Raw genomic sequence first — 57,671 nt, forward strand, 5'->3', positions numbered from 1 at the left:
TCCATCTTCTTGCTATCCAACCTTGATACCAAATACCTTTTTTGAGGGTTTTATCTAAATAGTCGTATGATTTTGGGGGCGTCGATGGGTTCTTTAATGCTCTTTTTAGAAACATTTCTACATAGGGATCTTCCTGCGTTATGAGTTTTTTAAACATATCATAATGTAGTTTTGATTTATCAAAATATAAATTCATACCAAAGTGTTCTGATTGCCATAAAGAATGACACGCTGAACATTTTACTCTCTGATGATATTTATGGGCATATAGATTTTTATCAAAAAGTTTTGGTTTTAATTTTTTTCCTTTTGTAGTTATAAATAGACCTTCTTTTGTTAAGAGTTTTGGGTTTGATTTGTAGCCACCATGGCAGCTTTCGCAACTTACTTTTACGGCTTCGTTTTCAAATGTATGTTGCTTAAAATCCCCCATCACTCCTTCTTTTTTATGGCAATCTACGCATGTCATACCTGATCTAAAATGGATATCAGACTGTAGTGCGTGTTGCCCTATGCCATAAATTCTTGGTTTAAAATAACCGTTTGGCATAATCGGGGATCTAAAATCTTTATGATAATCTTGCGGAAACAGCCCAATATAATCTGTTCCAACAAATTCGTTGTTGTGGCAACTTAGACAGCTGCTCATTTTTGGATGTTTAAAGAGACGGTGTGTTTTAGAATATACCTTTTTTCCGTATAACACTCTATCACTTCCTAAGTAGTGACCATTTTTTGAATACTCAGCATGACAAGCAGCACATCCTGATAATCTATAGGTTCCCGTAGTTTGAAACTCTGATGAATTAATATGGCATCTTGCACATTTTCTCCTTAGTAGTATATCTACCAAATCTGAAGGTTGTTTTATTGTTGCTGGATCTGGTATTTGTTTCAGGCTGGAGGTTTCTATTGCAGCAAAAGTGGGTAAAAGGTTTTTTTGTTTATCCCAAGCAAACCTTGTTATATTTATTACAGATGAGAGTGTATAATGCATAGAGTTTGTCAATCTCTCTATATCTTTTTTATGGCATTTAATACATAATTTTTTTGCATATTTTAGTTCAGAAGGGTTTTTAATTATCTGTTTATGTGAATAGATGTTATTCCTATTTTCTTCTAAAACATGACATTCTATACATGTTAGTTTGTGAATATTATCTATTTTTTCTACTGTATGGCATTTATTGCATGAACTTATGTCTTTTGCGTTGAGGTTTGTTGTTGGATATATAAATAGAAGTGTGAATAAAATTAAAACAGTTTTTACTATTTTGAGCATGGAGTCTCTCTTTTGTTAAATTTAATTAGAGAATTTTTAAAGTTTATGTAAATTTTATCGTAATATGAGTTATGACATTCGATACAGCTTCCAGCCTTTAAAATTCTCATTAATTCCTCCTTGTTAAAAGGTCTTTGCCCTTTGATAGAAACATCCTGTAGCCTATTGCCATTTATATCAACAAAACTATCAATGGAAAACGGAATGTTTAATCCAGATTTTTTTGAGTTATATATAGGTACAAATTTTATGCCTTTTTGCGTAAAGTGAAGATAGCCACCACCAAGACCGAGAGTTTGAGGATTAAGATGGCAGTTTTCACATGAGTGAGCTTTTAGTTGTGTTGTGTGTGGATCCCAGCTTGCAAAGACCAGTTTTTTAATTCTTTTAGATGGTTTAACACCTTGATTGTATTGTGTTAAGAAGGTTTGGCATCCTGGAGCAAAGGGCGCTACCTGTTTTTTTTCATCAATACCCAAAGCAAATGGCATAAACCTATTGAATGATGAGAATTCTCTGAATGCACCTTTTGTGGGTTTATGCAACAGCCAGTCAAATTGTTTTACATTTGTAAAGTTTGCCACATGACACCCAAAGCAGGAGGGTAACCACTCAGAATGGCACGCTTGACATGAAAGTCTTTTGTGGATTGTAAGAGAATGATAGGGGGCTGTTCTATTAAATGTTATTTTGTATGGCTTACCGTCACGCTTTCTGAAAAAGATAATATCGTTATTTTTAGGATTTTTTTGAAGGTTGTATATGGGATAAAAATTTTTGTGTGTATAAGCTATTAGCCAGCCTTTTTTTATTTTAACCCTGCCATTTTCAGATGCCAGAAGCTGTGCATCCTTATTTGGGATTCCAAAAATAGGGTTATGGCAATCTATGCACTGTATTATAACCTGATTTTCGTATCTTTTGTATGCATGTCCATCTCCCATTAAACCCCATTCTGTATGGCAATCTATGCAATCCAGTTTGTATTTTGTGTAGTGTATATCGGCATGCAGCTGTAAATAGAATCTGTTCTCATTGAGTATCTTATGTGAGAATTCGCCGTGTATGTATGGTGTACCATACCCAGCTGATTGAAATTTCCCATAATACGATAAACCTATTCTGTTGGATCGGTTGTGGCATTTTATACATTTTGAAGATGGTATTGTTGTGGTAAATTGAGTGTGGTTTTTGCCTTTAACTCCATGGCAATCTATGCAGCCTCCACCTCTAATTTTGGTTTTATTTTTAAAGATATTCTGCTTTTGGTTTATATGGCATGCTGCACACATTTTTCTAAAGTAGTTCACGGATAAGTCTTTGGTTATGGTTGTGTTATCGTTATTTTTTATTTCTTCTATTGAAAGATAAAGTTGTTTATTTTCGAGTTTTTCTGATAATACACCAATAATACCCTTATTTGTTGCCATAATAGAGTTGTTTATACGTTTTATAATATCGTTATGGCATTTTGAGCATTTTTCTTTGGCATACTCCAGTCTTGCTGGATTTTTTATAATACCAATATGAGCTTTGTTTTTGTCGAGCGTGTAAGGATTTCCATCATGACAACTATAACAACCAAAGACGCTAAATGGATGGGATTTTCCTACACCACCACTTTCATTATGACAAATAACGCAACCCTCATTTGGTGTGGATTGGGGTATATGCTTTGCTTTTTTAAAATAATAGACCGTATATATGATGGTGAAAATCGAAGATACGATAACAATTATCTTAAACCAAACTGATCGCACCATAAAAGAGTACCCATGCAAGTAGAGTGTAATTCAATATTTTTTTGTTATTCTGCAAAAAAGGATATAAAGATAGGATAATAAAGGGGAATAATATTATAACAACCACTAAATCAACAGGAAAGTTAAACATAAGCATATTTTCTGCTCCATAAAAAAACCATGGACCTTTAAGTAGCTCTTTTGTCTGCTCTATTTTTATAATATCTTCTGGTTGTTTTAAAATAACTGTTAGAATTAGTGAAGCAGCAAGAGCTATTGAGCAGAATTCTTTTTTTAGGCTAACAGCTTTTGCGTGTTTTAATACTAAAAATGTAAACAAAACCGGCAAAATAGATATATGCATTATATAGAATCGAAAAACTGTATTTTGTGGATCTTTGAAAAGTGGTAAAAGAAAATTTATTAAGTAGCTTTTTTTTATAATGTTTTCTGCAACAAGCATTGCAGATTGACCCGATAGGTCTGCCTTTATAACAAAACCTGTAAACATAAGGAGTATCAATATAAAAAGGGCAAACGATGCTACAATATATTGATTTTTATTTATGCTTTTCTTTGGATTTTTTTTGATACTCTCAATAACGATGTGAGTAATTACAAGAATTAAAGATGCTTCTGATGAAAAGTAATGCAGTTTTCTAAAAAAAGAACCTCCTAAAGAAAACAGCGTTAAATTTTCTACACTTTTAAGAGGTGTTATCGGGTTGTAAAAAAAGAGTAAGGCAAAACCACTAAAGAAAGAGATGGATATTAATCCAATAGTTAGGTAAGAGATAAAGTAGTCAATTTTCATCCCACAATGATGTTATCATTTTTTATGTAATATTTTAATTTTTTTAAGGGTTTTGTTGCAGGACCATGGATAACCTTGCCTGCAACTGTAAACCTACTGCCGTGACAGGGACACTCAAATATTTTATCATTTTCATTGAATTGCAATATACATCCCATGTGAGTACAGTGTGCATCGTAAATTTCAATATGATTTTTATTTTTAATAATAAAAAGCGGTGGTTTCTTTAAAAAATTAACCCCTTCTTTTAATGTCGATAGTTTAACTTGGATATTAAAAGAGTGTGAAGTGCTTTTAAGCAGTTTTGAAAAAGGAAGAGACAGACTGGCTATTCCTGCGATTGATAGCCAGCCTGCAGCAGATTCCAGAAACTTACGTCTATCTATCTTAGCATCCCTCAATTTCTTCTTCGCCACCGCCTGCAGAAGGTGCTTCTTGATTGAGCTGGATATTTTCTTCCTTGGGTTCTGGTATTAGATCGATTTGGCCTTTAGTTATCTGAATAATAATGCGGTTGTAGTTATCCCATGCCTTCTTGCACCACGGATTAGATTGTACAGCTTTTTTTGCAAAAGTGTAAGCTTCATAAAGTTTATCATTATTAAACTTTTCCTCAGATAGGTTTACATATTTATTACATAAAGCCTCATTCATTTTGTAGTATTCAGACTGAGAAGCCTTTGTTCTATTGCTAATCAATGCCAAACCAATGACCAATATCAATACCACTGCAAATAGATATTTTACTTTCATTTCAACCTCCTCATCTTAATAGTTTATACTAACATAATATACGTTTGGCTGTGTACCTTTTTCCTCTTGAAATCTCCATACTTTTTTTGCATCTTTCAATAGTTTGTAGACTTTTGAGTTTTCGTCGTTTAGGTCTCCAAAGTTTCTTGCCTCTCCCACACAAGTTGCAACGCAAGCTGGTTCTAATCCGTTACTTATTCTTGGTAGGCAGAATGTGCATTTATCAACAGAACCTATATCTTCATTGTAATATCTTGCATTGTAGGGACATGCCTCCATGCAGGCTTTACATCCTATGCATTTTGATGGATCCACAAGAACAATTCCATCTTCCTCTCTTTTAAAACTTGCACCTGTTGGACAAACATCTACACAGGGAGCATTATCGCAATGGTTGCATAAGATTGGCAGAAATACAACCTTTGGGGTTTCGTTTTCATCATATTCAACCTCTAAAACCTCTGTTCTAAACATCTCTTTGTTTATGGGTACATTCCATTCTTCCTTGCAAGCTGCATAACATGCCATGCACCCCAAACATCTATCCTGCACAATAACCATTGCATATCTGTGTTGTCTTTTTTGATTTTTTTCACTCATAGGCTCAACTCCTGACTTTGGTAATTTTTACAAATGAATTATTAAAAGCAGCGGCACCACTGATGGGGTCCACACCATCACTACACAGCTGTGCATCAGATATTCCTTTTTTGTAAGCGACATCTAAGAATTTTGATATATGACCAAAACCGTGAGCAATAAATAGACAACCCTCTTTTATTCTGTTGGTTATTTTTACTCCGACTACAGGACTTTTAACGCCGGTTTTTGGATTTGATAAAACTACTTTACTTTTTTCAGTCAAACCTAATCTTTCCGCATCCTTTTTGTTTATCCATACTTCATTTTTACCATACAATTCAGCAAGCAGTTTATTGTTTTGAGTTCTTGCATGGGTATGGACTGGAACTCTACCAAACAACAACCTGAAAAGAGATTTATCTTCGATGCTAACGGGGGGTATGTATTTTGGTAATGGATAATATGCATCACCCTTTTCTTTGTATAGTTTCTCAAGTTTTGTTGAGTAAAGCTCAATTTTACCGCTTGGCGTTTTGAAAGTTAGTTTTTTGCCGCTTGCCTGCGGATATGGATCGGTTCCCTCAAAAACTATAACGCCTTTTTCTTCTAACTCTTTTTTTAGTTTGGATGGAAGCTTGGATAGAATTTTTTCAGTTCTTTCTTTAACTGTTTCTTTAAAATATTTCCCCAACCCCAATCTATCAGCAATTCCTTTGGCTATATCCCATGAAACCTTTGTGTCAAATAATGGTTTAACAGCTGGTTCTCTTATTGCTATAAATGGATATGCGTCTTTCTGAATGTGGGGTAGGTCGTATCTCTCAAGATAGGTAGATTCTGGAAGAATTATATCAGCATACATGCTTGTGTCGTTAGGAATTATGTCTATATCGACTATTAGTTCAAGCTTATTTAATACTTCTTCTGTTAATCTGTTAACGCCTATTGCGGAAGATGAAATCGGGTTTGTTCCATATATAATCCATGCTTTAATTGGATATGGTTTGGCTGTTCTTGTTGCTTCAATAATGCCGTTTTCTCTGCCCAGAGATTTTGGTGCCAGCGGATATTCACTGCCTGCTCCATCGGCTCTTTCTTCGTTTACCAAAGGTGGCTCATCTTCTTTCGGTGGCCTAAAGGGTACCTTGATTATTTCGCAATCGTTGGAATTATACTGCTCTTCAATGTATGCAAATTTATCTCTCACCCATATACCACCTGGTACACCCCAGTTACCAGCTAAGGCATTCAAGATTGCAATAGCTCTTGATGTTTGTGTATCGTTGCCGTATCTTGAAAATCTTCTTGGAGGTACAGCCAAAACATTTGGAGCATTTTCAGCGTATTCCCAGGCTATTTTTTCTATCAGTTTTGCGCTTATGCCAGTTTCTGCTTCAGCCCACTCAGGTGTATACTGTTTTACAAAATTAGATAGCTGTCCAAAGCCTATACAGTATTTGTCAACAAAATCCATATTTACAAGTTGATCTCTAATTAAAACATGAATTAAAGATAGTATTAAAGCAAGGTCTGTACCAGGATTTATTTGTAACCACTTGTAAGCTTTGGCGGCTGTTTCTGAAAATCTTGGGTCAACATATACAAGTTTGCCACCTCGTGAGATGCCCTCTATTAAATCTTCTGCCTCTCTTACCTGTAGTGCCCCTAAAATATTTCTTCCAAACGATATTATATATTTTGAGTTTTTAAAATCGAATGTGGAATGCCCGGATACACCTGTGCCGTATGTTAATACCCATCCTACTTCTCTTGAACCCATGCACTGTGAGTATGCGGGTATTATTATATTAGGTGTGCCTAAAGCTTTAGAAAGAATGATAAAAGGTTCTTCGCCTGTACCATGTAAAAAACTTGCTATGCTTTTTGATGAGTATTTTCGTTGAATAAATTTTAGTTTATCGGCTATATAATCAAATGCTTCTTTCCAGCTGACTTTTTTGAACTTTCCTTCGCCTCTTTTACCCACTCTCATCATAGGGTATTTTAGTCTATTTGGGTCATAGAGGGTATAGATGCCTGCGTTGCCTTTAGCGCATAGATAACCACGGTTGTTGGGGTTATGTGGGTTGCCTTCTAATTTATGCACTATACCGTTTCTGGTATATGCTATAACACCACAATTCCAAAAACACATTTCGCAAAAATTAAAGCTTTTCTTTCCTCTATCGTAGGTTACGATTTTTTCTTCATAGCTCTTGGTTTTGGATGATGCGATGCTGTTGCTGTTTAAAGCACTAAGACCAATTATAGCCGAGCCCCCGACTACAGCTGTCTTAATAAAAGCCCTTCTTGAAATATTTTTAGCCATGATTTTCCTCCTCCAAATGAAGAATGCGGCTACCTATAGTGTAAACCAAACCCATTACACCTACTGCAGAAATAAATAAAGTGATCTCTGCAATAGAGGGCATGTATGAGAGAACTTCTTTGTGCGGAAAGTATATAGAATTTACCGGTATTAGTTGACCAGCTACTACTGTATCATATCTAAAGAAGAAAATACCAATAATAACGCATATTGAAGATATCAATGATAAATATGTAGATTTAAATCTTCCCCACAGAAGCAAAGCAAAAGGTGTAATTATACCTAAAAGAATTTCAAAGAAGTAAAAATTAAAACTTAATTTTCCTGCAAATAGCTGTTTTGCTGCCTCATAAGTCATTGGCTCTTTGCCGTAGATCAAAGTTACACTTCTCCAGATTTTTGCAAAGATTATCATGAGTAAAACTATTAATAAGGTTTTGGAAAATGTTTTGAGTGTAATTGCGAATGTTTCGTCACTTAATTCTTTTCTATTTACAAGCAACAATATAATCGCAAATGCAGCACCAAGTGCAACTGCGGATAGGATAAAAAACATCGGTATAAAAGGACCGTACCAGAACGGCCTTGCTATATTCGCAGAAAATACGAAACCCATATTACTATATGCAGAAATTCCCACTATGAATCCTAATATACTTGCTATAAATGTTAATTTTTCTTTGTTTGCAAGTAAAAGAAATACTTCTACTATCAATATTGGTAACTCCATTGCATACAAAACCGACATCCACCATATAGGTGATTTCCAATGAAATGGAACTATGTTGGTTACAAACCTAAGTATCTGAAGTCTGAATGGTCCCCCAAGGTCCCAAAAGATTATAAAAAAGCCAGCCAAAAGGGCGCTTAGTGCAGTCCACATCATTTTTCTACTTAAAACATGGAAATTTTCAAAACCAAAAAGATGACCAAAAGCTGCCAATAGAGAAAGTCCTGTAGTTATACCAACGAAAAAGGAGTATCCTATTATCAATAAGCCCCATGATATTTCTCTGCTTACACCATAAGAGGCTTCCTGGCCCTTAAAGAACACAAGAGCCATTCCTATAAAACCCACTGCAAATAGCAGTAGATAAAACACCATCCAACCGGTAATTTTGAAATCTTTCTTTATTATTTCTCCCTTTGTCATGTATCCTCCTTCAAAAACTCAGATGTTTGTTTGATTATACATTGAGCCAATTCATAATACAGAACGCTTTCATTTTTAAGGCATGTCATAAACTTTTCTACCCAAGATAGATGAATTTTACAAAATAGTTTAGCCTCTTTTAATTGATTGGCCTCCAAAAGTAAAGAGATAAACGCAAGCTCGATAGATATATGATCGGGGGGTAGTTTGATTTCGTCCTGATTTACTGTATATCCGCACTTACTGTAGAAGTCTACAACATCAACTACTCTGTTTGACATTAGCCTTCTATCGTACCAGTAGGATTCATACGGGACACACTTTACTCCGTTTCTGTTGACATCAAAAGTTGCAATATAGTGAGATACTATTTCATCCAAGCTGAGATTTGATAGAGTGCTGTAGAGCTTTTTTAGAGATGGACATAAAGTTGAAATTTCCCTAAAGCTATCAATAAAAGAATCATCTGGATAGCTATATAAATCTGCCAGTAGAGAAAACATCTTTGCTTTCATAATATATTACTTTAATATAAAAAAAGAGCCTTCTTTCGAAGGCTCTTTTTTTATTCTGCTGCCTTACCTAAACCCTTAGGTTCACCTTTTTCTATAGGTAGTCCAGCTTTTTTCCAAGCAAGGAAACCACCTTTTAAGTTGTATGCCTTATAACCCAACTGAACCATATCGTATGTTGATATTGAGCCTCTTCCACCTGTTTTGCAGTAGACAATATAGGTTTTACTCTTATCTGGAAACCATTTTAATGCTTTAAAATCCAGTAAGCCTCTGGGTGCCCAAATAGCATGAGGAATATGTCCTTTTTTATATTCCACATAACTTCTCACATCAACAAATACAACACCTTTCATTTCATAGGCTTTTTGCGGTGTTACCTGTTCAATGTGTTGCCTTGCAATCTTGATTTTCTTTGTTGAAACCGGAGTACCTGCAATTGAGGTAGCCGAAAAAGTTACTGTTGTTGCAATCGCCAGCAAAACACCTTTTAAAGCCGCTCTTTTCATACTTCACCTCCTAAATAAATTTGCTATGATTATGATAGTTGAAATGAATTTAGAAAGCTGTGATTTGAATCACAATGATTATACTAAAAAAGATTTTATTCTGTTTAAGTCAGTAAGAAGTATCTTTTTGTTTTTTGTTTTTATTAATCCTTCTTTTTTTAGTTTGGCTATGATTCTGCACACTGTTTCTCTACATAATCCGCTTAAAGATGCTATTTCATTTTGATTGAGGTTGACGATAAATCCATCTTCTGCTTTACATAGATTGTCTGGATTGTTCAATATTTCCAAGATTCTTTGTTCTGGATTGTTTAAAACTATACTATGCAATAACTTTGATTTATATACAAATCTTTTAGATAAAATTTCAAAGATATTTTCCTGAATTATGGGGTATTTTTTAAATAGAAACTTCAGATCCTTTAAATTAAAGTAGGCTATTTGAGATGGTTGAATTGTTTTTGCTGTCGAAATTGCCTCACCTATTGTTAAAGCAGCCAAACAAAAAGCTTGATAGGGACGTATATACCATATTGTTAATTTCTTTCCTTCACTACTAAATTTTGAAATCTCTACTTTTCCGCTTAATAAAATGGGTAAAAATTTAATTTTATCTCCTTCTAAGAAAATTATGTTGTTTTTTTCTATTACTTTGTAATGCAAATAATGCGCAATATTTGTTATATATTGATTTGTTAATCCTTTAAAAATGTCTATTTTTCTGTAATTCTCAAGACTCATGGTTACCCTCCTTATATTTCAATATTATCAAATTGAAGTATGGTTTTCTATTGATTAGAAAATAATTGTGATATTAATTATCGAGCCAGAAAAGTAGATTGAGAAACTTTTAAGAATATTTTATATTGAAATGTGATGGCTACATTGATTGATGCAAAAAAGAATGTTTATCATGTAAATAAAAGTTGGGGGGTATGATGTCTGTATCTGATAAGCTGGAGAAAATTGGTTTAACAAAGGAAGAGTATGAAATTTTAAAAAAACATTTATTGAGAGATCCCACCGATATTGAGTTAGATATAGCCTCTGCTATGTGGAGTGAACATTGTAGCTATAAATCATCAAAGCATTTTTTAAAGAAGCTGCCGACAAAGGGCAGGTATGTTGTAATTGGACCTGGTGAAAATGCAGGCGTTGTTGATATAGGTGACGGGTTTGTAGCGGTTTTTAAGATGGAATCACACAACCATCCCAGTTTTATAGAGCCGTATCAGGGTGCAGCAACAGGTGTTGGAGGCATTTTAAGAGATATTTTTACAATGGGTGCAAGACCTGTTATGAACTTAGATGGTTTGTTTTTTGGCGATTTGAGTTATGAGAGAACACCTTTTTTGATTGATGGAGTTGTGAGAGGTGTTGGAGATTACGGCAATTGCGTGGGCGTGCCAACAATAGGCGGAATGACATTTTTTGATGAGTGTTATAACACAAACAACCTTGTTAACGCTTTCTGTCTGGGTGTTGGTAGGAAGGATAAAATTTTTCTTGGTGTGGCAAAAGGCATAGGAAACCCTGTTTTCTATGTGGGTTCAAAAACAGGCAGGGACGGTATAGGTGGTGCCACAATGGCCTCTGCATCGTTTGATGAAAACTTTGAAGAAGAAAGGCCAGCTGTTCAGGTGGGAGACCCGTTTACCGAAAAGCTTTTGCTTGAGGCATGTCTTGAATTAATGGAAGAGGATGCGATTGAAGGTATTCAGGATATGGGTGCTGCAGGGTTGACTTCAAGCTCATTTGAGATGGCTGACAGAGGTGGTGTTGGTATTGATTTATACCTGGATAGAGTGCCTTTGAGAGAAAAGATGACGCCCTCTGAGATTATGCTATCTGAATCTCAGGAGCGTATGCTGATTGTTGCAAAGAAAGGAAAAGAGGATAAAGTTAAAGAGATTTTTAAGAAATATTCACTTGATGCTGAAATAATAGGAGTTGTAACTGATAGAAAAAAGATAAGATTGTTTTTTAATAATGAAGTGGTAGCTGATATCGATGTTGAATTGATGACATCGAAGGCTCCTGTTTACAAAAGACCTACAAAGAAACCTGCATACCTAAATAATGTCGCCAATTTTGATTTTGAGATAATAAAACAACCATCTAATCTTAATGAACTTTTTATGCAAATGCTTAAAACAGCTGAGTTTTCCAATAAAAAACCGATTTATGAAAACTACGATTCTACCGTTCAAACAAATACGGTTATAAAACCAGGATCAGATGCTGCACTGATCCGTATAAAGGAAACATCAAAGGGTGTGGCTGCAACTGTTGATGTAAATCCGCGATATGTTTATATTGACCCATACAAAGGAACTCAGTTGAGTTTTTTGGAGGCTTTTAGAAACCTTATTTGTGTTGGTGCAAAACCTATAGCACTCACAGATTGTTTAAATTTTGGAAACCCAGAAAATCCTGAAATTATGTGGCAGTTTGAAAAGGCTTTGGATGGATTGGCTGTTGCATGCAGAACTTTGGATGTGCCTGTTGTCAGTGGCAATGTCAGCTTCTATAACGAAACAAACGGTAAAAATATTTATCCAACACCATCAATCGGTATGGTAGGAATAGCAGAAAAACCATTCAATGCCCCAACTATTGGTTTTAAAAAAGAAGGCAGTAGTGTGTTTATGCTTGGAGATATTATTGAAGGTGAGCTTGGAGGCTCTGCGTATTTGAAGTACACTACAAAAAAAACAGCTGGTAAGCTGCCAAGAATAGATTTTGATTTACATAAACGATTGATGGGTTTTATGCTTGAGGCGGTTGGTGAGGGAATTTTGCTTGCTGCTCATGATGTTTCAGAAGGAGGTATATTAAACTGCCTTGCTGAGATGTCTATGGCAGGCAACATGGGGGGAATATTTGACTTGCCGATTAAAGGAAGGGCTGATTTTTATCTATTTAGCGAAACCAGTGGCGTTATAGTTGTTGAATCCAATGATGATGAGAGAGTATTGCAGCTTGCTAAAAACCATGGTGTAGAAATTAAAAAAATTGGTAGAACAACAGGAGAGAAGTTGATTATTAATGATATTGTAAATTTAGAGATTGAGAAAATGAAATCAGCCTCGCTTGAAGTTTTTAAAAATTTATGGGGGTATGAAGATGAATGTATTTGAGGGAATTGAAATTGGTCAAAAAGGTGAAGAGATCATAGAAACAATTACAAAAAGTGAAAATGTTAAAATAGAAAGAATCGTTTCATACAACAGTTTTTCAAAAAAAGGGTTCTACTACGACAACGATGAATATGAATTTGTAATTCTGCTATACGGTGAGGCAAAGCTATACCTCGAATCGAAGGGTATGGTAAAGCTAAAAAGCGGAGATTATATGATTATCGAGCCTCATGACAAACACAGCGTTGAATATACATCCAATCCTGCTGTCTGGCTATGCATTTATTATAAATGAACAGGATTGAGCTGTTTAAAAACCCTTCTTTAATTGGTGAGATTCCAGATAAAGCGGGCGTTTATATAATCTATTCAGAAGAAGATGAGATTTTATATGTAGGCAAAGCAAAATCACTGCGTAGGCGATTGAGAAGCTATTTAAACAGGAAAGATAAGGATATTTTAAAGCTTTCTTTATTGAGAGAAGCCTGCTGTGTTGAATTTATAACTTTAAACAATGAGCTTGAAGCTTTTTTGCTTGAGTCAAATCTAATCAAACAGCACAGACCACCGTACAATATCGTTTTAAGGGATGATAAAAGTTATCCCTATTTAAGGATAAGTTATTCTGAAAAATATCCGAGGTTGAGTATTGCAAGAAGAATAAAGCATAAAGGTGATTTTTACTTTGGCCCTATAACACCGGTTGAAAAGTTAAGAACACTGATAAAACTTTTGAAGTCCACTTTTAAAATAGCCCAGAAAAACGACAAGCAGTGTCAGGGCTCTGAATATCCCTGCATCTACTACCAGATGAACAGATGCACAGCTCCCTGTGCTAAAAAAATTTCAAGAGAGGATTATTTAAAGCTAATAGAACAGATAAAGGAAATACTTACAAATCCATCAAAGATAAAGATGAGGCTTAAAAAGGAACTAAAGCAGTGCATAGATAGTTTGAATTTTGAAAAAGCCATCAAGATAAGGGATATGCTTAAGGCTATTGAGATACTTCAAGGCGATCAAAATGTTAGTGAGATAAATGAAGATTTTTTAGATGTTATAGGTTTTGCAGAAAACGATATTGCTACAGCTGTATATGTGATGAGTGTAAGATTTAAAAATATAGTTGGTGCAAGAAGTTTTTTCTTTAATTATCAGCATGTGGATAGCGATTTTGTTGGAGATTTTCTTATGCAATACTATCTGCATAATCAGCAGGTAATACCAGATAAAATTGTTTTAAATGGGCTTGAATCAGAAGAGATCGTGGAAAAAGCTTTGGGTGAAATTAAAACTGTTAAAATTATACAACCAAAAAAAGGGGACAAGGCAAAGCTTTTAAAGCTTGCAGAGCAAAATGCAAAGATAAATCTCCAGTTATACTCAAAAAGGCTTGAAAATAATCTAAAACTGTTAAAAAAGATACAGGATAAATTTAATTTAGAAGAACTACCTTTAATTATCGATGTTGCCGATATTTCACATATTTCTTTTGAGAATGTTGTGGGAGGAGTTATAAGATATAAACCTGATGGTTTTGATAAATCATCATACAGACGATACAAGTTACAATCTTCTTTTGAGTCTGAAGCAATGAAAGAGTTGATGCAGAGGCATAGAAAATTGATCCTTAAAAGCTCAATGAAACTGCCTGATTTAATTGTTGTTGATGGAGGCATTATTCAGATTAAGGCAGCAAAAGAGGCTTTTTTGAATACGCCAGTTATAGGTATTGCAAAGGAAAAAACAGACAATAGAACAAAAAGAGGCTTTAATGCTGTTGATTCTATTTACACATTGGATGGCAAAATTGAAAAGATTGACGAAGATATTCTGGGTTTTTTTCAGAAGCTCAGGGATGAAGCTCATCGATTTGCCGTTGAATACCACAGAAAGAAAAGAAAGGATTATGTGCTTGCAAGCGCCCTTGATAGAATAGAATTTATTGGTCCAAAAAGAAAAAGGCTTTTGTTTGAGCATTTTGGATCTTTAGAAAATCTAAAAAATGCCTCTGTCGATGAAATTGCCTCAATAAAGGGTATAAGCAAAAAGATAGCAATGATTATCAAAGAACGCTTAAATGAACAAAATATTTGACACAGCTTAAAATTTTGTTTAATAATATATTGATAAGTTAAATGAAGGGGGGATAAAAATGAGGCGATTCTATTTAATAGTTATATTTATAATGGGATTTTTTGTATCCTTTGCTAATGCAGCCGATGTTGGTAGGTTTATAGAAGTTAAAAATTATGTATTTATGTTGAAAAATGGAAAACCTCCGTTTATTAAGGCAAAAGTTGGTGATACAGTTTCTCAAAGTGATATAGTTTCAACAGGCGTTAATTCAACTGCTGTAATTAAATTTTTTGATGGAAACAAGATTACCATCTCGTCCAATAGCCGTGTTATATTGAATGAATATCTTTCAAAAGAGAAGGCGTTGATTAAATTAACAAAAGGAAAAGTTACGGCAACGGTTGTTCCTAAAGTTGTTAGAAAGATAAAACAATCAAAAAATTATTTTAAAATAGAAACACCTATAGCAGTTGCAGGTGTTAGGGGCACTAAATTTTCTGTTCAACATAAGGATTTTACGGTTGTGAAGGTATATAAAGGACTTGTTGAGGTTTATAATTTAGCCTATCCGCAATTTAGGGTTTTTGTAGCAGCAGGAAATATGGTATTTATCAGACCCAGAAAAACACCATCTGAGCCTAAAAAATTTGGTGGAAAAATTGGTAATTACGGCTCAGATCAGGGTAGCGATTCAAGTATTGGAAAAAATACGGAGAGTTTAGGCGATTACGAAACAGAAACATTTGGCAATGATGAGGTTGGTTCAAATAATCATCAGAATCCTCCAGAATATGCAGTTTCCCCTCCCATTACTCAAAAAAATCATCCCCGTCAAACAAGTAGCGGAGGTTATTCAGGAAGCACCATTCAAGAAGGCGGAGGTTATTCAGGAGGTAGTTTAACTACTGGTCCGTAAGGTTAAAAAAGGAGTGAACAGTGAAAATATTTAAAAGTATAGTTATTGTTATATTGGTAGTATTTGTTTCCATAAATGTTTATGCTTCCAGTTTATTTAATAAAGGTTTGGATGCCTTAAAGCTTGGTTATTATGATAAAGCTTATTACTATTTCTTTAAAGATTACACTATACACCCAACACCTAAATTAGCTTATTATATAGGAATATCTTTAGAAAAAATGGGTCAGGATGAACTGGCTATCAAATACTTTAAAAAAGCTTCTTCAAAAATAAGTGATGCATATTCACATATTGTAAAAATCTATATTGGTATAGGTAAGTTTAAGGATGCAGAGACTTTTCTGAATTATATAGAAAATAAAGAGGAGTATTTTTTCTATAGTGGTTTACTATCTTTATACAAAAAAAATTTCAAGACAGCTTTGAATTTTTTTCTCAAATCTGCAACATATAAGGGTACTTTGGAGCAAAAATCACTTTTTTATTCAGCTTTAATTGAACTAAAGCTTTCAAACAAAGAAAAGTCAAAGGAATATTTTAAGGAAGTTATAAAAGTTAACAGTAACACCGTTTATGCCAAAAAAGCTAAGGTATATTTAAGGGCTATAAAGAAACAGGAAAAACCCTATACGGTTTTTCTATCAGCTGGTTATCAATATAATTCCAATGTTGTTGCTAAACCATCCAATAAAATAGGAGATTCTGACATAGATAACATTTCCAAAAAAGGTGATTCAGCTTTTGTTGGCAAAGTGTTTGCTTCATATAAGTTGATGATGGATAGTATAGAGTTGAAAAGTAGTGTGTTTATTTACAGGATTTCGTATGCAGACCTAAAAGATTACAACTCTACATATATAAAAATCGCTGAAGATATAGGTTTAAATAAAAAAAGATATAAATTAGCTACAGAATTGTTCTATGAAAAATCATGGCTTGGTGGGGATAGCTATCTTGAAGGGTTTGGTATGAAACCTTATGCTATTTATTATCCATACAAGAAACTTGCAATAACAGCAGGAGTTAAATTGGAAAAGGTTAACTTTTTTAAAAATGCTTCAGTTGAAGCAGAAAACAGGGATGCAAAAATAATAAAGCCTTTTATAAATCTGTATAGGGCGGTAAATAGATTATTTTTCTTCGGTAATGCGAATTTTAGTTACAATAACGCTAAAGGTAGGAATTGGGATTATAATGAAATTGCCCTTGGAGGGGGTGTGGGCTATAACTTCTCAAGTAGGTTTACAGCCTCAGCTGGCGCAAATTATTCTTATAGAGGCTTTCTACACAACAACAGCTACTCAGGTGCAGGTTATGCTGGCTTTCCCTCTACGCCATCCAAAAGAAAAGATAAAAACTCAACCTTTTGGCTTAGGGCAACTGTAAAGCTTAACGATTATATAAGATTAACTTGTTCTTTTACTCATTACTATCAAAATTCCAATTTTGATATTTACAAATACAAGCAGAATATCTTTTATAGTGGTCTTAGTGTCTTATTTTAGCTATTTGTCTTTGAAGGCAACAATATCTTCAGGTGGTTCTTTTATATAGAATTCCTTATTTTCTTTTACGCAGTAGATTTTTACGGGCTTGGTTTTGCCTTTTACCTTTACAACAGCAAGACCTTCAAGACAGAAGCCTTTCAAGTTGTCAGTTGTGGAGGTTAAATGTTTCACAACATACTCGCTGACAATAATGGAGCAGTCGAATTTTCTTGTTAGACCTTCAAGTCTTGATGCAAGATTTACGCTATCGCCTATGACGGTGTATTCCATTTTTTTGTCAGTTCCCCCTATGTTACCTGCAACCGCCTCACCGCTGTTGATTCCTATGCCTATTTCTATAATGGGTTTATTGTTTTGCTTTAATTTTTCCTGTAGTTGTTTAAGTCTTTTTTGCATATTAAGTGCGCATTGAATAGACAATAAAGCATGATTACTCTGTTCGACAGGAGCATTCCAGAAAACCATTATCGCATCGCCTATGAATTTATCTAATGTTCCATGAAACTCAAAAACAACATCCACCATCTCCTTAAAATACTCATTCAAAAGACTAACAACTTCCTCTGGTGAGAGTTGCTCTGATAGGGTTGTAAAGCCTTTTATATCTGAAAACAGGATGGTGACTTCTCTTTTTTTGCCTTCCAAAGCGGCAATCTCTGGATTTTTTATAAGCATCTCAACAATTTCCTTGTTTACATAACTTGCAAATAGTTTTTTAATAAATCTTGATTGCTTCTCCTCCATGGCAAAGTTATAAATTGTCATGGAAACAAACACTCCAGAAAGCTCTAAAAAAGGATAAAGAGGATTGATAAACAAACCTTTTCTAAAATAAAAATAGCTTGCTATAAAGATTAAAATAGAGGAAAAGATTAGAATCACAGTTGAGGATGTTGCCTTAAGTGGTGAAAATATCAAAACTATTATTATGCCAGATAAGAATAATAGAAGAACATAGTATGGTGGCGAAAGAATCTTTATAAACTTTCCTTCGAGGATTGTTTCTATCGTGTTGGCGTGTTTTTCTATTCCAGGTAAAGCTGTGGAAGTTGGAGTTACCCTTAAATCGTATAAACCAACCGCAGTTGCACCAACAAGCACTATTTTGTCTTTGATTTGAGATTTATTGACTTTTTTGTCTATAATGTCTGCTATAGAAATATAACTGAAGGTTCTATTGGCGCCAAAGTAGTTTATCATCATTCTTCCATTATTGTCTGTAGGGATAACTTGATCAGAAAGATAGATGCCTTTTTTAGGTTCTACTACTATGAATTGATCCGGTATTCCTCTGTATAATGCTGCTGCTTGAAGGGTTAGAGAGGGGATTAGGTATCCATCATACAACATATATAGTTGTTCTTTTCTAACAACACCATCGATATCTGGAAAAATATTAATAAAGCCTATATGGGCACAGCTTTCCAATAGCTGTTTTACCGGTAAAAGTAAACTATTGCTTCCGGGTGGCGGATGTTTGTAAAAATAATCAGGATTGTCAACAGACAGTGTATTGTTTTGTAAAATTTTCTTGGGAATAGTATTTTTAGATTTTTTTCCATGCAGAAATACAATCGGTAATATAACATTGCCTGCCTTTTTGAATGCTTCTGCAAGTTTTGAATCGTTTTTTTCTTTTTCGCTAAAGATTACATCGAATACAATCTCTTTTGCTTTAAGTCCTTTTAGTTGTTTTACAAGTTTAACAAAAACAGTTCTACTCCAGGGCCATCTGCCAAACCTTTTAATCGATTTTTCATCTATAGCTGCTATAACAACAGTGTTTGAGATTCTCTGTTTGCCTCTTATCTTAAAAAATGTGTCATAAATCTTGTTGCCTGTAATTGTTAAGAATCGTGGATGGATAAAATAGATAAGGATTACTATAAATACTGCAGTTACACCTACAAGGAGCTGTTTTTTATTTTTCATCTTTAAGTATTTATTTGCAAAGGGTGGTTATTTTAATGTTTGATGGCAGCTTTTGCTTTAAAGATTCCAATTCCTTAAATATTTCATCTTTATAATGCGGCTTTATATGTGTTATCAAAATCTGATCAGGCAGCGTATTCATTTTTTTAATCTCATCAAAGAGCAGGGTAGGGGTTAGATGGGCTGTTTGGATGGCAAGCTGAGTGAGTCTATCAGGAAATGAAACCTCTATAATTAATCTATTAATCTTTTTGTCTTTTAGGTATTTCCATGTGTGGTCTGTGGGGCCTGTATCTGTGCAGAAAAAGATATTTTCTTCGTCATTCTCGAATAAATAGCCAAGACAACTAACCCTGTGATTAAGCTTAATAGGCGTAATATTTAAATTGTCAATTTTTATAGTTTCTCCCTCGTCAATAGCCTCAAATCTTAAAGTGGGGAAATCTTTGGGTATAGCGGTAAAGTCAGGCCAGATATCAAAATTCAGCAGATGTTTTTTTATAGCATTAAGCGTATCTTTTGAACCGTAAACCTTAAACTGTTTTTTTATATTATTTAAAACAACATTATCAGCCAGAAAAAGCACTCCCAGCACATGGTCTAAATGAGAGTGTGTTATGAATATATGCTCGACCTCTAACTGCTCATCAAATTCAAGTGTTTTTGTTGGAGAGCCAGCATCTACTAATATGTTTTTATTGACCAGAAACGAAGTTAAGAATTTGTTGGGCATTGAACTACCCCAGCAACCTAACACTCTAAGGTTCATTACTCATTCTCCATAGCTTCAACAAATGCATCAACAATTTCTGGGTCAAACTGTTTCCCTTTATTTTTTACTATCTCCTCTATGGCAGCATCCTTGGATAGCCCTTTTCTGTATGGCCTTGTTGTTGTCATGGCATCGTATGTATCTGCTACAGCAATTATGCGTGCTGATAGTGGAATTTCCTTTCCTTTAAGCCCGTAAGGGTATCCCTTGCCGTCAAATCTCTCATGATGCAGTTCAACCCCTGCTATTATCTCTTTGAGTTTTTTTACCTTTCTTAAGATATCAGCTCCAACTTTTGGATGTCCTTTAATTATCTTATATTCCTCATCATCTAATTTATCCTGTTTTAGTAAAACTCTATCTGGAACACCTATTTTTCCAACATCATGCAGTATAGCAGAAAGTTTCAGCTTTTCTATAAAATCCTTATCCAGTCCCATCTGATTTGCTATTAGGATACTGTATTCCATAACCCTTTTTGTATGTCCTCCGGTATATGGGTCACGTTTTTCAATGGCTTCAGCAAGAGCAAAGACAACCTCATAGAATGTATCTTTAAGCTCTTTGTATAACATTGCATTTTCAATTGATACAGCAACCTGATTGGAAAGTGCTATTAATACATCTAAATCCTTCTGTTTAAATTCACCATCTTTTTTATTAATTGCCTGCATAACACCAAGCAGTTGCTGATTTCTGATAATTGGCACACAAACCATATTGCGCGTGGTAAAACCGCTCTTTTTATCAGCATTCTTGAAAAACCTTGGATCGTTTTGAACATCGTTTATTAATTGTGGTTTTCTATGCTTTGCTACCCATCCAGCAATACCAACACCCATTTTTAGTCTGATACTTTTTATCTTTTCTGCTTTATCGCCAACAGCTACATTAAAGTACAGCTCATCTGTTTTTCTATCGTATAGAAGTAAACTGCCAGCCTCTGCCTCTAACAATTCAACAATTGCCTCAATAATCTTTTTTCTTACTACCTCTATATCAAGTGAGGAGTTTATAATCTGTGAAAACTCGAGTAACTTTTCCATATAATCCATATCAACCTCTTTTACATATTACTTTATTTTAAAGCAGACTTCAAATTTTTGCTTAATTACTACAAAACAGCTGGCTTTTGAGCTTAAAGTTTAATATAATTTCGACATGAAGGGTAACAAAATAGAGGGTATATTTGAGTCTATATTATGGAAAAGTAGATTATTAACACTGCTTGCTGTTGTTTTTGCTATCTTTGGTGCGTTTATCCTGTTTGTTATAGGTAGTTTTGATATACTAAAAGCTGCTTTATATGCACTTCATCGTGAACAAACACATGCTGAACTTTTAGGATTATTGATAGGTGCTGTTGATTTATACTTAATAGCAATTGTGCTTTTGCTTTTTGGATTTGGCGTATATGAATTGTTTGTATCAAAGATAGATATTGCAAAATATTCCGATACATCAAATATTCTGGAGATAAAAAGCCTTGATCAATTAAAAAATAAGCTTATGAAGGTTATAATAATGGTTCTTATAGTGGGTCTGTTTAAAAAGGCTATACTCATATCTCCAAAAACATCATTTGAGGTAATGCTGTTTGCGGTGGCAATTTTGGCTTTATCTGTAGGATTTTATTTTTTACAAAAGGAAGGTTAAATGGGTATAAAGACCTTAAGATTGCTTGATAAGGCAAGGAATTTGGTGGATAAAGGTGAGTATTCAAAGGCCGTTGTTTATCTGCTCAATGTGCTTGAAGAAGACCCTCACAGCGATGAGGCTGCAGCAGAACTCAGCTATTGTTATACAAAGATGGATAACTTCAAAAAAGCCGAAGAATACGCTATTATGGCGGTTAATTTAAACCCTTATGAGCTCAGCAATTACAGAAATCTTGCATTTGTTTATCATGAATTTGGTTTATTTGAAGAGGAAATCGATGTTCTTGAGGAAATCCTGCCAAGGCTTGAGTCTCCATCTGCTGAGGTGTTGTTTTCTTTAGGTAGAGCCTATGTCATGATAGAGGATTTACACACTGCCATAGGTTTCTTTAAACAGGCTATTTCGATAAATCCAGACTTTGAAGATGCATACCTTTTTTTGGCTGATACTTATCTTCTGGCAGGTGATTATGAGTTAGCGATTGATGTTTATCTGAAACTAATGGAGATAAATCCCGATATTGCCGAAGTCTACTCAGGCCTTGGCATGATCTACACCTACAAAAAAGAGCATCTTAAGGCAGAAAAATACCTTTTAAAAAGCGTTTCACTGCAACCAAATAATGCTTTCTTTAGAGCCAATCTTTTAACCTTTTACTTAGATACAGGCCAAACCGAAAAAGCGGTTGAAGAGTATAAGAAGATCCGTAAACTGGATCCGCAATTTGCATTAGAATTAGTTAAAGCTTTCGAATATTATTAAACTCTTGACAAATATCAAACTATCATTTATGGTTAATCTGTAATTTTTAGCAGATTAACAATGGAGGTGCTTATGCTTAAAAAAGCATTAATGGTTTTTCTGTTTGTTGCTTTTCTGTCGGTTAGTTGTTTTGCTAAGGATTTAAAGATCGGAGTATATCTCTCAGTAACAGGACCGGTTGCTGCATGGGGAAAATTGGAATGGGAGGGAATAAAAACAGCCCATGCTGTGAAGAGTTATGTTGGCAAAAGAAAGGTTATCCTAAGGCTTGAAGATGCTGCAAGTAGACCTGAAGTTGCCATAAACGCCGTTGAAAAGCTTATCAGCCAGGGTATAAAGTTTACCATTGGACCTGTTACCACCACAAATGCTTTAGCTGCCCTACCAATTCTTGAAAAAGAGCATGTTGTGGATGTAATTCCCACTGCAAACGGAATGGGTCTTGTTAAAGGCAGACACTTTGCAACAAGGGTTTGTTTCAACAATGTTTTGCAGGCTAAAGTTATGGCTGATTATATTATCGGTATCCACAAAAAAGGTGTTGTTATTGAGGATATCAGTCAGGATTATTCCGTTGATCTTGCCAAAAGATTTATAGATGATTTTAAGCATCTCAACGGCAGAATTGCAAAGGTATTTCCTGTTGAGTTTTCCCAAACAGATTTTACAGCTATAATTACAAAAATAAAGCAGCTAAACCCTGAGTTTATATATTTTTCTGGATACTATAATACTCTTGCCTTGTTTCTTAAACAGCTAAGGGATTTTGGTATAGATACACCTGTGTTTGCGGGTTCTGCTGCAAGCTCCTATGCACTGATAAAGATAGCCGGCAAATCCGCAGAAGGATTGATATTTACAGATGATTTTGATCCGCTAATTCCACAAAACGAACTTGCAAAGAATTTTATCGAGGAGTTTAAGAGACGGTATAAAAGATTGCCAGATTCCCCTGAGGCTTTAGCTGCAGATGCATATATGCTGCTTATTTACGGTTTAGAAAAAGAGGGTGAAAATCCCAAAAAAGTGGCAAATCTGTTAAGAAATACAACTTTTTATGGCATAACAGGCAAGATAATAATAAAAGACGGCGAAGCAATAAGAACAGTTGTTTTAAGGAAAGTTAAAGACGGCAAATTCATACCGGTAGCCATTTATCAACCATAAAAAAAGGGGGGTAAAACCCCCTTGATTTTTTTACTCAACCGTTACAAGTTTTGCATCAGCTTCAATTGTGTCGTCTTTCTTTACGAAAACCTCTGTAACCTTACCAGCCTTGGGTGATTTGATCTCATTCTGCATCTTCATTGCCTCAAGAATAATCAAAACATCACCCTCGTTAACCTCATCACCCTCACTAACTTTAACATCAATAATTCTACCCGGCATTTCGGATTTGATTGTGTAGGCACCTTCAAGACCGCCAGCGCCACCTCTTTTTTCAAGCATGCGTTTTTTAAGCTCATCCATTACTTCAATCTTAAACAGATCGCCTTCATTGTAAACATTATAAGTGCCATCTTTGTATTCAACATCAACCTCGTAGGATTTACCGTTGACAATCAATGAGTAAACAGTGTGTTCGGTTAACTGGGCATCAACTATATAGGATTTGTCATCTATTACAACCTCGTATTTATCATTGCCCAGCTCTCTGACTCCCACTTTATATTCAACATTATCAAGCGTTGCTATATACATACCACCACCCCTTTCTAATCAACAGAAATTTTATAGATATTACCGAAGCTAACACCAAACACAGATGCCTTTCTGCCAGCCTCTTTCCATGGGCTTCCATATCCACATGTTTCACTGAATCTAATAAACTGCTGCTGCAGTTCTTTTTCTCTGAGATATTCCTTAATCGCAGCAGCTGCGATCGCCACTTCAGTTGAGCCTTCTCTTTTTTGAGGCTCAGCCAGTACCTCTTTATCAATGAAATCTGTACTTATGTTGCCTTTGATAAAGTTTTCGTTTCTTAAAACCTTTTGATGGAACGGGATTGTTGTTTTTATGCCTTTGACAACAAATTCGCTTAATGCGCGCTTCATTCTTGCTATGGCGTTTTCCCTATCTACATCCCAGACAAGGAGTTTTGCAACCATAGGATCGTAAAACATGGGAACTTCGCCACGAGAATAAACGCCACTATCCACTCTAACACCTGGACCGCCTGGCATTCTTAAGCCTGTAATCATTCCGGGTGATGGCATAAAATTGTTATCAGGATCTTCTGCATAGATTCTGCATTCAATAGCATGGCCTGTTTGTTTTATATCTTCCTGTTTAAATGGTATAGGCTTACCTTCAGCTATCTCTATCTGTAATTTAACGATGTCAATACCAGTTACAAGCTCTGTTACAGGATGCTCAACCTGAAGTCTTGTATTAACCTCAAGGAAGTAGAAGTTCATATCCTTATCAACCAGAAATTCAACTGTGCCAACACTGTCGTAATCTGCTGCAGCAACTGCTTTTATTGCAGCCTCACCCATTTTATGTCTGACTTCGTCGTTTATAGCCATTGATGGAGATTCTTCTATTACCTTCTGGTGTCTTCTTTGAATGGAACACTCCCTCTCAAATAGATGAATGGCGTTGCCGTGTTTATCCCTTGCTATCTGAATTTCAACATGCCTGGGCTTTTCTATGGCTTTTTCAATATACATTCTATCATCGCCAAATGCGTTTAAAGCCTCGCCCTTTGCAAGGTCATATACCTCTTTGAATTCCTCAGGTGACCTTATAAGCCTCATACCTTTGCCGCCACCACCGGCAGAGGCCTTAAACATGATAGGATAGCCCACTTCTTCTGCTACTTTCAATGCATGCTCAAGGCTTTCAACAGGGTCTTTTGTTCCAGGAACTACAGGAACACCGGCCTCAATCATTCTCTGTCTTGCCCTTGTCTTGTCGCCAAGAATGTACATCGACTCGGTGTTTGGACCGATAAATGTTATACCAGCTTCCTCGCATGCTTTAACAAACTCAGAGTTTTCAGCTAAAAATCCATAACCCGGGTGCACTGCATCACATCCTGCCTTAACACCCACCTCAACGATTTTATCTATTCTTAGATAAGACTCTGCAGCAGGAGAAGGACCTATATAATAAGCTTCATCCGCATATCTAACATGCAAAGCATTTCTATCTGCATCAGAATATACAGCTACAGTCTGGATACCCATCTTTCTGCAGGCACGGGCAACTCTAATTGCTATCTCACCTCTGTTGGCTATTAAAACCTTTTTAAATTCTTTATACTGTGCCATTTATGACCTCCCTTCCTATAGAGGAATATTTCCATGTTTCTTTGGTGGATTGGATTCCCTCTTGTTCTTTGTCATCTCCAAAGCCTGAATTATCTTTAACCTTGTATCGGCAGGGTCGATAATTTCATCTATATATCCAAGACCTGCAGCAACATAAGGATTGGCAAATTTTTCTCTATACATCTTTACAAGCTCGGCCTTTTTCTCTACGGGATTTTCAGCTTTTGCGAGTTCTCTTCTGTATAGAATATTAACCGCACCATCAGGACCCATAACTGCAATCTCTGCAATCGGATATGCGTAATTCACATCTGCTCTAAAGTGCTTTGAAGCCATAACATCGTATGCTCCACCATATGCTTTTCTTACGATTAATGTAATTTTGGGAACAGTTGCTTCAGCGTATGCATAAAGCAGCTTAGCACCATGAATAATAACGCCGTTGTGCTCCTGTGCAACGCCTGGCATGTATCCTGGTTGATCCTCAAAAGTGACAATAGGAATATTAAATGCATCGCAGAATCTGATAAACCTTGCGGCTTTAATTGCTGCTTTGTAATCAAGTGCACCTGCAAAGAATTGTGGCTGGTTGGCTATAATACCTACACTTCTTCCACCAAATCTTGCAAAGCCAACCACCATATTCTTTGCATAGTTTTCCTGTACTTCAAAGAAATATCCATCATCCACAACCTTTTTAATCAAATCTTTCATATTGTAGGGTTTGTTTGGATCTGCTGGCACAAGGTCATAAATAGATTCATCTCTTCTGTTTGGTGGATCATCTGTTGGTTTAAATGGCGGATCCTCCATGTTGTTTTGAGGTATAAACTGCAATAACTCTCTAACAAGCATTAAAGCGTCTTCATCGTTTTCTGCAGCAAAGTGAGCTACCTGTGTTTTTGTTGTGTGAACATCTGCGCCACCCAAATCCTCTTTGGTTATCTTCTCACCTGTAACGGCTTCGATTACATCAGGTCCTGTAATAAACATGAAGCTTGTATTTTTAACCATTATTGTAAAATCTGTCACTGCTGGAGAGTAAACCGCACCACCTGCAGTTGGACCCATGATTACAGAAATTTGAGGAATTACGCCTGAAAACATAACATTTCTTAAGAAGATATCGGCATAGCCTGCCAATGATTCTACGCCTTCCTGAATCCTTGCACCACCGGAATCATTCAAGCCAATAACAGGAGCACCGTTTTTTGCGGCCAGATCCATAATCTTGCAGATCTTTTTTGCATGGGCTCCAGAAAGCGAACCACCAAAAACGGTAAAGTCCTGACTGAAAACAAATACCAATCGTCCATCGATCGTTCCATATCCTGTAACAACACTATCGCCAAGGATTTTCTGCTTCTCCATTCCAAAATCAGTACACCTGTGTACAACAAACTTATCCAATTCAACAAAGCTGCCCTCATCAAGTAGCAATTTAATGCGTTCTCTGGCGGTTAGTTTTCCCTGGGCATGCTGTTTTTCAATACGCTCCAGTCCACCGCCTAATTCAGCCTGCTCTTCAAGTTTTTTGAGTTCCTCAAGTCTCTCACGCATCTGTTAAACCTCCTATATGACTATTTTCAACCACAATATATCTTAATCAAGCCAAAGTGTCAATAAACTTTTTTATCAATAGTTTGATAATTTTGACACTATTTCTATATATTGGTACAAATGAAAGAAATTTTTTAATAAGATTTAACATTGATTGTTTATAAAACTAAGGCAACTAAAAGAATGCAAAATTTCGCTTTTTTAATATTTGAAAATTCTATTACTATTTTTGTATAGTTTAGCAAAAAAAGGAGATTGAAATGGACAGGTCGGTTTTTAGAGAATACGACATAAGGGGCATCTGGCAGAAAAATATCGATGAGGGGTTTAGTTTTAAGTTAGGAAAAGCCTTTGGTATCTATCTAAAGCAAAAGGGGTTTTTAAAAAAAAGGGTAAGTGTTGGCTATGATGCAAGGTTATCTTCAGCTGAAATATTTAAAGCTGTTGCTATAGGCCTAAACAGTGAAGGTATTGAGGTTCTGGATCTTGGTTTGATTCCCACACCTATAAGCTATTTTTCTCTATTTCAACTTGATATTGACGGAAGCATAATGATTACAGCATCCCATAATCCCAAGCAGTACAACGGATTTAAATTATCGGCAGGAAAGGATACGCTATTTGGGGCTCAGATCCTTGAAATAGCCGATATTATGGAAAACATAACCCAAACTCTCGATGATTCAGAATTAGATATAGAAAAAGTTGATATTTTGAAGTACTACAGGGATTATTTAGCTAAGCAGTTTGGATATTTAAAAGATTTTGCCTATAAGCCGCGTTTTGCCATAGATGGAGGCAACGGTTCTGCTGGTTTTGTGGGCTATGATGTATTCAAAGATCTTGGTTTTGAGCCTATAGGTTTATTTATCCAGCCGGATGGGAATTTTCCCAATCATCACCCAGATCCTACAGTGGAGGAAAATCTTTTAGATCTAAAAAAAGCCATCAAGAACAACAATCTTGATTTTGGCATAGGTTACGATGGTGATGGCGATAGAATTGGGGTTGTATTGAGGGATGGATCGATTCTGTGGGGTGATCAGCTTTTACTTCTGTTTGCTGAATATATTTTAAAAGAAAAGAAAGACGCAGTATTTGTTGCAGATGTAAAATGCTCAGATGTTATTTTCAAAAGGATCGAGCAGCTTGGGGGCAAAATAGTGATGTATAAAACAGGGCATTCGCTCATAAAAAGCAAGATGAAACAGCTAAAAGCAGACCTTGCCGGTGAGATGAGCGGACATATCTTTTTTGCGCATAGGTACTTTGGATATGATGATGCTATTTATGTTTCATTAAGACTTGTTGAGATAGCAACAAAGTTTAAATTAGACCTTCTTGATTGGAAAAAAAATCTACCGGAGGTTTTCAATACACCAGAGATTCGCATAGACTGCCCTGAAGATAAAAAGCAAAGCGTAATAGAAAGATTTAAAAAAATTCTAAGTAGTGAAGAGTTATTTGATATTGAAAACATTATCGATATCGACGGTGTTAGATTCCACACAAAGCAGGGATGGGGACTTGTCAGGGCAAGCAATACACAGCCTGTCCTTGTTTTGCGTTTTGAGGCTCAAAGTAAAGATGCCTTGGATGATTTAGAAGAAAAAACATTGAAGATAATCGGAGAGCTGATAAATGAATGAAATATGGGAAAAATTAAAAAGCAACGAGCGACTCAATATAAATGATGCTAAGAAGATTTTGGCAAGTGATGATTTAATTGAGATAGGCAGGCTATCGCGTTGGTTAAAGTTAAAAAAAAGCGGCAAAAAGGTATATTTTGTATTTAATAAACATATCAACTACACAAACCTCTGCGTTTCAAAATGCAAATTCTGTGCTTTTTATAGAAACGGTTTTGAAGAGGATGCATATACTATGGAGGTTGAGGAGATTATAGATGAATTAAAGCAGCTGCCTGAAGATGTAAAAGAGGTTCACATTGTTGGGGGTTTGCATCCCACAAAACCGTTTTCATACTATGTTGATATGATTAGCTCAATCAGAAAAAACTTTCCTTCCATAAACATCAAGGCCTTTACGGCGGTGGAGATTGATTATTTTTCAAAAATCAGCGGTTTAAGCTATAAGGAAGTGTTAAAAACACTCAAAGATGCAGGGCTTGATTCGATGCCCGGAGGAGGTGCAGAGGTTTTCTCTGAAAGGGTAAGAAAAAAACTCTATCCCAATAAAATTCCTTTTGAAAAGTGGGCTTCAGTCCATGCAACAGCCCATAAACTCAACATTCCGACAAACGCTACGCTTCTTTTTGGTCATATTGAGACAGACGATGAAATTATAGACCATCTGTTTAAACTCAGAAGGCTTCAGGATGAACACCCCGGTTTTTTGTGTTTTATACCGTTGAGCTTTCATCCTGCAAATACGCCACTTAAAGGTAAGATTGAAAAGGTTGATGCCGTTAGAGAACTTAAGGTTTTGGCTTTATCAAGGTTAATTCTTGATAACTTTCCACATATAAAAGCCTACTGGGTAATGCTTTCGCCAAAGATAGGTCAGATCGGCCTACATTTTGGTGCTGATGATATTGACGGAACGATTATAAAAGAGAGGGTAACCCATGCAGCAGGTGCTCAAAGTCCTCTTGGTATGGAAAGAGACAATATTATCCATCTTATAAAAAACGCTGGCTTTATACCTGTTGAAAGAGATGCTCTCTACAACGAGATAGAGGTTTACGATGATTGATAAGATTTATAAAAAAATAGAAAACGGCGAAAGAATAAATAAAAAAGAGGGTGTTGCACTTTTAAAAGAGGGTGATTTTTTAGAGCTTGGCAGGCTTGCAAACATTATACGGTTTAGAAAGCATCCTCAAAGGGTTGTTACATTTATACTTGATACCAATATCAACTATACGAATATCTGCTATGTTGGATGTAGCTTTTGTGCCTTTTTTAGAAAAAAAACCGATAAAGATGCATATACTTTATCGATTAATGACCTGATTGAAAAAATAAAAGAGGCTAACAAAAAAGGTGTTACTACTGCTCTCATTCAGGGAGGGCTGAATCCTGAAATTCCTTACAGCTATTATATAGATCTGGTAAGAGAGCTTTCAAAATTTTCTGTGCATGTGCATGCCTTTTCTCCGCCTGAAATAGACCTAATGTGCAAGATTTCATCAAAAAGCGTTGATGAGGTGTTTGAGGATTTAAAAAAAGCTGGACTGACAACAATGCCTGGCGGTGGAGCTGAAATTTTATCAGAAAGGGTAAGAAAAATTATTTCGCCGAAAAAAATTTCGACAAAAAGGTGGCTTGAGATTATGGAAAAAGCCCACAGGCACGGTATAAAAACAACGGCAACAATGATGTTTGGTCATATTGAAACAGATGAGGATATAGTTGAACATCTTGAGCATATCAGGAGCCTGCAGGATAAAACAAAAGGGTTTAGTGCCTTTATCTGCTGGGATTTTAAACATGAAAACAACGAATTGGGCAAAAGGGTAAAAAGAAAGGTAACCGCTATTGATTATTTGAGGCTTGTTACCTTTAGCCGCATATATCTGGATAATTTTGACAATATTCAGGCAAGCTGGGCAAGTCAGGGAAAGGATACCGGTGAGGTAGCACTTCATTTTGGTGCAAACGATATGGGTAGCATGCTGATTGAGGAAAATGTTATGAGACAGGCAGGATTCAGGGTAAAAGCAGGAATTGATGAAATAGCTTCTTTGATTAAAAAAGCAGGTTTTAAACCTGCATTGAGAACAACAGACTACAGGATAATTAAATACCTTTAATCACTCAAAACAGTTCTGTTTCTGCCGCTGTTTTTGGCTTCATATAGGGCTTTGTCGGCCTTTTTAAATAGCTCATCAGGTGAGTCATTCTCCTTTATACCGGCAACGCCAAGGCTTATAGTCACTTTACCCACTTTTTCAAAATCGTGATTTTCTACTATTTTTCTAAGTTTCTCTGCTATTGTGTATGCTGTTTTTGCATCTGTACCTAAAAGCAAAACGGCAAACTCCTCACCGCCAATCCTAAACACCATATCGGATGCCCTAACACTATCTGATATAAGCTGTGAAAGCTCCTTTAAAACTATATCGCCAATATCATGACCGTAGGTGTCGTTTATCTTCTTAAAGTGGTCTATGTCGAAAATAATTAAAGAAAATGGTTTTTCATTCTCTAATGATTTGTCCACCTCATCGTAAAAAATCTTATTAAAATGCCTTCTATTGAAAAGGTTTGTAAGTCCATCTTTTATGCTCAGCTGTAAAAGTTTATCCTGGGTGTGCTTTTTGTGAGTTAAATCAAAGATTATTGCAATAAGTCCTTCCTCATATTCGTCTTTAAACATTGAACAGTGAATACCCAGATATTTTGGTTGAGAACATACATTTATCTCTTTTTCTTCATATATGTTTTGCTGGTCCGTTTCGTATATCTTTTTTAGATATTCAGTTAAACTATTTGTATCCTCTTTGCAGAAGAATTTACTGAAGGCTTCGTTTTTGGTAATAATGTTGCCATTTTCATCAACAACAATTAAAGGGTTGGGTATAGAATCTATCAAATGAGCCTGGAATTTTTCCTTTTTTACAAGCTTGGTTCTATACTCTTTAAGTCTGATCATAAGCTTATCAATAAAGAAATAAGCGATAATAAAGATTAAAATTTCAAATATAAATAACTCTGCCGATAGCTTAAGTACACTAATAAGCAAAATCTTTGAAAGCTTTTTTTCTCTTTTTTGTAATTTTGACTCAAAAATCCCGGGATGAAAACCACTACCAATAATCCAGTGCCACGGCTTGAAATAATAGATAAAAGAGGTTTTAAATGATATTTGATTTGTACCCAATATTTTGTAGTAGTAGTTTACATAACCTCTGCCCTTTGATAAAGCTATTTCAACCATTTTTTTGGCAAATAGATTACCTTTTGCATCTTTGCGCTTATTTATATCAACATATTTACCTACAAAATCTGGCTTGTTTGGAAGCACTATTCCTTTGTAAAATATCGGTTTATTATCTTTATCGAAAATCACTTTTATAACAAACACATACCCTGTTCCATTCACCCTATATCTAAAATTATTCATTTCTGTCTTATATTTTTCTTTTAGTTTATTCTCGATTTTTTCTAAGGGTTTTGCTGCCATTATATAAACATTGAAATTAGGGTCAAACTTGATGTAGGAAATATAAGGCGTAGCATGAATCGATAAAACGCCACTAAAAACAGGCTTTACCTTTAAAAATTTTTCAACACTTTTTAGATTATCGCCGTCTTTAATGCCTTTTATGGAACTTTTTATAACTTTGAAATTTTTATTTAATACGGCACAATGCTCGTTGGAATATCCAACGAAATTAATAATTAAATTAAAGAGTTGTTTAGGTGTTGCGGTATGTTTTAATGGCACAAAGATTCTATCTATCTCGTTTGCATATATCTTTAGCTGACTGATTGTTGATGGAATCATAGAGCTATAATCTTTTTTTAACCTTTTAACAAATAGCATTACTACATTTCTTACCCTTGCTTCTTCTTCTTGAAGATAAATTTTTTGGTATTCTTCTGTTATTAGATGCTTAAATGTATTCAAATATCTATAAAAACCTAAGCTGATAAATAGTAGTATAGCTATCTCAACAATTAAAGTTATTGTAACAAATTTTAACTTAAAACTTTTTTCCTCAGCCATATCTTGAAAACTTATAACAAAAAATTAACCGCAAAACAAATGTAAAATGCCCTCTTGAAAAACTGCAAAAAATGTGTTATTAATTAGCTGCAAACGGAGGAGTGGCCGAGTCTGGCTTAAGGCGGCGGTCTTGAAAACCGCTGAGCTCGCAAGGGCTCCGTGGGTTCGAATCCTACCTCCTCCGCCATTTTTTATATGGAGAGGTGGCCGAGCTGGCTGAAGGCGCTCGCCTGCTAAGCGAGTGTGTGGGCTAAAACCTGCACCGCGGGTTCGAATCCCGCCCTCTCCGCCATCTGCAGTTCAATTCCGATTAAAATAAAAATCTCTATACAATCAAGCGATTTTTTGTTTTGATAAAAAATAAAATGCTATCTGTTGTCAAACTCAACATTACCTTCATTCTTATGTTTTTTCTCTTTCAAAAAGGCAAATCCAAACACAAACAGGTTAAAGGCAAATATTACAGCAGTTAAAATATACATTACCTTAAAAGAGCAATGGATGCCAATTTCGATACCAAACAAAGGACCAAGGCTTCCTCCTATATCACCCAAAAGTTGATATAAACCAACGGCTCTGCCCCTCTGGTTGATAGTTGTAAAATCCCCTAAAATACTCAATAAGGTGATATTGTTTATTCCAACAGAGACTCCTATCATAATCAATGCAATCAATACATCTAAAGCTGTATTTGCTATACCAAGTAGTATAAAACCGCAAATCACGATTGCAACGGCTGGAAAACCGATAATAGAGCGAATGGCGAGTTTATCTATGATTTTTGATGCTATAACCCCCGCAAGACCACTTGAAACCATCATTATGGACATGGCAATACCGCTTGAAAATCTTGCATCATTAACAAAAAAGAAGATATGCTTGAAAGATAAAAATATAACAAGCGTTGCCATAACAACACCCTGCACAGAAAAGAATGTCAAAAGATTGCCAGTTGATATTACAGCCAGATCGGGGTTTTTAATGATAAATCCAAACGATTCCTTTAGTTTAAACGAAGCTTTAAATTTCTCTATTTTCTCCTCTTTAAAGAATACCAGAACAATAAAAGCTCCGATAAATGATGCAGATACGCTTAACAAAAAGGCAGTTAGATTTGAAAACAGGCTTGAAAAAATTCCCCCAATGACAAGTCCAGCAGGCACTCCTAAAGATAAAGCAATTCTAACTTTGGCTGTAAACTGCCCCCTATTTTTGCGTGTGGATCTGTTTAATGCTATTGTGTTTGCAGAGATAAAAACAAAAGCAGAGCCCACACCCCAGATAACCCTTCCAGCAAGCATCAACCAGCCATGACAGATATACAAAGAGATAACATAAAAGATGCTTCCCAGGCTCTCAAGAAGAAGTCCACAGACAAGTGGTGTTTTACCTCCAAAAGAATCGATAACAAGACCAACAAACTGATTAACAAATATACGCGTGATTTTATTTGCAGATATGATTAAACCGATAAAAAAAGCCGACAAACCAAATTGCAAACTCAGAACAGGCAGGATTGGAAAAACTATTCCTCCACCAATGCCACCCAAAAACACAACAAGGGGAAGAACAAATCCAAGGCCATTGTTTTTCATGCAGAAAGAATATTGGATTTTTGAGTGTAATTCTACTAAAATTTACAAAAAAAGGAGGTATTATGGCAGTGTTAAAATCATTTATCTTATCGGTTGCTACTTTTGTGTTTTTGTTTTGCACTACAGCTTTTGCTGCATCAAATATTATTATCTTTCATGCAGGCAGTCTTACTGTGCCCATTAGAAAAATGGCTAAAGCCTTCCAAAAGAAGTATCCGCAATACAGAATCTTAGATGAGCCTTCTGGCTCTCGTGTTGCAGCAAGAAAGGTTGCTGAACTAAAAAAGCCATGCGACATCGTGGCAAGTGCTGATTATACGGTTATAAACAACATCCTTATGAAAAAAGGATTTGCCGATTTTAATATTGAGTTTGCAACAAACAGCCTTGCTATTGTTTATACCAAAAAATCACGATATGCGGGTATAATTAATCAAAAAAACTGGCCTTATATTTTACTAAAAAAAGATGTGGTTGTTGGGCATTCAAATCCAAACGATGACCCCTGTGGCTATAGAGCGATGTTTGTTGCAAAACTTGCCCAAAAATATTATCACATCAAGGATTTCTACAAAAAGTTGTTTGGATATCCCGACTATTACAAGCCGGGATTTGAAAAAAAAGGAAAAATCGTTGTAAGACCAAAAGAGACTGATTTGCTATCTTTGCTTGAAGCTGGTGATGTTGACTATATCTTTCTGTATAAATCTGTGGCAATTCAGCACCATTTAAAGTATATTCAGCTACCAGATCATATAAATCTATCAAACCCTGAATATGCAAAATTCTATTCGCAGGCTTGCTTTAAGGTTACAGCTAACTCACCCAATAACTACATTTTAAAATGTGCAAAACCCATAATCTATTCGCTTACAATACCTCACAATGAAAATTCACCACAAAATCCAGACGGTGCTATATTGTTTGTTAAATTTATGCTCTCAAAAAAGGGTCAATCTATATTAAAATCGTGCGGGCAGGGCATTATAAATCCACCTGTGGTGATAGGCAAAAAACCTGTGTGGCTTAAATGAGTTTTTTGAAAGTTGACAATATCAGTTTTAATATATCAAGCTTTTCTTTAAAGAACCTATCGTTTGTTATAGAAAAAGGCAAGACGCTTGCTTTGATAGGAAAAAGCGGCTCTGGCAAAACAATGACACTTGAACTTATAGCCGGTATAAAAACACCGCATAAAGGCAAAATTTACCTTGATGAGAAGGATATAACACATCTGCCACGCCACAAAAGAGAGATTTCAATCGTATATCAGGATTATGTTTTGTTTCCACATATGAATGTGGAGCAAAACATACTTTACTCCCAAAAAAACAAACCAGACAGAGATCTATTTCAAAGAATTGTTAACACTTTTAAAATAAACCATATGCTTAAAAGGCCTGTAAATGCACTATCCGGCGGAGAAAAGCAAAAAATTGTACTTGCAAGGGCGATTATGTCTAAACCAAAATTACTTTTACTTGATGAGCCTTTAAGCGCCATTGATTTTCCGTTCAGGCGGGATTTTTTAGACTTTATTTATTATTTAAAAGAAGAGTTTGGTCTGACGATGATCTATGTTACGCACAACTTTAAAGAGGCTTTAACCATTGCAGATGAAGCAGCTGTGATGTTTAACGGAGAGATTATAAGAAAAGGTAGGCCTGATGAGGTTTTGCAAAATCCAGAAAACTTAGAAACGGCACGGTTTCTGGGTTATAGGAATATTTTACCCATAAACCTTTTAGAGCAACAAAAAAGGGGTTTTTTTAGCGTATCACCAGAAAAGATAAACATTTTTGACAAACAAAAAGATGGATGTCTCTGTCTAAAAGGCAAATTAAAAAGCCCTATTGATATATCAAAAAGATACTCTATAATCGATGTAGATGGTTATAATGTGTTTGTTAAAGCCAAAGAAAATGCCAAAACCAAGCTATTTATATGTTTTAAGAAGGAGGATATCATTTACCTAAATGGTTAAAGATTTTAGATCGATATTTGCACTTTTGGGTGTTATCGTAGTTATTTTTCTGCTTTTTCCTGTAATAGACCTCTTTAAAATTTCAGGCCTTTCAGCACTAAAAGATGCAATATCGGATAAAACGGTGGTTAACTCTGTTATCTTAACGATAAAAATATCCTTTTTCTCAACGGTGTTTATCCTATTATTCGGCGTGCCGCTTGCCTACCTGCTTGCAAGATATAACTTTTTTTTAAAACCTGTTGTTGAAGGAATTGTTGATCTACCCACAATGATTCCCCACATTGCTGCAGGTATTGCACTGCTTGTTGTATTTGGTTCAAAGGGATTGTTAGGAAAATTTTTTTATACATTCAGCATAAAGTTTCTTGATACTCAGTGGGGTATTTTTGCTGCCATGAGCTTTGTTTCTGCACCTTATCTTATAAACGCAGCCAAAGAGAGTTTTAAAAAAATAGATCCAAGACTTGAATATGTTTCTGAAACATTGGGCATCACACCTTTTGAGACATTTTTAAAAATAACTCTGCCTCTTGCAAAAAAAGATATTATAAACGGTGCTTTGATGATGTGGGGTAGGGGAATAGGCGAGTTTGGAGCTGTTGTTGTGCTTGCCTATTACCCCATGACAACGCCTGTTTTGATATACGATAGATTTACAAGCTACGGTTTAAAATACGCAATGGGTGCTGCAGTTTTGTTGATAACCATTTCGCTGTTAATATTTGTTTCTGTAAGATTTTTATCAAGAAAGTAGGGGGTTGTTATGAAAAGTATGATAAAGCCTAAAGAAGCACTGAATATTATTTTAGAACAGATTAAGCCTGTTGGATGCGAAGAGGTTTCGATTTTTGAGGCAAACAGAAGGGTCTGCTGCAAAAAACTCATATCAAATAAAAACCTGCCACCGCTTGATGATGCTGCAATGGATGGTTATGCGGTTAGATTTGAGGATATTAAAAATCCACCTGTAACATTAAAGATTTTGGGTGTGATTAAAGCTGGCGATGATGTGTCAGGCAAAAAAATAGAAAAGGGCAGCTGCTACAGAATCATGACCGGTGCTTTTTTGCCTGAAGGTGCTGATACGGTTGTTGAGTTTGAAGCAACAAGACAATTAGATGAAAACAGCGTTGAAATCTTAAAAGAAAAAAAGAAAAATGCCAATGTAAGGTTTAAGGGAGAGGATATAAAAGAGAATGAAGAGATAGATTTTACAGGAGAGATTCTTACACCCTACAAACTCTCAAGACTGGTCTCGACAAACAATATTTTTGTCAATGTCTATAAAAAACCTTCTGTGTGTATTATATCAACAGGCGATGAACTGGATAAATTGGGAAGCTGCAAAAAACATTCAATAATAGACTCAAACGCTTTTTTCTTAAAGTCGTTTTTAAAGCAGGAACTTGATATTGATGCTGCCTATCTTGGTATATCGAAAGACTCAAAGGACGACCTTATTAAATTACTGGATGAGGCCTCCCGCTATGATGTTATTATTACAACAGCGGGCATCTCTTTTGGAGATTTTGATGTCGTAACCAATGTAGAAAAACAGATCGGCATAAACTGGTTGTTTAAGTATGTACAACAAAAGCCGGGTAAACCTTTTGCGTTTGGAACACTGAAAAATAGTTTTATATTTTCATTTCCTGGCAATCCTGTATCTACAACATTTTGTAGTTTTTTCTATCTTTTGCCGGCACTTAAAAAGATGATGGGTTTTAAAAGATATATGCATAAAACCTTCAGGGCAAAGCTTACAAAGGATGTTAAGAAAAGCAACGACCGCGTGCATTTTAACAGGGTCACAATCAAATACAAAGATGGTGAATTTTTTGCTGAACCCTTCCAGATCCAGGGCTCAAACATCATCAGATCGATATCAACCTGTAACGGCTTTGCAATGATAGGCTCAGATAGGGTTGGTATTATAAAGAAAGGTGAAATGGTGGATGTAATTGTTTATGACTCATGTAGTTTTCTTGCATATTAGAGTTGCCTTTTTAGACTAAATAAATAAAATTTTAAAAAACCTCATAAGGGGGTTAATATGAAGGTTCTGGTTGTTGATATAGACAAATGCACGGGTTGCAGGGCATGTGAATACGCTTGCTCTTTTGTTCATAGTAATGAGTTCAACCCTCTTAATTCAAATATCCACATCTCAGAGTTTTTAGATAGCTTTACATTTATCCCACAGGTGTGTACCCAGTGCAATGAAGCATATTGCCAGAAGATTTGCCCAACAAAAGCCCTGAAGAGAAACTCTCAAACCGGTGTAGTTGAGCTAAATTACGATCTATGCATTGGCTGCAAACAGTGCGTGCTTGCATGCCCGTGGGGTTCAATTAAGATGACAGCAGATGGCAAGAGGGTTATTAAATGCGACCACTGCGGGGGCAACCCAGAATGTGTAAAGGTCTGTCATGCGGGTGCAATAGAGTATAAAGAGATTGAAGATATGGTTTTTGATAAACAGCTTAAAACAGCAACCATCTATAAAAGTTTTATAGAAAATGGGGGTCAAATATGAAAGGTGGTTATGCTGGAAAGATATTGAGGGTTAATTTGACAGAAATGAAGACAACAGTTGAAGATATAAACAGGCAGTGGGCTGAAGATTTCATCGGTGGCAGGGGATACGGCACGAGAATCTTAATGGAAGAAGTAGACCCTTTAGTTGATCCATTAAGCGAACAAAACAAGGTTGTTATAGCAACAGGACCCCTTGGCTCAACATATGCACCATCTTCAGGCAGGGTTATGGTGATTACCAAGGGAGCTCTAAATGGAGCCATAGCATGCTCAAATGCAGGTGGGCATTTTGGACCTCATCTAAAACGCAGTGGATTTGATGCGATTATTATTGAGGGTAGGGCTGAAAAACCCGTCTATTTATGGATTTATAAAGGTAGTGTTGAAATCAGGGATGCAGAAGAGCTTGTAGGTTTAAACACTAAAGAAACAGATAAAAAACTCAAAGAGCTTTTGCATTTAGAAATAGGCACGCTGGAGATAGGAAAGGCAGCAGAGAAACTATCTCTTATTGCCAATATTACATTCGATGGTCACAGAGCAGCAGGCAGGGGTGGTGTTGGCGCTGTTTTAGCAAGCAAAAATTTAAAGGCAATAGCTGTTAGAGGAACAAACGGTATAGCAGTTTATAATAAAGAGAGGTTCACAAAAGCCGTTTACAATGCACGGGATATTTTAAGCAAAGACCCGTTTGCCTCCAAGGGTGGGGCGTTGTATGGAACGGCAGTTTTAGTTAAAACAATAAATAGCGTTGGTGGCTTTCCATCGTTTAATGCACATGATGCCTATTTTGAAACAGCCGACAAAATTAGCGGTCAGAGTCTAACCAAAAACAACCTTATAAAGGCTGAAGCCTGTGATAGTTGTTCAATTGCCTGTGGCAGGGTAACAGAGATTAGAAAGGGTAAATATAGCTCAAATAAAGGCGTAGGACCTGAATATGAAACAATCTGGGCTTTAGGGGCAAACTGCGGTGTGGATGACCTGGATGCAATTGTTTATGCAAATTATCTGTGTAATGATTATGGCCTTGACACCATTTCTGCAGGTGCAACTGTGGCCTGTGCAATGGACCTATTTGAGGCTGGCTATATACCCAAAGAGGATATAGGATTTGAGCTGAAGTTTGGCGATCCTGATGCAATGGTTGAGGCTATTAAACTAATGTGTGAACAAAGTAGCGATTTCGGAAAACTCCTTGCTGAAGGTTCATACAGACTTGCTGAGCATTATGGTCATTCAGAATTCTCTATGAGTGTTAAAAAACAGGAGTTTCCCGCTTATGATCCGCGAGCCATTAAAGGAATCGGGCTTGAATATGCCACAAGCAACAGAGGAGCCTGCCATGTGAGGGGCTATACAATCGGAGCTGAGGTTTTTGGAAAAATGGATAAAAATAGCTATGAAGGCAAGGCAAAATTGACAAAAACACTGCAGGATATGACAGCTGCACTGGACTCAACAGGTATCTGTTTATTTACAACCTTTGGATTGAAGCCAAAACATATAGCAGAGCTTTTTGAAGCAGCAACGGGTATTTCATGCGATGAAAAAGAGTTTTTGAAAAAAGGCGAGAGGATATGGAATCTTGAGAGGCTTTTTAATATAAAGGCAGGTTTTAATAAAGAGGATGATAATCTACCAGAAAGAATGTATAAAGAGCCAATAAAAACAGGACCGTCAAAAGGAGAGGTGGCTGATCTAACTGAAGTGATTAAAGAGTATTACAAACTGAGGGGCTGGGATGAAGATGGCAGACCAACATCAGAAAAACTAAAAGAGCTGAACCTTGAGGAATTTGCATGATAGCGATTATCGGCGGCAGTATAGCAGCATATGTTGCCTACAAAACAATAAAAAAAATAGATAGAAAAGCAGAGGTAAAGATCTTTTCAGATGAGTTACAGAAACCATACTCCAAGATGCTCCTACCCTATATGGTAAAAGAAAACATTAAAAGCGATGCATTCTTTGATATACCAGATAAAGATATAGTTTTGAATACAAAAGTTTTAGCTATCGACTCAAAACAGAGGGTCTTTTTTACCTCCACAAAGAAAATGTTTTATTTTTCAAAGCTGTTGATTGCAACAGGTGCAACGCCAAAAGTAGTGCATTTTAGCGGTGAATTTGACAAAGAAAAGATTATCACAATAAGAAAGCTTAAAGATATTGAAGTCATAAGAAATTTAATAAAACTCAATAGGCTTAAGAGTGTTACAATAGTTGGTGGTGGTCTTGTTGGTATTGAGATGGCAGATGCATTAATCAAACAGGGTGTTGTTGTAAATTTAGTGGTAAGCTCAAACAGGCTCCTTTCTTCAATTCTGTCAAAAACCGCATCAGATTGGCTTGAGAAACATATTCTTTGCAACATAGGGGGCTTGAAAATTTTTAAAGAAAACGATGTTGAGATTATTGAGGATAAAAATAACAGGCTATTTATAAAGCTAAAAGACAACACCGATTTAGAAAGTGATTTAATTATTGTTGCAAAGGGTGTAAAACCCAATACAGAGTTAGTTGACGATGTCATAAAAACAAATGAAGGCATAGTTGTTGATGATTATTTAATGACAACCGCTGATGGTATTTTTGCAGCAGGCGATGTTGTTGAATCTTACGATTTGGTTGAGCAAAAACCCATTCTGCATGCTATATGGCCTGTTGCAATTACTCAGGCAGAAATAGTAGCAAAAAACATTATGGGTAAACATATCAAGTATCAACCAGAAATATCTCGAAATGTGGTGCCTGTTTTTGGCATAAATATATTCTCAGCAGGCAAGACCACCGATGAATCATTATTGGCTAAAACTTACAGCATTGGCAGCTTTACACAAATGTTTGTCGATAATAATAAAATCTGCGGTATTACAACAATTGATACAAATATAGATGTTGCCCATTATTTAAATAAAATTAAATATAATTGGGAGACGGTTTATGAGTATTGAGTTGTTTTTGATAGGTTTTGTTGCAGCTTTAACTCCGGGGCCTGATATTCTTTTAATTGTCCAGACAACGCTTAATCATACCTTTAAAGAGGGTTTTAAGGTTTTAGCCGGCGTATTAAGCGGCAATGCCATAGTTATTTCTATTCTGTTTGTTGGTTTTAGCTGGCTTGGAAAAAGCAGTTATTTTCAGTGTGGTATAGCCATAGTAGGTGGGGTTTATCTTATGTATATAGCTTATGAGATTTTCAAGCACAGAAAAGATGAAATCCATATAAAAAACATAAACGCAAAAACCCATTACCTGCGAGGGCTATACATGAATCTATCAAATCCCAAAGCGTTGATATTCTTCAGCGCTATTATTACACCGTTTGTTGATAAACATTCTCTTATTGCAAGCCTGTTTTCGTTATTCTGCGGTATCATTCTTGCATTTTCAACAGCAATTTTGATTACAGAAATTGCAAGAAAAAACCTCCTTACACCGAAGTTTACACTGTTTATCAATACATTTTCCTCTATTTTGTTTTTTATTTTTTCCCTTGAGCTGTTTTATTACGGATACACAAAGGCTGTGGAGATTTTTTTATAGATTAAGTAGCTTTGAGATGGCAAACTGTTTGGCTATACGGCCGTTTCTGGCAGACTTAGAAATTGCATAGCCTTCTGCTTCTTTTTCCCATTCATCATAAAGTCCAACGCCGTATTTGATAAGGTAACTTTTTACGATTTTTAGATATGTGTTTTTATCGGGCAGATCAAACCTCACAATCAAACCAAATCTACCAAATAAAGACATCTGCTCATTAACTTCATCTGTTGAGTATATCGAATCTGTGGTTAAAACCTCATCTTTTATAAGATGTCTTTTGTTTGATGTTGCAACAATCATTATATTTTCAGGTTTCTCCTCTATACCCCCTTCTATAATGGATTTAAAGTTTCTAAAACTCTCATCGCGATGGTCAAATGATATATCGTCAAAAAACAGGATAAACCTTCCGTCTCTTTGCAATATTAATTCGTATAGCTCATAGATATAGCCGTAATTTGCATTAAATTGAATGATTTTTAAGTTTCTATCTTTATATTCGTTGACAAAGGCTTTGATTACCGATGATTTGCCACACCCCCTTGCTCCCCACAAAAGCATATCAAGGTATGGCTTTTTTGCAATAAAGGCCTCTATATTTTTTCTTATTAGCTCAATTTGAGTATCTATGCCTATCAGGTCGGTGAGTGTTAAATTTGTGAAGTTGTGAACTTCTTTGAGTTTGCCGTTATAGATAAATGCAAATGCTTTATCGCTCATCGTCGATTATTATGTAATAAAGTTTTTCTGCCCCGTGAACGCCACTAACCAGATTCTTTTCAATATCCGCTGTTTTGCTCTCTGCAGCCAGAAAAATTAGATATTTTCTATCTTGAAACGGCTTATACGCCTCAAACTTATTAGGTTTTATAGAGTTTTTATTAATCAAAACATACAGATCTTTAACATCTACAACAGTTTCAAGCCACTTTTTTTGTGATGCATCAACAATTACGCTGCCATCGTCTGCGCAACCAGCTAAAGCCTTCACAACGGCAATATCGTCTTTTTTAAAATAATTCTCATCGCTGTAGCCAAACTTTTCTAATTCTTTTTTTGATAAAATATCAACGCCGTTGAGTTTTGCATTTTCTTTAAACTGCTCAACACTATTCATCATCAATTCCTTTTTTTAGAAACAGGCCATTTTCATACTCATATATCAGCGGTTTTCCTGTCGGTATTTCGAATTTTGGAATGTCATTGTCTGAGATATTTTCTATAAATTTTACAACCGCCCTTAAGCTGTTGCCGTGTGCCACAATCAAAACATTTTTACCCGTCTTTAAGTCGGAAATAACTGTATCTTTAAAAAATGGTATCGTTCTTTCATAGTTATCCTTTAATGATTCTCCTTTTGGTGGGTTTATATCGTAGCTTCTTCTCCATTTATGCACTACATCTGCACCGTATTTGTCAGCAGTTTCCTGTTTATTTAAACCCTGAAGCTGACCGTAGTATCTTTCATTCAACGCCTCAACCTCATAAACGGGAAGCTGATTAATCGTATCTGGCATATTAGCCCACTCTTTCATCTTGCCTGTATCGTGTTTTACAATGGGGATCTTTGGACATTCACTTTTTGATAGTGCAATCATGGCTGTTTCAATAGCTCTTATCAAAACAGAGGTATACACAACATCAAAGCATAAATCTTTTAGTTTTTCACCAGCTTCAAGCGCCTCGTTGATTCCCTCCAAAGCAAGCGGCACATCAACCCATCCTGTAAATAGATTAAGCTTATTCCACATCGATTTACCATGCCTTAATAGAACAAGCCTTGCCATTTTATCTCTCCTTCTGTTAAAAGTAAGAAAATGGAGCCAGCGATAGGATTCGAACCTACGACCTGCTGATTACGAATCAGCTGCTCTACCCCTGAGCTACGCTGGCTTGCAGCATAATATTAAATAATTGAACTCTGTTGTCAAGCTACAATATTGTAATTTTTGAGATTTTGTGTTTTAATTGAAAAGGTCGGGCTTGAAAAAAACAGTGTAATGTTGTATAAGTTGCTCACTTTTGGAGGGTAAAGATGAGAGGAATTAAGAATGTTTTTGTTGTAGGAAGAATAAATCCCGATTTAGACAGCGTTGCTTCTACAATTGCTTTAGCTGAATTAAAGAATACCATAGATAAAGAAAACACCTATATTGCCGCTGTTTGTGGGGGAGTGGATGAGCCTACTCAAAAGTTTTTAGGTCATTTTAATATACCTTTTCCTAAATATATGAAGGATTTGAGGTTGCGTGTTGAAGATGTAATGACCTCCTCAAATGTGGTTACAGTTAATAAAGACGATTCTGTAACAGAGATATTTAAATTGATGCTAAAAGAAGACCTGATGGTTGTACCTGTAGTTGAAAATAATGGAAGTTTTGTGGGTTATTTTGGCATGATCGATATAGCAAGAAAATCTATCTCATCAGTAATGCCTGATATTTTTAGAAAAATTAAGACAAGTGTTAAAATTATCAAAAATGCTGTGGATGGAGAAACCATTGTTCCCTGCCAAAAAGAGGAAGAAACATTTATAGCTACCCTGATTATGGGAGTTATGGATGAGGAGGGGCTGTTAAATGTAATTGAGCGCATAGAGCCAGAAAATGCCGTAATGGTTGTTGGAAACAGGAAGGATCTCCAAAAAGCAGCGATAGATGTAGGTATTAGATGCCTTGTTTTGTCTCACGGATACAGGCCTGATGATGAGCTTATTAAGAAAGCAGAAGAAAACTGCGTATCTGTTATTGTATCTGAATATGATGCATTTGCAACGGTGGGTTTGATTGAGTGGAGTACGCCTGTTGAGAGTATATGTGAGAAAAGCACTATCACAGTAAAACCAACAGATCTTGTAAATGATATAAAGGAAAAGGTCTATAAGTCAAGCAACAGGGCATTAGCTGTTACTGACAATCAAAACAGAGTAAAAGGCATTATTACAAGAACAGATATTATAAAATTTAATAAACGCAATGTTATTTTAGTTGATCATTCAAGTACAGCAAATGCCCCTGAGGGAATTTTTGAGTGTAATGTGCTTGAAATAATAGACCACCACAGGTTAGGTGATATTCAAACGGGATTTAAAACAAGATATAGAATAGAACCGTGGGGTGCAACGGCATCTATAATAGCAGATGAATTCAGGATTTCTGGAACAAAACCATCAAAAACGGCCATGCTTTTACTTCTGGGTGGCATTTTAGAGAATACAAACTTCTTAAACGATGAAAAAACAACTGAACACGATATAGATGCAGCAAAATGGTTATGCTCTGTGTGGGATGTTGAATTTAACGACATGGTTGAGGATATTAAAAACGCTATAAATTCTTAAAGGGTAGGAGGTTTTCCCATGATCAATCCAACCACAGCTTTGTATCTAACATTTCTTGCTTCCTTTCTGTCGATTGGATATGCCTTATTTACCGCTTACTATGTGCTTTCTCAGGATGATGGCAACGACAGAATGAAGGAGATTGCTAAAGCAATTCAGGAGGGTGCAGCGGCTTTTCTTGCAAGGGAATACAAAAGTATTGCAATCGTTGCTGTAATTATTTTTGCCATCCTGTGGGCTTTGGGTGCAAAAAGTGAGCATTTTGGATTTCTCACAGCTATAGGCTATCTTACAGGTGCGATTTTGAGCGGTCTTGCCGGTTTTATCGGTATGTTTGTGGCTGTAAGAACTAATGTTAAAACAGCCCAGATGGCAAAAAACGGTCTTGCCAGGGCGTTAAATCTGGCCTTTAAAGGTGGCTCTGTTACAGGCTTTCTGGTGACAGGTTTTGGCCTTTTGGCTATTGCAGGATTTTACTATGTTGCTGTGTATCTATTTAAGCAGCCTGTTGAGCATACAATTAAAGCATTGATAGGCCTTGCATTTGGTACAAGTTTGATCAGTGTTTTTGCAAGGCTTGGCGGTGGAATTTATACAAAAGCAGCCGATGTTGGCGCTGATCTTGTGGGTAAAGTGGAGGCAGGAATTCCAGAGGATGACCCCAGAAACCCGGCAGTTATAGCAGACAATGTTGGTGATAATGTTGGCGATTGTGCTGGAATGGCTGCAGATGTTTTTGAGACATTTACCGTGACAACCGTTGCGGCAATGGTTTTAGGTCATACTCTGTTTGATAAACCCGGTGTAGTTGGTATAGCTGCAATGTTCCCGCTGCTTATTGGTGCTATAGCTTCTGTTAGTGCAATTATCGGAACTTTTTTTGTTAAACTACCAAAATCAAACAACATTATGGGTGCTTTCTACAAAGGAATGCTTGCAACAGCGATTATTGCACTTGTGGTTATATATTTTGCGGCTCAAAAGTTCTTTGCAGGCGGCATAGCCTACTCCTGGGGCACAGTGACACCCACAAACATATTCATATCTGCCTTAATCGGAATGGCTATTACTGCACTTTTGATGTTTATAACAGAATATTACACCTCTTATGAGTACAATCCTGTAAAATCGATTGCAAAGGCTTCTGTAACAGGTCATGCAACAAACATAATTCAGGGTATGGCTGTAATGCTTAAGGCTCCCGCTCTACCAGCCATAGTGATCGCTTTGGGTATGTTTTTCTCATACAAATTAGCCGGCCTTTACGGTATTGCAATTGCAGCGGCTGCCATGCTTTCACTAACAGGTATGGTAATATCCATCGACTCATACGGTCCAATAACAGACAACGCTGGCGGAATTGCAGAGATGGCTGAACTTGATGAAACGGTTAGAGCTGTAACAGATCCACTCGATGCTGTGGGTAACACAACAAAAGCTGTTACAAAGGGATTTGCTATAGGTTCTGCTGCTTTGGCTGCCCTTGTGCTGTTTGCAGAATACACCCGTTCAATAGGTGCAGGCACATCTTCATTTGATTTGAGCAATCCGCTTGTACTGGTTGGATTGCTACTGGGTGGTTTGCTGCCGTTCTACTTCGGCGCAATGAGTATGGAGGCTGTTGGTGTTGCTGGTGGAATGATGGTGGAAGAGGTTAGAAGACAGTTTAAAACGATCAAGGGTATTTTAGAGGGTAAAGCCAAACCCGATTATGCTGCATGCGTTGATATTGTTACAAAAGAATCCTTAAAGAAGATGATAGCGCCAGGATTAATACCTGTACTGGGTCCAATAATCGTATATATCCTGTTTGGCAAGATTGCACTTGGCGCTTTGTCTATGGGTGCGATTATTACAGGGTTCTTCCTTGCAGTTTCAATGACAAGTGGCGGTGGTGCATGGGATAATGCTAAAAAATACATAGAAGATGGTAATTTTGGCGGAAAAGGAAGTGAGGCTCATAAGGCAGCTGTCACAGGTGATACAGTTGGAGATCCTCTGAAGGATACAGCAGGTCCTGCCATCAACCCGATGATTAAAATCATAAATATCATTGCTATCTTGATTGTTTTGACAAACTTTTAAAAAGAGAGGGGGCTATAGCCCCCGTTTTGCTAAGAATCCCAACAAGGGGTTTTTAGCAAAATAAATCAGGGAGGATAGTGATGGAAGAAACAAATCTTCTGTATGAGGGTAAGGCAAAAAAAGTTTATGAAACTGAAGATCCAGACCTGCTCATTATTTATTTTAAGGATGATGCTACGGCTTTCAATGGAAAAAAACATGCTATAATAGATGAAAAGGGCGCACTGAATAAAACCATTACGGTCAAAGCATTTAACTGGATGAATGAATGCGGTATTCCAAACCATTTTGTTGAAGAAAACTCAGGTAGAGAGATAGTGGTTAAACGCTTAAAAATGGTGCCTGTTGAGGTGGTAGTTAGAAATGTTATTGCAGGTTCTTTAGCAAAAAGGCTTGGTTTAAAAGTGGGTGAAAAACTCCCAGAACCCTTAATTGAGTTTTATCTAAAAAGCGATGAGCTTGACGATCCTATGATCACAGAGCAACATATAAAGGTTTTTGGCTGGGCAGATGAAAAAACCATAGAAAAAATGAAAGAGTTGGCCTTAAAGGTTAATGATTGTTTGAAAGAAAGATTTGATAGAGCGGGTATTGAGCTTGTTGATTTTAAGCTTGAGTTTGGTTTTGACCCAGATGGCAATCTTATTGTTGGAGATGAGTTTACACCTGATGGGGCAAGGCTGTGGGATAAAGAAACTAAAGAGGTTCTGGATAAAGATAGATTCAGAAAAGACCTTGGTGATTTAATAGAAGGTTATGAAAAAATCCTTATGAAAATTTCGAGGATATAGCATGAAATATGTGGTGATTGTAAAACCCAAAAAAGGCATCTTAGACCCTCAGGGAAAGGCTATTAAAAAGGTTTCGGAAAACTATACGGGCAAAAAGATAGAGGATATAAGAGTGGGCAAATACTTTGAAATAACACTTAATGAGCCAGATGATGAGTTGATAGAAACAGTTGCAAAAAATATCCTTTCAAATGAAGTTATAGAGGATTATGAGGTTATAAAGAAGTGAAGGTAGCCATCGTCAGGTTTCTTGGAACAAACTGTGATTTTGATTGTAAATACGCATGTGATACATTAGGTATTAAAAGCGAGTTTGTCTTTTATACGCAAATAGATTTAAACGGTTTTGATACTGTTATCCTGCCTGGCGGATTTTCATACGGAGATTATCTAAGAAGTGGTGCACTGGCAAAATTTTCACCAGTGATGGACAGTGTTAGAGAGCTTGCAAAAAAAGGCTATCCTGTTATTGGTATCTGCAACGGCTTTCAGATTTTAATAGAAAGTGGTCTACTAAAAGGTGCTCTACTTAAAAATAAAACCTTAAGGTTTATTCATAAGGATGTGTATTTAAAGGTTGAAAAAAGCAGGTGTTATTTTACAAAAAATATCAAGTCAGAAAGTGTATTAAAGATGCCTATAGCGCATGCAGAGGGCAATTATTTCTGTAGCGATGACTACCTTAAATATCTTCTTGATAACGATATGATTGTATTAAGATATGCTTCAAAAAATGGTCATATAAATGATACATACAACCCCAACGGGTCAGTTTACAACATTGCAGGCATTTGCAATGAAAACGGCAATGTGTTTGGTTTGATGCCACACCCAGAAAGGGTTGTGGGCGATCTGGGTAGAGATGGAGAAATCATTTTTAAACACCTGCTTTAGGAGGCAGTTGTGTTTGAAAGAAGTAAGCAGTTGTTTGAAGATGCAAAAAAGGTGATAGCTGGCGGTGTAAATAGTCCTGTTAGGGCATTTAAAAGTGTAAACAGAGACCCTCTATTCATAAAGAAAGCCAGAGGATCAAAAATTTACGATGAAGATGGTAATGAATTTATCGATTATGTGAATAGCTGGGGTCCTGCAATTGTTGGACATGCAGATGATGAGGTTATAGATAAAACAAAAGCTGTCCTTGAAAATGGTTTTAGTTTTGGTGCACCAACAATACTTGAGACAGAGCTTGCAAAAAGAATCGTTGAGGCGTTTGATTCTATTGAAAAGGTCAGGTTTGTCAACTCCGGCACTGAGGCCGCAATGAGCGCAATAAGGCTTGCAAGGGGTATAACAGGCAGGGATAATATATTGAAATTCTCAGGTTGCTATCACGGGCATTCAGATAGCCTGCTTGTTGGTGCTGGTTCGGGTTCTTCAACATTTGGTATCCCAACAAGCAAAGGTGTTCCTATAGATTTTGCAAAACACACCCTGCTTGCAGAATTCAACGACTTAGAGGCAACTCAGGATATATTTAAAAAATACGGCGATACAATTGCAGCTATTATTGTTGAGCCTGTGGCGGGCAACATGGGTGTTGTAAGACCTGAAGATGGTTTTTTAGAAGGCTTAAGAAATTTATGTGATAGGTATGGGGCGTTGCTTATTTTTGATGAGGTTATGACAGGTTTCAGGCTCACATATGGCGGAGCACAGCATATCTACAATGTAAAGCCCGATATAACAATCCTGGGCAAGGTTATAGGTGGAGGGTTTCCTGCCGCATGCTTTGGGGCAAAAGCAGAGTTTATGGAGTATTTAGCACCAAATGGTGAAGTGTATCAGGCAGGAACGCTCAGTGGCAACCCCGTTGCAATGGCATGCGGTATAGCAACACTGGATATTTTGAAACGCAAAAATCCATACAAAGAGTTGGAGAAAAATACCCAAAAACTCATTTCCCGCATCGTAGGGCTCGGGGTAGAATATGGAATACCTGTAAGCGGTGAAGCGATCGGTTCTATGTTTTCTGTATTCTTTAGACAAAATAAACCCACAAATTTTTCAGAGGTTAACCAGAGTGATTTAAGGCTATTTAAAAACTACTTCTGGGGCTTACTTGAAAGGGGTATATACATTCCGCCATCACAATTTGAATCAAATTTCATAACTATTAAACATAGCCTTGAAGACATTGAAAATACAATAGTTGCTGTGGAAGAAGTTTTTAGAGAACTTTCTGAAGGCAGATTCTATATATGAATAGAGAAGAAAGAAGAAAAAAAATAAAATACTACAGAGAGCTTTATGATGCAACGACGGTGGGTTTCAGTGTTGTTATAGCTATCCTGATAGGTGGAGGGTTGGGATACTGGCTGGATAGAAAGTTTAATTCATCCCATCACTGGTTGTTTTTTCTTTTTTTAATATTTGGAATCATTGCTGGATTTAAAAATATGTTTTACGGCATAAAAAAGACTGATGATAATAACGATAAAAAAACTTGAAATTCTTTTTGCAATAGTATATTTTTTTTTAGCTTCTGTGTGTTTACTTATTAGCTATGAATGTTTTATAGCCACAACGGCATCAACGGCTGTTGGGCTGGGTGATTGGATTCTTTTAAAATTTATGGCAAAGAAATGGCTAAAAAGGGGCAAGTACTCTTTTTTGGACAGCATGATAAGATTTAGCTTGATAGCCATTTCTATTCTGTTTTTACTAAAACTTCATTTGAATAAGATTGGCATTATTGTGGGTGTATCGGTAGTGCCAATTAGTTTGATGATTACAGCAGTAATGTCTGTATTTAGCAAAAAAACTTCTCTGTGAGGGGGTAAAATGGAGGCGCCAAGTTTTCTTGATTTTATTATCCATGCAACAGGTTTACCCGGATATTTGGTTTTTACCTGGTTTGTTGCTTTATTCGTGTTGGTTCTTGCAATTATTATACGTTTTTCATTGAAACTGCTACCTGAGGGTATTCAAAATGTAGCAGAATCGGTAGTTTACGGTATTTATACATTTGTAGAGGATATTTTGGGCAAAGAAGAAACACCAAAGCACTTTCCTTTGCTGGCAACACTGGCAATATTTATCTTTTTCTGTAATATTACAGAGCTTATACCATGGTTTATACCGCCAACATCCAATCTCAATACCACTGTATCAATGGCAGTGATAGTTTTTGTGTATTATCAGTTTTTAGGTATTAGAAAGCATGGAATAAAATATATAAAACATTTTATGGGCCCTGTCTGGTGGCTTGTTCCTTTGATGCTCCCTGTAGAGATTATAGGGCATTTTGCAAGAATTATCTCGTTATCTGTCAGGTTGTTTGGTAATATATTTGGTGATGACTTATTGCTCGCTGTGATTTTCTTTTTGGCTCCTTGGCTTGTTCCTTTACCTGTTATGGGTTTGGTATTATTTGCAGCTTCACTGCAGGCATTTATATTTTTCTTGCTTTCAACACTATACATTGCAGATGCAGTAAGTGAAGCCCATTAAATAAGTTTGTAATCTTTGATTTTTTGTGAGGAGGTGGATTTATGAAGGGTAGGTTGTTTATTTTAACAGCTTTAGCAGTTCTGGCAGCTTTTCCTGCATTGGCTGCGGGTGATGCAAATTCTGCCACTGCAGCTGCAAACATAGTGCTTAAAAAGTACTACATGTTTGTGGCTATGGGTGGTGCAATTGGTCTTGGTCTTGCTGCCGGCGGTGGTGGAATTGGACAGGGTCATGCTGTTAACGGAACTGTACTTGGTACAGCAAGAAACCCGGCTTTGTCAGGAAAGCTTCTGACTCTCATGATGATCGGCCTTGCTATGATCGAGTCTTTAGTTATCTATATGCTTGTTATTGTTCTTATTATCTTCTACACAAATCCATTTCATATCTAACCAAAAAAGAGGGGATTTCCCCCTCTTTTATTCTTCGCAGTAATTACAACCCTTTCTTGCACAACACCATTTGCCTCTTTTCTTAACAAATAGATTGTAACCGCAGACAGGGCATTCCTGGTTTTTTATCTCACCTCTGATGGTAAACTTACAGGTTGGATAGTTTGAACAACCATAGAATTTGCCTCTCTTTGAAGAGTGTTCTATAAGTTCTCCACCGCAGAGAGGACATATCAGCCCTGTAGGGTATGGTTTTGTGTTTTTGCATTTGGGATAGTTGGAGCATGCAAGAAAACGTGCCCCATTTTTAGTGTATTTAACAACCATTGGTGCACCGCATTTATCGCATTTTATATCAACGAAATCTTCTTCTAACGGCCTTGTATATTTGCATTTTGGATAGTTAGAGCAGGCAATAAATTTTCCAAATCTGCCGTGTCTTATAACTAAATCACCTCCGCAGATAGGGCATTTTTCACTAATAGGTTCATCATCGGGTTTTAGCTTTTCCATATTTTTATAGGCGTTATCAAGTAATTTTTTGAATTTATCGTAAAATTTTTCTAAAAGCTCTATTTTGTCCATTTTTTTATTTGCTATTTTATCCAGCCCTTCTTCCATCTGTGCGGTAAATTTCACATTAATGATGTCAGAGAAGAACTTGTCCAGCAGTTTACTTGTTATAATACCAATCTCCTGCGGATGGAATTTTTTATCCTTTAAAACAACATATCCACGTTTGATAATTGTGCTGATTATTGTAGCGTATGTGGATGGCCTGCCGATACCGTGTTTTTCAAGCTCTTTAATTAAAGAAGCTTCAGTATATCGAGCTGGAGGTTCTGTAAAATGCTGTTTTGTTAGAACCTCAGTTAAATCAATACTTTGGTTCTTTTTAAGCTCGGGCGGTTTTTTTGAGCTAATCTTTGAATAGCTCCATACCCTCAAAAACCCATCAAAACTCAATGTTTTAAAGGTTGCCCTTGCAAGAAAACTTTCTGAGGCAAAATCAACTGTAGTGTTTTTAAATTGAGCAGGCTTCATCTGCGATGCTACAAATCGCCTCCATATCAACTCATAAAGCCTAAACTCATCATCCTTTAAATAAGGTTTAACCATTTCAGGCAAAAGGGATGGATCGGTTGGCCTTATAGCCTCATGCGCTTCTTGAGCAAGTTTTGATTTGGTTTTATAAATATTAGGTTTCTCGGGAAGATAATCCTCACCAAAAGCAAACGATATTACATCTCTAACTTTATCGATTGCCTCTTTTGCAATGTTAAACGAATCTGTTCTCATGTAGGTTATCAAACCAATCCTATTTTTTTCGATATCCACACCCTCATAAAGTGTTTGAGCAATAAGCATCGTTTTTTGTGCACTAAAACCCAAGATATTTGATGCTGCCATCTGGAGTGTGCTTGTAATAAACGGAGGCTCAGGTTTCTTATAAGTGGTGGATTTTTTAATCTGCTTAACTACAAACGATTCTTTGAGTATCTTTTCTTTTATCGATTCTACTTCCTGCTTTGTTTTAATATCAAATTTATCTAACTTGCGAGAGTTTATTTCTATGAGTTGAGATTCTATATCACCCTTAAACAGAAGATGAATGCTCCAATATTCCTGAGGCGTAAAATTGTTTATCTCTTCTTCTCTGTCAACAATAAGCTTTAATGCCACAGATTGAACCCTTCCTGCAGATAGCCCCTTTTGGATCTTTTTTGCAAGTAGAGGTGAAAGCTTATAACCAACGATTCTATCTAAAATTCTTCTTGCCTCCTGAGAGTTTACCATATCGATATCAATTGTTCGTGGGGATTTGATTGCATTCAGGATAGCATTTTTTGTTATTTCGTGAAACACTATCCTTTTTATCTTATCTTCGTTTAATTTTGCAGCTTTTGTGATATGCCAGCCTATGGCTTCACCCTCTCTATCCTCATCTGTTGCTATGTAAACTAAGTCTGATTGCTTTGAAAGCTTCTTAATATTATCCACAACAGGCTTTTTTTCTTTTGGAACAACATATTTTGGCTTAAAACCGTTTTCTATATCTACGCCAAATGAGCTTTTTGGTAAATCCCTGATATGACCGTAGGAGGCAACTACATTAAAATCCTTTCCCAAAAACTTTGAGATTGTTTTGGCTTTTGCTGGTGATTCAACTATCACAAGATTCATAAATTTCCCCTTTCACTGCCTTATATATCCTGACGGCGTTTTTTTAACAAGACCCTTCAAGGACAGATCAAAAATAATCTCAGCAACCTCCTGAATTGTTAGTTGTGTTTTTAGAGCTATCTCATTTTCATCCATCTCTGCATCCATTGCCTCATAAACGAGTTTTTCTTTTTCTTCTAACTCAGGCGTTGCATAATCACTGTATTGTCCTATCTCCTTTTTAAGCTCGACATAGAAATGAGATGGAATTGTGTATCTATCAATAACAATTGTTGCACCATCGTATATCAATCTATTTGTTCCTTCGCTACGTTTTGAAAATATATCACCCGGCAGGGCAAATACCGTTTTTCCCTGTTCTGCTGCAATCCTTGCTGTAATTAGTGAACCGCTTTTAAGCTCTGCCTCAACCACAAATACAGCATCAGAGAGTCCCGCTATAATTCTGTTTCTCCTTGGAAAGTTATATCTATTCGGTGGGGTTGAAAGAGGAAATTCGCTGATTATGCAGCCTTTTTGAGGCATTAGCTCAAACAACGCTTTATTGCTATAAGGATACACTATATCTATACCGCAGCCCAAAACTCCAATTGTATAGCCACCCCCACCTATGGCAATTTTATGGGCAAGTGCATCTATGCCCATGGCAAGGCCGCTTATTATTTCAAACCCAGCCTCAACTATAGGTGGAAGTATATGTTTGAGAGCCTTTTGCCCATAGCCTGATGGATGCCTGCTGCCCACCACTGCAAGAGGCATAGATAGTTCTTTAAGTTTTCCTTTTACATATAGCACTACAGGTGGATAATCCATTTGCCTAAGTCTTTCTGGATAGTCATCATCAAAAAAACTTATAAGTTTGATACTGTTTTTCTCTACATATTCAAGTTCTTTTGATACATCTCTTTTTTTTATTTTATCTTTAACCTCAAAATACAGCTCATCTAAACTTTCAAATCTTGATGGGTCTTTAATGTTTATGCCAGAAAGCAGAATTTTAAGTTCATTTGTATGCAACAAGCAACCTCACATATCCAAGGTAGTGATAATACTCTTTAAAATCTACAAAGCCAAATCTCTTTAGTTTACTTTTAAGGTCGATTCTGATGAATTCGCTGGCAAGAGGGCACTCACCGTATTTAAAGGCAAACTTTACTATAGGGTTGGCTTTATTTAAGTCAAATTCGTTGTAGTCGAGTATACAAAACCTGCCACCTGTTTTGAGCAATTCAGAAGCATTTTTAATAATCATATCCCGTTGAGAATCTATAAACCCATGCAAAACAAACGATATAAACGCCACATCAAAATAGTTTTTAAAGGGGGCTAGTTTTCTGATATCGTGATAAAAAATCCTTACATTTTTGTTTTCACATCTGTTTTTGGCAATTCTTATCATCTCTTTTGATGTATCAAAACCCACAACATCTCTATTGGTGAGCTGCTGAATCATACAGAGATTTTTTGCTGTGCCGCAACCAAAATCAACAACATTTTCGTTATTTTTTATCTTAAGTTGATTTATTACCGTTTTCATAAACTTGTTGTATGTAAAGCCGCTCAAAAGTTGCATCATAAAATCATAGATATGAGCCTCAAAACCGTCAATCTCAACCTTTGAAATCTTTTTCTCCATATCATCCTCCTTTTTAAAGGCTTTAACTTTATATAAAAATTTTTTGTTTTTTCAAGCGTTAAAATATTTGACTAATTTAGAAAAGTCCTTAATATTTAGCTGTGGATAAATACGAAAAGCTGGTTGAACTATACAGGTCAAAACTCAATACAGTTATTTCAACGGGTGAGTGGGTTAAAATTGATCAGGATAGGATAACCCTTTTTGCCATCGTCACAGGCGATAAACAATGGATTCACATAAACCCAGACAAGGCTGCCAAAGAATCGATTTACAAAACAACTATTGCTCATGGGTTTTTAACGCTTTCGATGATTCCTTACCTTACAAAGTCAAACACACCTGAGTATTTTGAGAAAAACTATCCCGGCATGAAGATGCGTATAAATTACGGCCTTAATAAAGTTAGGTTTCCTGCTGCAGTTAAGGTCAACTCATTTATCAGGGCAAAAGAGATACCAATATCGGTTAAAAGAATAGAAAACGGTGTTGAGCTTATTTACAAAATAATTGTTGAGATAAAAGACAATCCAAAACCGGCATGCGTGGCAGAGCAAATATTCAGGTTGTATTGATAGCTCTTCTTGCTATATTTACGCCTCACCTTTTAAAAGCAGAAGATTTAACAGAGTATTTTAATTTTGCTAAACACTCCCCTATAACGATAAAAAGCGGTTATGCCAAGCTGAACTTTATTGGCGGATTTGCAGACGGAGAATATGAAGTATCAAATTATACAATAAAGCCATACGCAAAAAACATCTATGTTCTCAAAGTATACTTAAAAAAGAAAAAGCGTCATTTTACCTATAAGTCAACCGCAGAGTTTGCGTTTTACATGCACAAAAATATCATAGCCTTTAAAACAATCAAGGGCAGATTGATTTTTCATTTCCCTGAAGATTTATATTTCATCAAAAAGGTTAAAGGCGGTTATTTAGCTGAAAAGATCCACCCAACCATAGAAGTAAAACTGCCGCTGAATAACGGCTACCTATTTCTGAATATCGAAAAAAATAGATAGGAGGTGTAACAATGAAGCAGTATAAGACATTAATCGGAGGTAAATGGGTAAGCTCACCTCAAACAATCGATGTTATCGATAAATACAGCTCTGAGATTATAGCTAAAGTGCCAAAAGCAGA

Annotated in this window: 57 protein-coding genes and 3 tRNA genes (2 of these 60 cut by a window edge); 34 read left to right on the forward strand and 26 right to left on the reverse strand. The window is 36.2% G+C overall.

What is annotated here, in order from left to right; genetic code table 11:
- From EK17_RS05750 to EK17_RS05800, 11 genes are all read right to left on the reverse strand, one after another.
- On the reverse strand, nucleotides 1–1,282 hold the 5' portion of the coding sequence (locus tag EK17_RS05750) for a cytochrome c3 family protein (protein ID WP_035588445.1). The gene continues 362 nt to the left of window position 1, outside the view; the window shows 1,282 of its 1,644 coding nt (coding positions 1–1,282); the start codon lies at nucleotides 1,280–1,282; its stop codon lies off the left edge, out of view.
- On the reverse strand, nucleotides 1,270–3,045 hold the full coding sequence (locus EK17_RS05755) for a hypothetical protein (RefSeq protein ID WP_035588447.1): 1,776 nt from the start codon (nucleotides 3,043–3,045) through the stop codon (nucleotides 1,270–1,272). The genes EK17_RS05750 and EK17_RS05755 overlap by 13 nt, the downstream gene beginning before the upstream one ends.
- Entirely contained in the window at nucleotides 3,023–3,838 is an 816-nt protein-coding gene (locus EK17_RS05760) for a cytochrome b N-terminal domain-containing protein (protein WP_035588449.1), read from the reverse strand. Before EK17_RS05760 ends, EK17_RS05755 begins: the two co-directional genes overlap by 23 nt.
- Nucleotides 3,835–4,239 (reverse strand): QcrA and Rieske domain-containing protein, encoded by a 405-nt coding sequence (locus EK17_RS05765; RefSeq protein ID WP_035588450.1) that lies wholly within the window; start codon nucleotides 4,237–4,239, stop codon nucleotides 3,835–3,837. Before EK17_RS05765 ends, EK17_RS05760 begins: the two co-directional genes overlap by 4 nt.
- A complete protein-coding gene (locus EK17_RS05770; RefSeq protein ID WP_035588452.1) occupies nucleotides 4,226–4,591 on the reverse strand; it encodes a hypothetical protein in 366 nt (121 codons plus the stop codon). Before EK17_RS05770 ends, EK17_RS05765 begins: the two co-directional genes overlap by 14 nt.
- A 15-nt stretch (nucleotides 4,592–4,606) precedes the next feature.
- Nucleotides 4,607–5,191, reverse strand: a complete 585-nt coding sequence (locus EK17_RS05775; protein WP_035588454.1) for a 4Fe-4S dicluster domain-containing protein — start codon at nucleotides 5,189–5,191, stop codon at nucleotides 4,607–4,609.
- A 4-nt stretch (nucleotides 5,192–5,195) separates the two neighbouring features.
- Nucleotides 5,196–7,502: a molybdopterin-containing oxidoreductase family protein gene (locus tag EK17_RS05780; protein ID WP_035588457.1), complete on the reverse strand. Its 2,307-nt coding sequence runs from the start codon at nucleotides 7,500–7,502 to the stop codon at nucleotides 5,196–5,198.
- Nucleotides 7,495–8,655 (reverse strand): NrfD/PsrC family molybdoenzyme membrane anchor subunit, encoded by a 1,161-nt coding sequence (gene nrfD / locus EK17_RS05785; RefSeq protein ID WP_035588460.1) that lies wholly within the window; start codon nucleotides 8,653–8,655, stop codon nucleotides 7,495–7,497. Before nrfD ends, EK17_RS05780 begins: the two co-directional genes overlap by 8 nt.
- Nucleotides 8,652–9,170 carry a TorD/DmsD family molecular chaperone gene (locus EK17_RS05790; protein ID WP_035588462.1) on the reverse strand — a complete coding sequence of 173 codons (519 nt, stop codon included), beginning with the start codon at nucleotides 9,168–9,170 and terminating at the stop codon, nucleotides 8,652–8,654. The genes nrfD and EK17_RS05790 overlap by 4 nt, the downstream gene beginning before the upstream one ends.
- 50 nt (nucleotides 9,171–9,220) lie before the next feature.
- Nucleotides 9,221–9,676: a rhodanese-like domain-containing protein gene (locus EK17_RS05795; protein WP_051904467.1), complete on the reverse strand. Its 456-nt coding sequence runs from the start codon at nucleotides 9,674–9,676 to the stop codon at nucleotides 9,221–9,223.
- A 78-nt stretch (nucleotides 9,677–9,754) separates the two neighbouring features.
- A complete protein-coding gene (locus tag EK17_RS05800; protein ID WP_035588465.1) occupies nucleotides 9,755–10,417 on the reverse strand; it encodes a Crp/Fnr family transcriptional regulator in 663 nt (220 codons plus the stop codon).
- A gap of 197 nt (nucleotides 10,418–10,614) precedes the next feature.
- Here EK17_RS05800 and purL point away from each other — a divergent pair, with 197 nt between their 5' ends.
- Genes purL through EK17_RS05825 form a run of 5 tightly spaced genes read left to right on the forward strand, consistent with a single transcriptional unit; the run spans nucleotide 10,615 to nucleotide 17,319 of the window.
- On the forward strand, nucleotides 10,615–12,816 hold the full coding sequence (gene purL / locus EK17_RS05805) for a phosphoribosylformylglycinamidine synthase subunit PurL (RefSeq protein ID WP_035588468.1): 2,202 nt from the start codon (nucleotides 10,615–10,617) through the stop codon (nucleotides 12,814–12,816).
- Nucleotides 12,803–13,111 (forward strand): cupin domain-containing protein, encoded by a 309-nt coding sequence (locus tag EK17_RS05810; RefSeq protein ID WP_035588471.1) that lies wholly within the window; start codon nucleotides 12,803–12,805, stop codon nucleotides 13,109–13,111. Before purL ends, EK17_RS05810 begins: the two co-directional genes overlap by 14 nt.
- Nucleotides 13,108–14,913: an excinuclease ABC subunit UvrC gene (uvrC, locus tag EK17_RS09055; RefSeq protein WP_051904468.1), complete on the forward strand. Its 1,806-nt coding sequence runs from the start codon at nucleotides 13,108–13,110 to the stop codon at nucleotides 14,911–14,913. Before EK17_RS05810 ends, uvrC begins: the two co-directional genes overlap by 4 nt.
- A gap of 58 nt (nucleotides 14,914–14,971) precedes the next feature.
- A complete protein-coding gene (locus EK17_RS05820) occupies nucleotides 14,972–15,811 on the forward strand; it encodes a FecR family protein (protein ID WP_035588474.1) in 840 nt (279 codons plus the stop codon).
- Nucleotides 15,812–15,831: 20 nt separating this feature from the next.
- Complete coding sequence (locus EK17_RS05825) at nucleotides 15,832–17,319, forward strand: surface lipoprotein assembly modifier (protein ID WP_035588477.1); 1,488 nt, start codon at nucleotides 15,832–15,834, stop codon at nucleotides 17,317–17,319.
- Here EK17_RS05825 and EK17_RS05830 read toward each other — a convergent pair whose 3' ends face one another.
- Genes EK17_RS05830 through EK17_RS05840 form a run of 3 tightly spaced genes read right to left on the reverse strand, consistent with a single transcriptional unit; the run spans nucleotide 17,320 to nucleotide 21,072 of the window.
- On the reverse strand, nucleotides 17,320–19,254 hold the full coding sequence (locus EK17_RS05830; RefSeq protein WP_035588480.1) for a CHASE2 domain-containing protein: 1,935 nt from the start codon (nucleotides 19,252–19,254) through the stop codon (nucleotides 17,320–17,322).
- A gap of 10 nt (nucleotides 19,255–19,264) precedes the next feature.
- Nucleotides 19,265–20,023, reverse strand: coding sequence for a 3',5'-cyclic-nucleotide phosphodiesterase (locus EK17_RS05835; RefSeq protein ID WP_051904469.1), 759 nt, complete (start codon nucleotides 20,021–20,023; stop codon nucleotides 19,265–19,267).
- Nucleotides 20,023–21,072, reverse strand: a complete 1,050-nt coding sequence (locus tag EK17_RS05840) for a GAF and HD-GYP domain-containing protein (protein WP_198018152.1) — start codon at nucleotides 21,070–21,072, stop codon at nucleotides 20,023–20,025. Before EK17_RS05840 ends, EK17_RS05835 begins: the two co-directional genes overlap by 1 nt.
- 115 nt (nucleotides 21,073–21,187) lie before the next feature.
- Between EK17_RS05840 and EK17_RS05845 the strand changes: the two genes are divergently transcribed.
- The 3 genes from EK17_RS05845 (at nucleotide 21,188) to EK17_RS05855 (ending at nucleotide 23,614) form a co-directional block, all read left to right on the forward strand.
- Nucleotides 21,188–21,682, forward strand: coding sequence for a YqhA family protein (locus tag EK17_RS05845; RefSeq protein WP_035588484.1), 495 nt, complete (start codon nucleotides 21,188–21,190; stop codon nucleotides 21,680–21,682).
- A complete protein-coding gene (locus EK17_RS05850) occupies nucleotides 21,683–22,447 on the forward strand; it encodes a tetratricopeptide repeat protein (RefSeq protein WP_035588487.1) in 765 nt (254 codons plus the stop codon).
- A gap of 72 nt (nucleotides 22,448–22,519) precedes the next feature.
- Nucleotides 22,520–23,614, forward strand: coding sequence for an ABC transporter substrate-binding protein (locus EK17_RS05855; protein ID WP_035588489.1), 1,095 nt, complete (start codon nucleotides 22,520–22,522; stop codon nucleotides 23,612–23,614).
- A gap of 30 nt (nucleotides 23,615–23,644) precedes the next feature.
- Here the strand turns inward: EK17_RS05855 and EK17_RS05860 are convergent, their stop codons facing one another.
- From EK17_RS05860 to EK17_RS05870, 3 genes are read right to left on the reverse strand one after another with little or no spacing between them, the layout of a single operon-like run.
- On the reverse strand, nucleotides 23,645–24,148 hold the full coding sequence (locus EK17_RS05860) for a biotin/lipoyl-containing protein (protein WP_051904470.1): 504 nt from the start codon (nucleotides 24,146–24,148) through the stop codon (nucleotides 23,645–23,647).
- Nucleotides 24,149–24,162: 14 nt separating this feature from the next.
- Nucleotides 24,163–25,722 (reverse strand): acetyl-CoA carboxylase biotin carboxylase subunit, encoded by a 1,560-nt coding sequence (gene accC / locus EK17_RS05865; RefSeq protein WP_035588491.1) that lies wholly within the window; start codon nucleotides 25,720–25,722, stop codon nucleotides 24,163–24,165.
- Between the two features lie 15 nt (nucleotides 25,723–25,737).
- Nucleotides 25,738–27,282 carry an acyl-CoA carboxylase subunit beta gene (locus tag EK17_RS05870; protein ID WP_035588493.1) on the reverse strand — a complete coding sequence of 515 codons (1,545 nt, stop codon included), beginning with the start codon at nucleotides 27,280–27,282 and terminating at the stop codon, nucleotides 25,738–25,740.
- Nucleotides 27,283–27,542: 260 nt separating this feature from the next.
- Between EK17_RS05870 and EK17_RS05875 the strand changes: the two genes are divergently transcribed.
- From EK17_RS05875 to mqnC, 3 genes are read left to right on the forward strand one after another with little or no spacing between them, the layout of a single operon-like run.
- Nucleotides 27,543–28,931 (forward strand): phosphomannomutase/phosphoglucomutase, encoded by a 1,389-nt coding sequence (locus EK17_RS05875; protein WP_035588495.1) that lies wholly within the window; start codon nucleotides 27,543–27,545, stop codon nucleotides 28,929–28,931.
- Nucleotides 28,924–29,997, forward strand: coding sequence for an aminofutalosine synthase MqnE (gene mqnE, locus EK17_RS05880; RefSeq protein WP_035588498.1), 1,074 nt, complete (start codon nucleotides 28,924–28,926; stop codon nucleotides 29,995–29,997). Before EK17_RS05875 ends, mqnE begins: the two co-directional genes overlap by 8 nt.
- A complete protein-coding gene (gene mqnC, locus EK17_RS05885; protein ID WP_035588500.1) occupies nucleotides 29,990–31,057 on the forward strand; it encodes a cyclic dehypoxanthinyl futalosine synthase in 1,068 nt (355 codons plus the stop codon). The genes mqnE and mqnC overlap by 8 nt, the downstream gene beginning before the upstream one ends.
- Here mqnC and EK17_RS09060 read toward each other — a convergent pair.
- Complete coding sequence (locus EK17_RS09060; protein ID WP_051904471.1) at nucleotides 31,054–32,976, reverse strand: diguanylate cyclase; 1,923 nt, start codon at nucleotides 32,974–32,976, stop codon at nucleotides 31,054–31,056. The two genes, mqnC and EK17_RS09060, sit on opposite strands and share 4 nt — an antisense overlap.
- A gap of 95 nt (nucleotides 32,977–33,071) precedes the next feature.
- Here EK17_RS09060 and EK17_RS05895 point away from each other — a divergent pair.
- Both EK17_RS05895 and EK17_RS05900 read left to right on the forward strand, forming a co-directional pair.
- Nucleotides 33,072–33,163: transfer RNA gene (locus EK17_RS05895), tRNA-Ser, on the forward strand.
- A 10-nt stretch (nucleotides 33,164–33,173) separates the two neighbouring features.
- A tRNA-Ser gene (locus EK17_RS05900) sits at nucleotides 33,174–33,268 on the forward strand.
- Nucleotides 33,269–33,344: 76 nt separating this feature from the next.
- On the opposite strand, the gene EK17_RS05905 is transcribed toward EK17_RS05900, so the two are convergent.
- Nucleotides 33,345–34,571 carry an MFS transporter gene (locus EK17_RS05905; protein WP_035588501.1) on the reverse strand — a complete coding sequence of 409 codons (1,227 nt, stop codon included), beginning with the start codon at nucleotides 34,569–34,571 and terminating at the stop codon, nucleotides 33,345–33,347.
- Between the two features lie 62 nt (nucleotides 34,572–34,633).
- Here EK17_RS05905 and wtpA point away from each other — a divergent pair, with 62 nt between their 5' ends.
- The 8 genes from wtpA to EK17_RS05945 are packed head-to-tail and all read left to right on the forward strand — an operon-like array spanning nucleotide 34,634 to nucleotide 42,645.
- Entirely contained in the window at nucleotides 34,634–35,605 is a 972-nt protein-coding gene (wtpA, locus tag EK17_RS05910) for a tungstate ABC transporter substrate-binding protein WtpA (protein ID WP_051904472.1), read from the forward strand.
- Complete coding sequence (locus tag EK17_RS05915) at nucleotides 35,602–36,555, forward strand: ABC transporter ATP-binding protein (protein WP_035588502.1); 954 nt, start codon at nucleotides 35,602–35,604, stop codon at nucleotides 36,553–36,555. The genes wtpA and EK17_RS05915 overlap by 4 nt, the downstream gene beginning before the upstream one ends.
- Entirely contained in the window at nucleotides 36,548–37,312 is a 765-nt protein-coding gene (locus EK17_RS05920; RefSeq protein WP_035588503.1) for an ABC transporter permease, read from the forward strand. The genes EK17_RS05915 and EK17_RS05920 overlap by 8 nt, the downstream gene beginning before the upstream one ends.
- A gap of 9 nt (nucleotides 37,313–37,321) precedes the next feature.
- The gene (locus tag EK17_RS05925) at nucleotides 37,322–38,554 is read left to right on the forward strand and encodes a molybdopterin molybdotransferase MoeA (protein WP_232229309.1); all 1,233 of its coding nucleotides are present in this window, start codon (nucleotides 37,322–37,324) and stop codon (nucleotides 38,552–38,554) included.
- Between the two features lie 57 nt (nucleotides 38,555–38,611).
- The gene (locus EK17_RS05930; protein ID WP_035588504.1) at nucleotides 38,612–39,094 is read left to right on the forward strand and encodes a 4Fe-4S dicluster domain-containing protein; all 483 of its coding nucleotides are present in this window, start codon (nucleotides 38,612–38,614) and stop codon (nucleotides 39,092–39,094) included.
- Nucleotides 39,091–40,902: an aldehyde ferredoxin oxidoreductase family protein gene (locus EK17_RS05935; protein WP_035588505.1), complete on the forward strand. Its 1,812-nt coding sequence runs from the start codon at nucleotides 39,091–39,093 to the stop codon at nucleotides 40,900–40,902. Before EK17_RS05930 ends, EK17_RS05935 begins: the two co-directional genes overlap by 4 nt.
- Complete coding sequence (locus EK17_RS05940) at nucleotides 40,899–42,053, forward strand: NAD(P)/FAD-dependent oxidoreductase (protein WP_035588506.1); 1,155 nt, start codon at nucleotides 40,899–40,901, stop codon at nucleotides 42,051–42,053. The genes EK17_RS05935 and EK17_RS05940 overlap by 4 nt, the downstream gene beginning before the upstream one ends.
- The gene (locus tag EK17_RS05945) at nucleotides 42,043–42,645 is read left to right on the forward strand and encodes a LysE family translocator (protein ID WP_035588507.1); all 603 of its coding nucleotides are present in this window, start codon (nucleotides 42,043–42,045) and stop codon (nucleotides 42,643–42,645) included. Before EK17_RS05940 ends, EK17_RS05945 begins: the two co-directional genes overlap by 11 nt.
- Here EK17_RS05945 and EK17_RS05950 read toward each other — a convergent pair.
- The 4 genes from EK17_RS05950 to EK17_RS05965 all read right to left on the reverse strand — a co-directional run bounded on the left by EK17_RS05950 (nucleotide 42,640) and on the right by EK17_RS05965 (nucleotide 44,538).
- Nucleotides 42,640–43,365 (reverse strand): DUF815 domain-containing protein, encoded by a 726-nt coding sequence (locus EK17_RS05950; protein ID WP_035588509.1) that lies wholly within the window; start codon nucleotides 43,363–43,365, stop codon nucleotides 42,640–42,642. The genes EK17_RS05945 and EK17_RS05950 overlap by 6 nt on opposite strands.
- Nucleotides 43,355–43,762, reverse strand: a complete 408-nt coding sequence (locus EK17_RS05955) for an LUD domain-containing protein (RefSeq protein WP_198018153.1) — start codon at nucleotides 43,760–43,762, stop codon at nucleotides 43,355–43,357. The genes EK17_RS05950 and EK17_RS05955 overlap by 11 nt, the downstream gene beginning before the upstream one ends.
- Entirely contained in the window at nucleotides 43,755–44,432 is a 678-nt protein-coding gene (locus EK17_RS05960) for a 2,3-bisphosphoglycerate-dependent phosphoglycerate mutase (RefSeq protein ID WP_035588512.1), read from the reverse strand. The genes EK17_RS05955 and EK17_RS05960 overlap by 8 nt, the downstream gene beginning before the upstream one ends.
- A 31-nt stretch (nucleotides 44,433–44,463) precedes the next feature.
- Nucleotides 44,464–44,538, reverse strand: a tRNA-Thr gene (locus EK17_RS05965).
- Nucleotides 44,539–44,680: 142 nt separating this feature from the next.
- On the opposite strand from EK17_RS05965, the gene EK17_RS05970 reads away from it, so the two are divergent.
- From EK17_RS05970 to EK17_RS06015, 10 genes are all read left to right on the forward strand, one after another.
- A complete protein-coding gene (locus tag EK17_RS05970; protein WP_035588513.1) occupies nucleotides 44,681–45,985 on the forward strand; it encodes a CBS domain-containing protein in 1,305 nt (434 codons plus the stop codon).
- Between the two features lie 18 nt (nucleotides 45,986–46,003).
- Entirely contained in the window at nucleotides 46,004–48,070 is a 2,067-nt protein-coding gene (locus EK17_RS05975) for a sodium-translocating pyrophosphatase (RefSeq protein WP_051904473.1), read from the forward strand.
- An 80-nt stretch (nucleotides 48,071–48,150) separates the two neighbouring features.
- Nucleotides 48,151–48,861: a phosphoribosylaminoimidazolesuccinocarboxamide synthase gene (gene purC / locus EK17_RS05980; RefSeq protein WP_198018154.1), complete on the forward strand. Its 711-nt coding sequence runs from the start codon at nucleotides 48,151–48,153 to the stop codon at nucleotides 48,859–48,861.
- 1 nt (nucleotide 48,862) lies between these two features.
- Nucleotides 48,863–49,090: a phosphoribosylformylglycinamidine synthase subunit PurS gene (gene purS, locus EK17_RS05985; protein ID WP_035588518.1), complete on the forward strand. Its 228-nt coding sequence runs from the start codon at nucleotides 48,863–48,865 to the stop codon at nucleotides 49,088–49,090.
- On the forward strand, nucleotides 49,087–49,755 hold the full coding sequence (gene purQ, locus EK17_RS05990) for a phosphoribosylformylglycinamidine synthase I (protein WP_035588519.1): 669 nt from the start codon (nucleotides 49,087–49,089) through the stop codon (nucleotides 49,753–49,755). The genes purS and purQ overlap by 4 nt, the downstream gene beginning before the upstream one ends.
- Nucleotides 49,756–49,764: 9 nt before the next feature.
- The gene (hemL, locus tag EK17_RS05995; RefSeq protein WP_035588522.1) at nucleotides 49,765–51,066 is read left to right on the forward strand and encodes a glutamate-1-semialdehyde 2,1-aminomutase; all 1,302 of its coding nucleotides are present in this window, start codon (nucleotides 49,765–49,767) and stop codon (nucleotides 51,064–51,066) included.
- Entirely contained in the window at nucleotides 51,063–51,311 is a 249-nt protein-coding gene (locus tag EK17_RS06000) for an AtpZ/AtpI family protein (RefSeq protein WP_035588524.1), read from the forward strand. The genes hemL and EK17_RS06000 overlap by 4 nt, the downstream gene beginning before the upstream one ends.
- Nucleotides 51,286–51,636, forward strand: coding sequence for a hypothetical protein (locus tag EK17_RS06005; RefSeq protein ID WP_035588527.1), 351 nt, complete (start codon nucleotides 51,286–51,288; stop codon nucleotides 51,634–51,636). The genes EK17_RS06000 and EK17_RS06005 overlap by 26 nt, the downstream gene beginning before the upstream one ends.
- A 9-nt stretch (nucleotides 51,637–51,645) precedes the next feature.
- A complete protein-coding gene (gene atpB, locus EK17_RS06010; RefSeq protein WP_035588529.1) occupies nucleotides 51,646–52,314 on the forward strand; it encodes a F0F1 ATP synthase subunit A in 669 nt (222 codons plus the stop codon).
- 41 nt (nucleotides 52,315–52,355) lie between these two features.
- Nucleotides 52,356–52,706 carry an ATP synthase subunit c family protein gene (locus tag EK17_RS06015; protein ID WP_035588533.1) on the forward strand — a complete coding sequence of 117 codons (351 nt, stop codon included), beginning with the start codon at nucleotides 52,356–52,358 and terminating at the stop codon, nucleotides 52,704–52,706.
- Nucleotides 52,707–52,733: 27 nt separating this feature from the next.
- On the opposite strand, the gene topA is transcribed toward EK17_RS06015, so the two are convergent.
- The 3 genes from topA to EK17_RS06030 are packed head-to-tail and all read right to left on the reverse strand — an operon-like array spanning nucleotide 52,734 to nucleotide 56,526.
- Complete coding sequence (gene topA, locus EK17_RS06020; protein WP_035588535.1) at nucleotides 52,734–54,890, reverse strand: type I DNA topoisomerase; 2,157 nt, start codon at nucleotides 54,888–54,890, stop codon at nucleotides 52,734–52,736.
- Between the two features lie 12 nt (nucleotides 54,891–54,902).
- Complete coding sequence (gene dprA / locus EK17_RS06025) at nucleotides 54,903–55,907, reverse strand: DNA-processing protein DprA (protein ID WP_051904474.1); 1,005 nt, start codon at nucleotides 55,905–55,907, stop codon at nucleotides 54,903–54,905.
- Nucleotides 55,894–56,526 (reverse strand): class I SAM-dependent methyltransferase, encoded by a 633-nt coding sequence (locus EK17_RS06030; protein WP_035588538.1) that lies wholly within the window; start codon nucleotides 56,524–56,526, stop codon nucleotides 55,894–55,896. Before EK17_RS06030 ends, dprA begins: the two co-directional genes overlap by 14 nt.
- Before the next feature lie 101 nt (nucleotides 56,527–56,627).
- Between EK17_RS06030 and EK17_RS06035 the strand changes: the two genes are divergently transcribed.
- The 3 genes in view from EK17_RS06035 to EK17_RS06045 are tightly spaced (at most 11 nt apart) and all read left to right on the forward strand, a layout consistent with a single transcriptional unit that may run on beyond the window.
- Entirely contained in the window at nucleotides 56,628–57,101 is a 474-nt protein-coding gene (locus EK17_RS06035) for a MaoC family dehydratase (protein WP_035588540.1), read from the forward strand.
- Nucleotides 57,068–57,550, forward strand: coding sequence for a hypothetical protein (locus EK17_RS06040; protein WP_156957526.1), 483 nt, complete (start codon nucleotides 57,068–57,070; stop codon nucleotides 57,548–57,550). The genes EK17_RS06035 and EK17_RS06040 overlap by 34 nt, the downstream gene beginning before the upstream one ends.
- Before the next feature lie 11 nt (nucleotides 57,551–57,561).
- On the forward strand, nucleotides 57,562–57,671 hold the 5' end (the start) of the coding sequence (locus tag EK17_RS06045) for an aldehyde dehydrogenase family protein (protein ID WP_035588544.1). It continues 1,315 nt past the right edge of the window; only the first 110 of its 1,425 coding nucleotides appear in the window; its start codon is at nucleotides 57,562–57,564; its stop codon lies beyond the right edge, outside the window.

Origin of the sequence: Hippea jasoniae, from assembly GCF_000744435.1 — a bacterium.
GTDB classification, from domain to species: domain Bacteria; phylum Campylobacterota_A; class Desulfurellia; order Desulfurellales; family Hippeaceae; genus Hippea; species Hippea jasoniae.

Coding starts and splice junctions, on each gene's coding strand:
- EK17_RS05875 (WP_035588495.1), top strand. CDS start 27,543: ATGGACAGGTCGGTTTTTAGAGAATACGACATAAGGGGCATCTGGCAG.
- EK17_RS05860 (WP_051904470.1), bottom strand. CDS start 24,148: ATGTATATAGCAACGCTTGATAATGTTGAATATAAAGTGGGAGTCAGA.
- EK17_RS05975 (WP_051904473.1), top strand. CDS start 46,004: ATGATCAATCCAACCACAGCTTTGTATCTAACATTTCTTGCTTCCTTT.
- EK17_RS05760 (WP_035588449.1), bottom strand. CDS start 3,838: ATGAAAATTGACTACTTTATCTCTTACCTAACTATTGGATTAATATCC.
- EK17_RS05920 (WP_035588503.1), top strand. CDS start 36,548: ATGGTTAAAGATTTTAGATCGATATTTGCACTTTTGGGTGTTATCGTA.
- EK17_RS05810 (WP_035588471.1), top strand. CDS start 12,803: ATGAATGTATTTGAGGGAATTGAAATTGGTCAAAAAGGTGAAGAGATC.
- EK17_RS05790 (WP_035588462.1), bottom strand. CDS start 9,170: ATGAAAGCAAAGATGTTTTCTCTACTGGCAGATTTATATAGCTATCCA.
- EK17_RS06040 (WP_156957526.1), top strand. CDS start 57,068: ATGCGTGGCAGAGCAAATATTCAGGTTGTATTGATAGCTCTTCTTGCT.
- EK17_RS05855 (WP_035588489.1), top strand. CDS start 22,520: ATGCTTAAAAAAGCATTAATGGTTTTTCTGTTTGTTGCTTTTCTGTCG.
- purS (WP_035588518.1), top strand. CDS start 48,863: ATGAAATATGTGGTGATTGTAAAACCCAAAAAAGGCATCTTAGACCCT.
- wtpA (WP_051904472.1), top strand. CDS start 34,634: ATGGCAGTGTTAAAATCATTTATCTTATCGGTTGCTACTTTTGTGTTT.
- EK17_RS05935 (WP_035588505.1), top strand. CDS start 39,091: ATGAAAGGTGGTTATGCTGGAAAGATATTGAGGGTTAATTTGACAGAA.
- EK17_RS05800 (WP_035588465.1), bottom strand. CDS start 10,417: ATGAGTCTTGAGAATTACAGAAAAATAGACATTTTTAAAGGATTAACA.
- EK17_RS05950 (WP_035588509.1), bottom strand. CDS start 43,365: ATGAGCGATAAAGCATTTGCATTTATCTATAACGGCAAACTCAAAGAA.
- EK17_RS05795 (WP_051904467.1), bottom strand. CDS start 9,676: ATGAAAAGAGCGGCTTTAAAAGGTGTTTTGCTGGCGATTGCAACAACA.
- EK17_RS05870 (WP_035588493.1), bottom strand. CDS start 27,282: ATGCGTGAGAGACTTGAGGAACTCAAAAAACTTGAAGAGCAGGCTGAA.
- EK17_RS09060 (WP_051904471.1), bottom strand. CDS start 32,976: ATGGCTGAGGAAAAAAGTTTTAAGTTAAAATTTGTTACAATAACTTTA.
- atpB (WP_035588529.1), top strand. CDS start 51,646: ATGGAGGCGCCAAGTTTTCTTGATTTTATTATCCATGCAACAGGTTTA.
- EK17_RS06000 (WP_035588524.1), top strand. CDS start 51,063: ATGAATAGAGAAGAAAGAAGAAAAAAAATAAAATACTACAGAGAGCTT.
- purL (WP_035588468.1), top strand. CDS start 10,615: ATGTCTGTATCTGATAAGCTGGAGAAAATTGGTTTAACAAAGGAAGAG.
- EK17_RS05955 (WP_198018153.1), bottom strand. CDS start 43,762: ATGAATAGTGTTGAGCAGTTTAAAGAAAATGCAAAACTCAACGGCGTT.
- EK17_RS05830 (WP_035588480.1), bottom strand. CDS start 19,254: ATGAAAAATAAAAAACAGCTCCTTGTAGGTGTAACTGCAGTATTTATA.
- EK17_RS05930 (WP_035588504.1), top strand. CDS start 38,612: ATGAAGGTTCTGGTTGTTGATATAGACAAATGCACGGGTTGCAGGGCA.
- purC (WP_198018154.1), top strand. CDS start 48,151: ATGGAAGAAACAAATCTTCTGTATGAGGGTAAGGCAAAAAAAGTTTAT.
- EK17_RS05845 (WP_035588484.1), top strand. CDS start 21,188: ATGAAGGGTAACAAAATAGAGGGTATATTTGAGTCTATATTATGGAAA.
- EK17_RS06015 (WP_035588533.1), top strand. CDS start 52,356: ATGAAGGGTAGGTTGTTTATTTTAACAGCTTTAGCAGTTCTGGCAGCT.
- EK17_RS05840 (WP_198018152.1), bottom strand. CDS start 21,072: ATGGAAAAGTTACTCGAGTTTTCACAGATTATAAACTCCTCACTTGAT.
- EK17_RS06005 (WP_035588527.1), top strand. CDS start 51,286: ATGATAATAACGATAAAAAAACTTGAAATTCTTTTTGCAATAGTATAT.
- topA (WP_035588535.1), bottom strand. CDS start 54,890: ATGAATCTTGTGATAGTTGAATCACCAGCAAAAGCCAAAACAATCTCA.
- mqnE (WP_035588498.1), top strand. CDS start 28,924: ATGAATGAAATATGGGAAAAATTAAAAAGCAACGAGCGACTCAATATA.
- EK17_RS05905 (WP_035588501.1), bottom strand. CDS start 34,571: ATGAAAAACAATGGCCTTGGATTTGTTCTTCCCCTTGTTGTGTTTTTG.
- accC (WP_035588491.1), bottom strand. CDS start 25,722: ATGGCACAGTATAAAGAATTTAAAAAGGTTTTAATAGCCAACAGAGGT.
- mqnC (WP_035588500.1), top strand. CDS start 29,990: ATGATTGATAAGATTTATAAAAAAATAGAAAACGGCGAAAGAATAAAT.
- EK17_RS05940 (WP_035588506.1), top strand. CDS start 40,899: ATGATAGCGATTATCGGCGGCAGTATAGCAGCATATGTTGCCTACAAA.
- EK17_RS05945 (WP_035588507.1), top strand. CDS start 42,043: ATGAGTATTGAGTTGTTTTTGATAGGTTTTGTTGCAGCTTTAACTCCG.
- uvrC (WP_051904468.1), top strand. CDS start 13,108: ATGAACAGGATTGAGCTGTTTAAAAACCCTTCTTTAATTGGTGAGATT.
- EK17_RS05915 (WP_035588502.1), top strand. CDS start 35,602: ATGAGTTTTTTGAAAGTTGACAATATCAGTTTTAATATATCAAGCTTT.
- EK17_RS05770 (WP_035588452.1), bottom strand. CDS start 4,591: ATGAAAGTAAAATATCTATTTGCAGTGGTATTGATATTGGTCATTGGT.
- EK17_RS05960 (WP_035588512.1), bottom strand. CDS start 44,432: ATGGCAAGGCTTGTTCTATTAAGGCATGGTAAATCGATGTGGAATAAG.
- nrfD (WP_035588460.1), bottom strand. CDS start 8,655: ATGACAAAGGGAGAAATAATAAAGAAAGATTTCAAAATTACCGGTTGG.
- EK17_RS05970 (WP_035588513.1), top strand. CDS start 44,681: ATGAGAGGAATTAAGAATGTTTTTGTTGTAGGAAGAATAAATCCCGAT.
- EK17_RS05850 (WP_035588487.1), top strand. CDS start 21,683: ATGGGTATAAAGACCTTAAGATTGCTTGATAAGGCAAGGAATTTGGTG.
- EK17_RS05820 (WP_035588474.1), top strand. CDS start 14,972: ATGAGGCGATTCTATTTAATAGTTATATTTATAATGGGATTTTTTGTA.
- EK17_RS06030 (WP_035588538.1), bottom strand. CDS start 56,526: ATGGAGAAAAAGATTTCAAAGGTTGAGATTGACGGTTTTGAGGCTCAT.
- EK17_RS05835 (WP_051904469.1), bottom strand. CDS start 20,023: ATGAACCTTAGAGTGTTAGGTTGCTGGGGTAGTTCAATGCCCAACAAA.
- EK17_RS05780 (WP_035588457.1), bottom strand. CDS start 7,502: ATGGCTAAAAATATTTCAAGAAGGGCTTTTATTAAGACAGCTGTAGTC.
- EK17_RS05755 (WP_035588447.1), bottom strand. CDS start 3,045: ATGGTGCGATCAGTTTGGTTTAAGATAATTGTTATCGTATCTTCGATT.
- EK17_RS05775 (WP_035588454.1), bottom strand. CDS start 5,191: ATGAGTGAAAAAAATCAAAAAAGACAACACAGATATGCAATGGTTATT.
- EK17_RS05925 (WP_232229309.1), top strand. CDS start 37,322: ATGAAAAGTATGATAAAGCCTAAAGAAGCACTGAATATTATTTTAGAA.